The sequence below is a fragment of the Pantoea sp. NSTU24 genome (assembly GCF_050157905.1).
Lineage (GTDB): Bacteria > Pseudomonadota > Gammaproteobacteria > Enterobacterales > Enterobacteriaceae > Pantoea.
In genome coordinates this window covers 2,855,869-2,908,228 of record NZ_JBKIWZ010000001.1, presented here as the reverse complement: position 1 = coordinate 2,908,228, position 52,360 = coordinate 2,855,869, and the positions used below count along the sequence as shown (strand labels likewise).

General features: G+C 54.4%; 72 protein-coding genes and 2 pseudogenes (2 of these 74 running past the window's edge). 60 read left to right on the top strand and 14 right to left on the bottom strand.

The features are described from left to right. Position 1, top strand: partial view of a phosphoglycolate phosphatase gene (locus tag ACLHDD_RS13960; RefSeq protein ID WP_427104556.1) — a 1-nt sliver only. The gene continues 677 nt to the left of window position 1, outside the view; just 1 of its 678 coding nucleotides falls inside the window; its start codon lies off the left edge, out of view; its stop codon straddles the left edge of the window (only 1 of its three bases is visible, at position 1). A gap of 16 nt (positions 2–17) precedes the next feature. Beyond that, a complete protein-coding gene (trpS, locus tag ACLHDD_RS13955) occupies positions 18–1,019 on the top strand; it encodes a tryptophan--tRNA ligase (protein ID WP_427104555.1) in 1,002 nt (333 codons plus the stop codon). 58 nt (positions 1,020–1,077) lie between these two features. On the opposite strand, the pseudogene ACLHDD_RS13950 reads toward trpS, so the two are convergent. Beyond that, positions 1,078–1,512 (bottom strand): annotated as a pseudogene (locus ACLHDD_RS13950) (SAM-dependent methyltransferase); the annotation flags it as partial. Positions 1,513–1,736: 224 nt separating this feature from the next. On the opposite strand from ACLHDD_RS13950, the gene ACLHDD_RS13945 reads away from it, so the two are divergent. Then, positions 1,737–3,014, top strand: a complete 1,278-nt coding sequence (locus ACLHDD_RS13945) for a cytosine deaminase (protein WP_427104554.1) — start codon at positions 1,737–1,739, stop codon at positions 3,012–3,014. A 35-nt stretch (positions 3,015–3,049) separates the two neighbouring features. Here the strand turns inward: ACLHDD_RS13945 and tsgA are convergent, their stop codons facing one another. Continuing rightward, on the bottom strand, positions 3,050–4,228 hold the full coding sequence (tsgA, locus tag ACLHDD_RS13940) for an MFS transporter TsgA (protein WP_427104553.1): 1,179 nt from the start codon (positions 4,226–4,228) through the stop codon (positions 3,050–3,052). A 261-nt stretch (positions 4,229–4,489) separates the two neighbouring features. Here tsgA and ppiA point away from each other — a divergent pair, with 261 nt between their 5' ends. From ppiA to argD, 5 genes are all read left to right on the top strand, one after another. Beyond that, a complete protein-coding gene (gene ppiA / locus ACLHDD_RS13935) occupies positions 4,490–5,062 on the top strand; it encodes a peptidylprolyl isomerase A (RefSeq protein ID WP_313655094.1) in 573 nt (190 codons plus the stop codon). 101 nt (positions 5,063–5,163) lie between these two features. After that, positions 5,164–5,334: a YhfG family protein gene (locus ACLHDD_RS13930; RefSeq protein WP_427104552.1), complete on the top strand. Its 171-nt coding sequence runs from the start codon at positions 5,164–5,166 to the stop codon at positions 5,332–5,334. Further along, the gene (locus ACLHDD_RS13925; RefSeq protein WP_427104551.1) at positions 5,324–5,917 is read left to right on the top strand and encodes a putative adenosine monophosphate-protein transferase Fic; all 594 of its coding nucleotides are present in this window, start codon (positions 5,324–5,326) and stop codon (positions 5,915–5,917) included. Before ACLHDD_RS13930 ends, ACLHDD_RS13925 begins: the two co-directional genes overlap by 11 nt. A 41-nt stretch (positions 5,918–5,958) precedes the next feature. Continuing rightward, positions 5,959–6,534, top strand: coding sequence for an aminodeoxychorismate/anthranilate synthase component II (locus tag ACLHDD_RS13920; RefSeq protein WP_427104550.1), 576 nt, complete (start codon positions 5,959–5,961; stop codon positions 6,532–6,534). An 81-nt stretch (positions 6,535–6,615) separates the two neighbouring features. Next, the gene (argD, locus tag ACLHDD_RS13915; protein ID WP_427104549.1) at positions 6,616–7,836 is read left to right on the top strand and encodes a bifunctional acetylornithine/succinyldiaminopimelate transaminase; all 1,221 of its coding nucleotides are present in this window, start codon (positions 6,616–6,618) and stop codon (positions 7,834–7,836) included. Position 7,837: 1 nt separating this feature from the next. On the opposite strand, the gene ACLHDD_RS13910 is transcribed toward argD, so the two are convergent. Continuing rightward, positions 7,838–9,913, bottom strand: a complete 2,076-nt coding sequence (locus ACLHDD_RS13910; RefSeq protein ID WP_427104548.1) for a YccS/YhfK family putative transporter — start codon at positions 9,911–9,913, stop codon at positions 7,838–7,840. Between the two features lie 57 nt (positions 9,914–9,970). Beyond that, positions 9,971–10,603 carry a cAMP-activated global transcriptional regulator CRP gene (gene crp, locus ACLHDD_RS13905; protein ID WP_003852956.1) on the bottom strand — a complete coding sequence of 211 codons (633 nt, stop codon included), beginning with the start codon at positions 10,601–10,603 and terminating at the stop codon, positions 9,971–9,973. 304 nt (positions 10,604–10,907) lie between these two features. Here crp and ACLHDD_RS13900 point away from each other — a divergent pair, with 304 nt between their 5' ends. Further along, positions 10,908–11,312, top strand: a complete 405-nt coding sequence (locus ACLHDD_RS13900; protein WP_427104547.1) for an OsmC family protein — start codon at positions 10,908–10,910, stop codon at positions 11,310–11,312. Between the two features lie 339 nt (positions 11,313–11,651). On the opposite strand, the gene ACLHDD_RS13895 is transcribed toward ACLHDD_RS13900, so the two are convergent. From ACLHDD_RS13895 to ACLHDD_RS13885, 3 genes are all read right to left on the bottom strand, one after another. Next, positions 11,652–12,521, bottom strand: coding sequence for a phosphoribulokinase (locus tag ACLHDD_RS13895; RefSeq protein ID WP_427104546.1), 870 nt, complete (start codon positions 12,519–12,521; stop codon positions 11,652–11,654). A 61-nt stretch (positions 12,522–12,582) separates the two neighbouring features. After that, entirely contained in the window at positions 12,583–12,801 is a 219-nt protein-coding gene (locus tag ACLHDD_RS13890) for a YheU family protein (RefSeq protein ID WP_111139709.1), read from the bottom strand. Positions 12,802–12,805: 4 nt separating this feature from the next. After that, the gene (locus ACLHDD_RS13885) at positions 12,806–13,822 is read right to left on the bottom strand and encodes a hydrolase (RefSeq protein ID WP_427104545.1); all 1,017 of its coding nucleotides are present in this window, start codon (positions 13,820–13,822) and stop codon (positions 12,806–12,808) included. 58 nt (positions 13,823–13,880) lie between these two features. Here ACLHDD_RS13885 and ACLHDD_RS13880 point away from each other — a divergent pair. Continuing rightward, positions 13,881–14,482, top strand: a pseudogene (locus tag ACLHDD_RS13880) (LysE family translocator). A 1-nt stretch (position 14,483) separates the two neighbouring features. On the opposite strand, the gene ACLHDD_RS13875 reads toward ACLHDD_RS13880, so the two are convergent. Beyond that, positions 14,484–15,464, bottom strand: a complete 981-nt coding sequence (locus ACLHDD_RS13875; protein ID WP_427104544.1) for a LacI family DNA-binding transcriptional regulator — start codon at positions 15,462–15,464, stop codon at positions 14,484–14,486. A 235-nt stretch (positions 15,465–15,699) separates the two neighbouring features. Between ACLHDD_RS13875 and tauA the strand changes: the two genes are divergently transcribed. Genes tauA through tauD form a run of 4 tightly spaced genes read left to right on the top strand, consistent with a single transcriptional unit; the run spans position 15,700 to position 19,114 of the window. Next, positions 15,700–16,677 carry a taurine ABC transporter substrate-binding protein gene (gene tauA, locus ACLHDD_RS13870; protein WP_427104543.1) on the top strand — a complete coding sequence of 326 codons (978 nt, stop codon included), beginning with the start codon at positions 15,700–15,702 and terminating at the stop codon, positions 16,675–16,677. A gap of 9 nt (positions 16,678–16,686) precedes the next feature. Further along, entirely contained in the window at positions 16,687–17,454 is a 768-nt protein-coding gene (tauB, locus tag ACLHDD_RS13865; RefSeq protein WP_427104542.1) for a taurine ABC transporter ATP-binding subunit, read from the top strand. Then, positions 17,451–18,278, top strand: a complete 828-nt coding sequence (gene tauC / locus ACLHDD_RS13860) for a taurine ABC transporter permease TauC (RefSeq protein WP_427104541.1) — start codon at positions 17,451–17,453, stop codon at positions 18,276–18,278. The genes tauB and tauC overlap by 4 nt, the downstream gene beginning before the upstream one ends. Beyond that, positions 18,275–19,114 carry a taurine dioxygenase gene (gene tauD / locus ACLHDD_RS13855; protein ID WP_427104540.1) on the top strand — a complete coding sequence of 280 codons (840 nt, stop codon included), beginning with the start codon at positions 18,275–18,277 and terminating at the stop codon, positions 19,112–19,114. Before tauC ends, tauD begins: the two co-directional genes overlap by 4 nt. Positions 19,115–19,156: 42 nt before the next feature. Here the strand turns inward: tauD and ACLHDD_RS13850 are convergent, their stop codons facing one another. Further along, the gene (locus tag ACLHDD_RS13850; protein WP_427104539.1) at positions 19,157–21,061 is read right to left on the bottom strand and encodes an ABC transporter ATP-binding protein; all 1,905 of its coding nucleotides are present in this window, start codon (positions 21,059–21,061) and stop codon (positions 19,157–19,159) included. A 112-nt stretch (positions 21,062–21,173) separates the two neighbouring features. On the opposite strand from ACLHDD_RS13850, the gene kefG reads away from it, so the two are divergent. The 4 genes from kefG to slyD all read left to right on the top strand — a co-directional run bounded on the left by kefG (position 21,174) and on the right by slyD (position 24,501). Then, on the top strand, positions 21,174–21,725 hold the full coding sequence (kefG, locus tag ACLHDD_RS13845) for a glutathione-regulated potassium-efflux system ancillary protein KefG (RefSeq protein WP_111139700.1): 552 nt from the start codon (positions 21,174–21,176) through the stop codon (positions 21,723–21,725). Beyond that, a complete protein-coding gene (kefB, locus tag ACLHDD_RS13840; RefSeq protein WP_427104538.1) occupies positions 21,726–23,531 on the top strand; it encodes a glutathione-regulated potassium-efflux system protein KefB in 1,806 nt (601 codons plus the stop codon). A gap of 23 nt (positions 23,532–23,554) precedes the next feature. Continuing rightward, a complete protein-coding gene (locus ACLHDD_RS13835; RefSeq protein WP_010253033.1) occupies positions 23,555–23,749 on the top strand; it encodes a YheV family putative zinc ribbon protein in 195 nt (64 codons plus the stop codon). 197 nt (positions 23,750–23,946) lie between these two features. Further along, positions 23,947–24,501: a peptidylprolyl isomerase gene (gene slyD, locus ACLHDD_RS13830; protein WP_033734137.1), complete on the top strand. Its 555-nt coding sequence runs from the start codon at positions 23,947–23,949 to the stop codon at positions 24,499–24,501. A 93-nt stretch (positions 24,502–24,594) separates the two neighbouring features. Here slyD and ACLHDD_RS13825 read toward each other — a convergent pair whose 3' ends face one another. After that, a complete protein-coding gene (locus ACLHDD_RS13825) occupies positions 24,595–24,813 on the bottom strand; it encodes a SlyX family protein (protein WP_427104537.1) in 219 nt (72 codons plus the stop codon). 269 nt (positions 24,814–25,082) lie between these two features. Between ACLHDD_RS13825 and fkpA the strand changes: the two genes are divergently transcribed. From fkpA to bfr, 11 genes are all read left to right on the top strand, one after another. Next, on the top strand, positions 25,083–25,931 hold the full coding sequence (gene fkpA, locus ACLHDD_RS13820; protein ID WP_427104536.1) for an FKBP-type peptidyl-prolyl cis-trans isomerase: 849 nt from the start codon (positions 25,083–25,085) through the stop codon (positions 25,929–25,931). 166 nt (positions 25,932–26,097) lie between these two features. Continuing rightward, the gene (locus ACLHDD_RS13815) at positions 26,098–26,820 is read left to right on the top strand and encodes a helix-turn-helix transcriptional regulator (protein WP_111139695.1); all 723 of its coding nucleotides are present in this window, start codon (positions 26,098–26,100) and stop codon (positions 26,818–26,820) included. Beyond that, a complete protein-coding gene (gene tusD / locus ACLHDD_RS13810) occupies positions 26,820–27,206 on the top strand; it encodes a sulfurtransferase complex subunit TusD (protein WP_427104535.1) in 387 nt (128 codons plus the stop codon). The genes ACLHDD_RS13815 and tusD overlap by 1 nt, the downstream gene beginning before the upstream one ends. After that, positions 27,206–27,565 carry a sulfurtransferase complex subunit TusC gene (tusC, locus tag ACLHDD_RS13805; RefSeq protein ID WP_427104534.1) on the top strand — a complete coding sequence of 120 codons (360 nt, stop codon included), beginning with the start codon at positions 27,206–27,208 and terminating at the stop codon, positions 27,563–27,565. Before tusD ends, tusC begins: the two co-directional genes overlap by 1 nt. Positions 27,566–27,574: 9 nt before the next feature. After that, entirely contained in the window at positions 27,575–27,862 is a 288-nt protein-coding gene (tusB, locus tag ACLHDD_RS13800) for a sulfurtransferase complex subunit TusB (protein WP_427104533.1), read from the top strand. A 124-nt stretch (positions 27,863–27,986) separates the two neighbouring features. After that, the gene (gene rpsL, locus ACLHDD_RS13795) at positions 27,987–28,361 is read left to right on the top strand and encodes a 30S ribosomal protein S12 (RefSeq protein WP_003852912.1); all 375 of its coding nucleotides are present in this window, start codon (positions 27,987–27,989) and stop codon (positions 28,359–28,361) included. A 96-nt stretch (positions 28,362–28,457) separates the two neighbouring features. After that, positions 28,458–28,928, top strand: coding sequence for a 30S ribosomal protein S7 (rpsG, locus tag ACLHDD_RS13790; RefSeq protein WP_009087603.1), 471 nt, complete (start codon positions 28,458–28,460; stop codon positions 28,926–28,928). A gap of 90 nt (positions 28,929–29,018) precedes the next feature. After that, entirely contained in the window at positions 29,019–31,133 is a 2,115-nt protein-coding gene (gene fusA, locus ACLHDD_RS13785) for an elongation factor G (RefSeq protein WP_427104532.1), read from the top strand. 67 nt (positions 31,134–31,200) lie between these two features. Beyond that, positions 31,201–32,385, top strand: coding sequence for an elongation factor Tu (gene tuf, locus ACLHDD_RS13780; RefSeq protein ID WP_242281354.1), 1,185 nt, complete (start codon positions 31,201–31,203; stop codon positions 32,383–32,385). Positions 32,386–32,554: 169 nt separating this feature from the next. Continuing rightward, complete coding sequence (gene bfd, locus ACLHDD_RS13775) at positions 32,555–32,749, top strand: bacterioferritin-associated ferredoxin (protein WP_313656358.1); 195 nt, start codon at positions 32,555–32,557, stop codon at positions 32,747–32,749. 99 nt (positions 32,750–32,848) lie between these two features. After that, positions 32,849–33,322 carry a bacterioferritin gene (gene bfr, locus ACLHDD_RS13770; RefSeq protein WP_111140929.1) on the top strand — a complete coding sequence of 158 codons (474 nt, stop codon included), beginning with the start codon at positions 32,849–32,851 and terminating at the stop codon, positions 33,320–33,322. Here the strand turns inward: bfr and ACLHDD_RS13765 are convergent. Beyond that, complete coding sequence (locus ACLHDD_RS13765) at positions 33,309–34,079, bottom strand: prepilin peptidase (RefSeq protein ID WP_427104531.1); 771 nt, start codon at positions 34,077–34,079, stop codon at positions 33,309–33,311. The genes bfr and ACLHDD_RS13765 overlap by 14 nt on opposite strands. Before the next feature lie 394 nt (positions 34,080–34,473). On the opposite strand from ACLHDD_RS13765, the gene rpsJ reads away from it, so the two are divergent. From rpsJ to ACLHDD_RS13610, 31 genes are all read left to right on the top strand, one after another. Beyond that, the gene (gene rpsJ / locus ACLHDD_RS13760) at positions 34,474–34,785 is read left to right on the top strand and encodes a 30S ribosomal protein S10 (RefSeq protein ID WP_001181005.1); all 312 of its coding nucleotides are present in this window, start codon (positions 34,474–34,476) and stop codon (positions 34,783–34,785) included. Positions 34,786–34,817: 32 nt separating this feature from the next. Further along, positions 34,818–35,447 carry a 50S ribosomal protein L3 gene (gene rplC, locus ACLHDD_RS13755; RefSeq protein ID WP_313656355.1) on the top strand — a complete coding sequence of 210 codons (630 nt, stop codon included), beginning with the start codon at positions 34,818–34,820 and terminating at the stop codon, positions 35,445–35,447. A gap of 10 nt (positions 35,448–35,457) precedes the next feature. Next, the gene (gene rplD, locus ACLHDD_RS13750; protein ID WP_009087590.1) at positions 35,458–36,063 is read left to right on the top strand and encodes a 50S ribosomal protein L4; all 606 of its coding nucleotides are present in this window, start codon (positions 35,458–35,460) and stop codon (positions 36,061–36,063) included. Beyond that, a complete protein-coding gene (gene rplW / locus ACLHDD_RS13745; protein ID WP_003850708.1) occupies positions 36,060–36,362 on the top strand; it encodes a 50S ribosomal protein L23 in 303 nt (100 codons plus the stop codon). The genes rplD and rplW overlap by 4 nt, the downstream gene beginning before the upstream one ends. A gap of 17 nt (positions 36,363–36,379) precedes the next feature. Next, a complete protein-coding gene (gene rplB / locus ACLHDD_RS13740; RefSeq protein WP_009087588.1) occupies positions 36,380–37,201 on the top strand; it encodes a 50S ribosomal protein L2 in 822 nt (273 codons plus the stop codon). Positions 37,202–37,217: 16 nt separating this feature from the next. Then, positions 37,218–37,496: a 30S ribosomal protein S19 gene (gene rpsS / locus ACLHDD_RS13735; RefSeq protein ID WP_001138115.1), complete on the top strand. Its 279-nt coding sequence runs from the start codon at positions 37,218–37,220 to the stop codon at positions 37,494–37,496. A 13-nt stretch (positions 37,497–37,509) separates the two neighbouring features. Further along, positions 37,510–37,842: a 50S ribosomal protein L22 gene (gene rplV, locus ACLHDD_RS13730; RefSeq protein ID WP_046289651.1), complete on the top strand. Its 333-nt coding sequence runs from the start codon at positions 37,510–37,512 to the stop codon at positions 37,840–37,842. 17 nt (positions 37,843–37,859) lie between these two features. Beyond that, the gene (rpsC, locus tag ACLHDD_RS13725) at positions 37,860–38,558 is read left to right on the top strand and encodes a 30S ribosomal protein S3 (protein WP_008927135.1); all 699 of its coding nucleotides are present in this window, start codon (positions 37,860–37,862) and stop codon (positions 38,556–38,558) included. A gap of 12 nt (positions 38,559–38,570) precedes the next feature. Then, positions 38,571–38,981, top strand: a complete 411-nt coding sequence (gene rplP / locus ACLHDD_RS13720; protein WP_015962145.1) for a 50S ribosomal protein L16 — start codon at positions 38,571–38,573, stop codon at positions 38,979–38,981. After that, the gene (rpmC, locus tag ACLHDD_RS13715; protein WP_003850146.1) at positions 38,981–39,172 is read left to right on the top strand and encodes a 50S ribosomal protein L29; all 192 of its coding nucleotides are present in this window, start codon (positions 38,981–38,983) and stop codon (positions 39,170–39,172) included. Before rplP ends, rpmC begins: the two co-directional genes overlap by 1 nt. Then, positions 39,172–39,426 carry a 30S ribosomal protein S17 gene (gene rpsQ, locus ACLHDD_RS13710; protein ID WP_313656354.1) on the top strand — a complete coding sequence of 85 codons (255 nt, stop codon included), beginning with the start codon at positions 39,172–39,174 and terminating at the stop codon, positions 39,424–39,426. The genes rpmC and rpsQ overlap by 1 nt, the downstream gene beginning before the upstream one ends. A 922-nt stretch (positions 39,427–40,348) precedes the next feature. Continuing rightward, on the top strand, positions 40,349–40,720 hold the full coding sequence (rplN, locus tag ACLHDD_RS13705; RefSeq protein ID WP_006120590.1) for a 50S ribosomal protein L14: 372 nt from the start codon (positions 40,349–40,351) through the stop codon (positions 40,718–40,720). Positions 40,721–40,730: 10 nt separating this feature from the next. Next, positions 40,731–41,045, top strand: coding sequence for a 50S ribosomal protein L24 (gene rplX, locus ACLHDD_RS13700; RefSeq protein ID WP_003850150.1), 315 nt, complete (start codon positions 40,731–40,733; stop codon positions 41,043–41,045). Between the two features lie 14 nt (positions 41,046–41,059). After that, the gene (gene rplE / locus ACLHDD_RS13695) at positions 41,060–41,599 is read left to right on the top strand and encodes a 50S ribosomal protein L5 (protein ID WP_003850155.1); all 540 of its coding nucleotides are present in this window, start codon (positions 41,060–41,062) and stop codon (positions 41,597–41,599) included. A 14-nt stretch (positions 41,600–41,613) separates the two neighbouring features. After that, positions 41,614–41,919, top strand: a complete 306-nt coding sequence (gene rpsN, locus ACLHDD_RS13690; protein ID WP_010618564.1) for a 30S ribosomal protein S14 — start codon at positions 41,614–41,616, stop codon at positions 41,917–41,919. Positions 41,920–41,951: 32 nt separating this feature from the next. Beyond that, positions 41,952–42,344: a 30S ribosomal protein S8 gene (gene rpsH, locus ACLHDD_RS13685; protein ID WP_003850158.1), complete on the top strand. Its 393-nt coding sequence runs from the start codon at positions 41,952–41,954 to the stop codon at positions 42,342–42,344. A gap of 13 nt (positions 42,345–42,357) precedes the next feature. Continuing rightward, positions 42,358–42,891, top strand: coding sequence for a 50S ribosomal protein L6 (gene rplF / locus ACLHDD_RS13680; protein WP_313656353.1), 534 nt, complete (start codon positions 42,358–42,360; stop codon positions 42,889–42,891). Between the two features lie 9 nt (positions 42,892–42,900). Further along, on the top strand, positions 42,901–43,254 hold the full coding sequence (rplR, locus tag ACLHDD_RS13675) for a 50S ribosomal protein L18 (protein WP_003850163.1): 354 nt from the start codon (positions 42,901–42,903) through the stop codon (positions 43,252–43,254). Between the two features lie 14 nt (positions 43,255–43,268). Further along, the gene (gene rpsE / locus ACLHDD_RS13670; RefSeq protein ID WP_003850164.1) at positions 43,269–43,769 is read left to right on the top strand and encodes a 30S ribosomal protein S5; all 501 of its coding nucleotides are present in this window, start codon (positions 43,269–43,271) and stop codon (positions 43,767–43,769) included. Positions 43,770–43,774: 5 nt separating this feature from the next. Further along, the gene (gene rpmD / locus ACLHDD_RS13665; protein ID WP_003850166.1) at positions 43,775–43,954 is read left to right on the top strand and encodes a 50S ribosomal protein L30; all 180 of its coding nucleotides are present in this window, start codon (positions 43,775–43,777) and stop codon (positions 43,952–43,954) included. 3 nt (positions 43,955–43,957) lie between these two features. Next, positions 43,958–44,392, top strand: a complete 435-nt coding sequence (gene rplO / locus ACLHDD_RS13660; RefSeq protein WP_003850168.1) for a 50S ribosomal protein L15 — start codon at positions 43,958–43,960, stop codon at positions 44,390–44,392. Between the two features lie 7 nt (positions 44,393–44,399). Then, positions 44,400–45,731, top strand: a complete 1,332-nt coding sequence (gene secY / locus ACLHDD_RS13655; RefSeq protein ID WP_003850175.1) for a preprotein translocase subunit SecY — start codon at positions 44,400–44,402, stop codon at positions 45,729–45,731. A 32-nt stretch (positions 45,732–45,763) separates the two neighbouring features. Next, positions 45,764–45,880, top strand: coding sequence for a 50S ribosomal protein L36 (gene rpmJ / locus ACLHDD_RS13650; RefSeq protein ID WP_010252805.1), 117 nt, complete (start codon positions 45,764–45,766; stop codon positions 45,878–45,880). Positions 45,881–46,026: 146 nt separating this feature from the next. After that, positions 46,027–46,383 (top strand): 30S ribosomal protein S13, encoded by a 357-nt coding sequence (gene rpsM, locus ACLHDD_RS13645; protein ID WP_003850176.1) that lies wholly within the window; start codon positions 46,027–46,029, stop codon positions 46,381–46,383. A 16-nt stretch (positions 46,384–46,399) separates the two neighbouring features. Beyond that, on the top strand, positions 46,400–46,789 hold the full coding sequence (gene rpsK / locus ACLHDD_RS13640; protein WP_004160563.1) for a 30S ribosomal protein S11: 390 nt from the start codon (positions 46,400–46,402) through the stop codon (positions 46,787–46,789). Positions 46,790–46,821: 32 nt separating this feature from the next. Continuing rightward, positions 46,822–47,442, top strand: a complete 621-nt coding sequence (gene rpsD / locus ACLHDD_RS13635; protein ID WP_008927131.1) for a 30S ribosomal protein S4 — start codon at positions 46,822–46,824, stop codon at positions 47,440–47,442. A 25-nt stretch (positions 47,443–47,467) separates the two neighbouring features. Further along, complete coding sequence (locus ACLHDD_RS13630) at positions 47,468–48,457, top strand: DNA-directed RNA polymerase subunit alpha (protein ID WP_003850179.1); 990 nt, start codon at positions 47,468–47,470, stop codon at positions 48,455–48,457. Positions 48,458–48,497: 40 nt separating this feature from the next. Beyond that, positions 48,498–48,884 (top strand): 50S ribosomal protein L17, encoded by a 387-nt coding sequence (gene rplQ / locus ACLHDD_RS13625; RefSeq protein WP_003850180.1) that lies wholly within the window; start codon positions 48,498–48,500, stop codon positions 48,882–48,884. Positions 48,885–48,976: 92 nt separating this feature from the next. Further along, positions 48,977–49,348, top strand: coding sequence for a DnaJ family domain-containing protein (locus ACLHDD_RS13620; protein ID WP_427104530.1), 372 nt, complete (start codon positions 48,977–48,979; stop codon positions 49,346–49,348). Next, positions 49,349–49,765: a Zn(2+)-responsive transcriptional regulator gene (gene zntR / locus ACLHDD_RS13615; RefSeq protein ID WP_427104529.1), complete on the top strand. Its 417-nt coding sequence runs from the start codon at positions 49,349–49,351 to the stop codon at positions 49,763–49,765. Between the two features lie 59 nt (positions 49,766–49,824). Then, a complete protein-coding gene (locus ACLHDD_RS13610) occupies positions 49,825–50,034 on the top strand; it encodes an alternative ribosome-rescue factor A (protein WP_427104528.1) in 210 nt (69 codons plus the stop codon). Positions 50,035–50,043: 9 nt separating this feature from the next. On the opposite strand, the gene mscL is transcribed toward ACLHDD_RS13610, so the two are convergent. The 3 genes from mscL to rsmB form a co-directional block, all read right to left on the bottom strand. Then, on the bottom strand, positions 50,044–50,454 hold the full coding sequence (mscL, locus tag ACLHDD_RS13605; protein WP_427104527.1) for a large-conductance mechanosensitive channel protein MscL: 411 nt from the start codon (positions 50,452–50,454) through the stop codon (positions 50,044–50,046). Positions 50,455–50,578: 124 nt separating this feature from the next. Then, positions 50,579–51,955 carry a Trk system potassium transporter TrkA gene (gene trkA, locus ACLHDD_RS13600; RefSeq protein WP_427104526.1) on the bottom strand — a complete coding sequence of 459 codons (1,377 nt, stop codon included), beginning with the start codon at positions 51,953–51,955 and terminating at the stop codon, positions 50,579–50,581. An 18-nt stretch (positions 51,956–51,973) separates the two neighbouring features. Further along, positions 51,974–52,360 carry the 3' portion of a 16S rRNA (cytosine(967)-C(5))-methyltransferase RsmB gene (rsmB, locus tag ACLHDD_RS13595; protein ID WP_427104525.1) on the bottom strand. 915 nt of this gene lie beyond the right edge of the window, so only the last 387 of its 1,302 coding nucleotides appear in the window; its start codon lies beyond the right edge, outside the window; its stop codon occupies positions 51,974–51,976.

The window sequence follows — 52,360 nt, the reverse complement described above, 5'->3', positions numbered from 1 at the left end:
AATATCAGGACTTAAGTATGAAACCCATCGTTTTCAGCGGCGCACAGCCGTCCGGCGAACTGACCATCGGCAACTACATGGGAGCACTGCGTCAGTGGGTGCAGATGCAGGATGATTTCCACTGCATTTACTGCATCGTCGATCTGCATGCGATCACTGTGCGTCAGGATCCTGCCGCACTGCGTAAAGCGACGCTGGATACGCTGGCGCTCTATCTGGCCTGTGGTATCGATCCGGAAAAAAGCACGATCTTCGTTCAGTCACACGTGCCAGAGCACACCCAGCTGAGCTGGATCCTGAACTGCTACGCCTATTTTGGTGAGCTGAGCCGCATGACCCAGTTCAAGGATAAATCTGCGCGCTACGAAGAGAACATTAACGCCGGTCTGTTCGACTACCCGGTGTTGATGGCGGCTGACATTCTGCTCTATCAGACTCATCAGGTGCCGGTCGGTGAAGATCAGAAACAGCATCTGGAGCTGAGCCGCGATATCGCGCATCGCTTCAATGCGCTGTATGGCGAGATCTTCAAGGTGCCGGAGCCGTTTATTCCGAAGTCCGGCGCGCGCGTGATGTCGCTGCTGGAACCGACGAAGAAAATGTCCAAGTCTGACGATAACCGCAACAACGTTATCGGCCTGCTGGAAGATCCGAAAGCGGTGGTGAAGAAGATTAAACGCGCCGTGACCGACTCTGAAGAGCCGCCTGTCGTGCGTTACGACATCAAAGAGAAAGCGGGCGTCTCTAACCTGCTGGATATTCTGTCGGGCGTGACCGGTAAAACCATCGCTGAGCTGGAGCTGGAGTTCGAAGGCAAGATGTATGGCCATCTGAAAGGCGCAGTGGCGGATGCCGTCTCCGGCATGCTCTCTGAGCTGCAGGCGCGTTATCACCATTTCCGCAACGATGAAGCGTTGCTGGAGCAGGTGATGCGTGACGGCGCGGCCAAAGCCCGCGCACAGGCGCAGGAAACGCTGAAAAAGGTATATGAGGCGGTAGGCTTTGTCGCGATGCCGTAACGGCTACGTTGACAGACAGGACGGCGGGCACGGTGCCCGCCGTTTTTATTTTTCAGGCTCAGAACCAGCGCAACGTGTCATGCAGCGCAACCACGCTGCCGATAATCATCAGACTGGGGCTGGCGACCTGACCCGCCAGTGTTTACAGCTCGCTGAGCGTCCCGCTGACTACGCGCTGACGGGAGGTGGTGCCATTTTCCACCAGCACCACCGCCATATCGCGGCGCCTGCCGTGCGTAATGAGCTGCTGCTGAATCTCTGTGGCCTGGGTCAGGCCCATGTAAAACACCAGCGTCTGCTGTTCCGCCGCCAGAGTCTGCCAGGCGAGTGATCCCGTTTTCTGCAGATGCCCGGTCACCAGCCTGACGCTCTGCGCATGGTCACGCTGGGTCAGGGGAATACCGCTGTAGGCGGCACAGCCCGAGGCGGCGGTGATGCCAGGCACCACGCTGAACGGGATCTGCCGCTGAGCCAGCACCTCCAGCTCTTCGCCGCAACAGACGCGCCAGCACTGGTGCGCATCCGCCGGAAGAGACGGCGACCATCAGTGGTGAGCGGTCAATGACGGAAGGCATAATGGCGCTGGCCTATTGCGGGGCATCCACCAGATTACAAAAGCTCTGCTGCTTTTCTGCCGCGTCAGCGATCTGCACTGCTGTTCCTGGTATGAATCGTGCTAGCTTTAACCACTCAGGTTAATCGGATAAGGAATCAGCCATGCAGTCACCCGGCAGGATCAATAACGTGCGTTTGCCCAAACGGGAAGGGGTGTGGCAAATCGACATCGCTGACGGCAAAATCGCCCGGCTTACCCATCAGTCGCAGCCGCTTCCGGCGACAGAGCAGGCGCTGGATGGCGAGGGCGGCCTGGCCTGCGCGCCCTTCGTTGAACCCCATATCCATCTGGACACGACCCAGACAGCGGGCGAACCGGCCTGGAACCAGTCCGGTACCCTGTTTGAGGGAATTGAGCGCTGGGCCGAGCGCAAGGCCCTGCTCAGCCACGAAGATGTGAAACAGCGGGCACTGCAGACGCTGAAATGGCAGATCGCCAATGGCATCCAGTTTGTTCGCACCCACGTCGACGTCTCTGATCCATCGCTGACGGCGCTGAAAGCGATGCTGGAGCTGAAGGCAGAGATGGCACCCTGGATCACCATCCAGATTGTCGCCTTTCCTCAGGAGGGAATTCTCTCTTATCCCAACGGCGAAGCGCTGCTGGAAGAGGCTTTGCGGCTGGGTGCAGATGTGGTCGGCGCAATTCCGCACTTCGAATTTACCCGCGAGTATGGCGTCGAATCGCTGCATAAAACCTTTGCGCTGGCGAACCGCTACGATCGGCTGATTGACGTGCACTGCGACGAGATCGACGATGAGCAGTCGCGCTTCGTTGAAACCGTGGCGGCGCTGGCGCATCGCGATGGCAACGGCGCACGGGTGACGGCCAGCCATACCACCGCCATGCACTCTTATAACGGAGCCTACACCTCACGGCTGTTCCGGCTGCTGAAACTGTCAGGCATCAATTTCGTCGCTAACCCACTGGTTAATATCCATCTGCAGGGCCGTTTTGACACCTATCCCAGGCGGCGCGGCATCACCCGGGTAAAAGAGATGCTGGAAGCGGAGATTAACGTCTGCTTCGGTCACGACGATGTGTTTGATCCCTGGTATCCGCTGGGTACCGCCAGCATGCTGCAGGTGCTGCACATGGGACTGCATGTCTGTCAGCTGATGGGCTATGAGCAGATTAATGCGGGCCTGGATCTGATTACGCATCACAGCGCCAGAACGCTGCAATTACCCGATTACGGCATTGAGGTGGGCCACGATGCCAGCCTGGTGATTCTGCCTGCGGAGAGTGGTTTCGATGCGGTAAGAAGGCAGGTTCCGGTGCGCTATTCGCTGCGTCAGGGCACAGTCGTGGCAGAGACAAAGCCGGCAGAAAGTGAGATTTACTGGCGGGAGCGGGAGCGCGTGGATTTCCGGCGGTAACGGGCAGGGCGGCGCCAGAACGCCGCCCTGAACGATTAATGCGTGACGTGACCGTGAGAACGGTGACGGGTGACAAAGCCGAGGAGGGCACACATCACAAACACCACGGCATAGAGCGCATTCGCCGTCGCCAGGGCGGCATGCACACCACTCTTCTCTACGATAGGCGCCGTTACCACAAAGGTCAGCATGGTGCCGACGGTGCCACAGGTCAGAATGAAGTTCACCAGTTTCGGCGAGGCCACTTTGGTCTGCAGCGAGCCCAGGGTAATGATGGTGGTGTAGATTGCGCTGGAGCTGAAGCCCAGAATCATGATGATCCATTTCAGCATGCCGGCATCGCTGCTGCTGACGAACCAGTACATCAGCAGGGTAGCCAGGCCTGCCAGCACCATCAGAATACGTTGCAGATCGAAGAAACGCAGCAGGAAGCTGAAGGCCCACATCCCGACCATATAGGCGGTCCAGAAGCTGCCGACCAGCTGTCCGGCGTTATCGATATTCATGCCCATGACTTTGGTGGCATATTCCGGCACCCAGGAGATGAAACCGAGCTGGCCCAGAATGTAGCAGAGTGCTGCTACTGCCAGCAGCAGTACGCCTGTACCCCATTTTTCTTTCTCAACCGTCGGGCTGTTCTCGGGCTTACGCAGCACCGGAAACTCCACGAACAGCGTCATGATGAAGATCGCGACGTAGATAACGCCAATGCAGACATAGACCCAGTACCAGGGCAGCTGGCGCGCCAGCAGAATGCCTGCCAGCACCGGAAACAGCGTACCGGCCATGCTGAAGAAGGAGTCGGTAAACAGCAGGCGTGAACCGCGCTGACGGCCTTCATACAGATGGGTGATCAGGAAGGTGCCGATCGACATGGTAATGCCGCTAACCACGCCCAGCACGAACATGCAGAGTGAAAAGACCGTCAGATCGCGACTGGTCATCAATCCGATTATCGCCAGCACCATCAGCACGAAGCCAAAAATCAGCTGACGCTTTAGTGGCACGATGACCATCAGCCAGGCGTTGAGGAAAACGGCCGCCAGGATGCCGCTATTAAGGAAAGTGAAGGTGTTACTCATGCTGGAGATGGGGATCTGGAAATCTTTAGCGATATCGCCCATTACCATACCGGTAACGATCACCAGCGCGCCGGTCAGGGCGTAGGAGAAAAAGCTTATCCAGGTGAGGCCAATACGATTACGGTTTGTCATGTTCTGAACCTGTTGAGAACCGGGTGCCAAAAAGTGTCAGAAAGTGTAAACGGAACTGTGATCTTAATAAACAAGCAGTGAAATAAGAGATCCATATTTCATGTGTTGTGTGATTTTAATCACGCTGTTGCCCAGGTTTATCGTTTGCTCGCGGTTTTTACCGCCACAGCGTAAATATAGGTAAAACGCTGGCTCATAGAATAGAGTCTCTCTACAATCAATCACGTTTTTGTGCCCGCTCTCCCAGGTAAGGAATCTTTCATGTTTAAACGTACTTTAGCAGCGGCCTTTACCCTGTTAGCCCTCTCTTCCGTTTCTGCCCAGGCGCTGGCCGCAAAAGGCGATACTCACGTTCTGCTTACCACCTCTGCTGGCAATATCGAACTTGAACTGAATAACCAGAAAGCGCCGGTTTCCGTAAAAAACTTCGTTGATTACGTGAACAGTGGTTTTTATAACAACACCATTTTTCATCGCGTGATCCCGGGCTTTATGGTGCAGGGTGGCGGATTCACCACCGACATGCAGCAGAAGCAGACTAACGCGCCGATCAAAAATGAAGCGGATAATGGCCTGCGTAACCTGCGTGGCACCATCTCAATGGCGCGTACCGCTGACAAAGACAGCGCAACCAGTCAGTTCTTCCTTAACGTGGCGGACAATGCGTTCCTTGACCACGGACAGCGCGACTTTGGCTATGCCGTATTTGGTAAAATCGTAAAAGGCCAGGATGTGGCAGAAAAAATTTCGCAGGTGCCGACCAAAGATGTCGGACCTTACCAGAATGTTCCGTCCAAACCGGTCGTTATTCTCTCCGCCAAAGTCCTGCCTTAAGCCCTCTGGTCGCCCTCTTCGGAGGGTGACGTCCCTGCCGCCCCCGGCAAAGCCAGAATTTGCTCTTATACTTAGGGCAAAAAACCTGAGCAGGAGGCGGTATGGCGAACAGACTCACCGAAAAACAGAAAGTCACTCTGTGGCAACAGCGGCGTAGCGCCAGCTATCAGGCCAGTTGTCGTCTGGAGGGCTTTGCCCCGAACGAAACCAGTATCAACAGCGATGATGCAGCAGCACGGCTGGCGTCCCTGAGGAGGCAATATGGACTCTAACAGCGCCGTCAGTCAGGATCCTTACCTGTGGCAGCAGGACAATGTGCTGAAAAACCTGGCCGATATTCACGATGCTGCACAGCTGCGCAAAGCAGAGCTGAGCTTCAGCGCGGCGCGTGCCGCTACGCTGGAACTGGGCCCGCGCAATCCAGGACTGCCCTATCTGCGTCTGATCCACCGCACGCTGTTTCAGGATATCTACAGCTGGGCAGGTGAGCTGCGCACCATCGACATCTGGCGTGATGAGACACCGTTTTGCCATTTCGAATATATCGAAAAAGAGGGCAATGCGCTGATGGCCGCACTGGAAGAGGAGAAGGGGCTGGCGGAGCTGCCGCGCGAGGAATTTATCCGCCGCATCGCGCACTACTACTGTGAAATCAATATGCTGCACCCTTTCCGTCACGGAAATGGTCGCGCACAGCGCATCTTCTTTGAACAGCTGGCGCTGCATGCCGGTTATCTGCTGTCGTGGGAAGAAACGGATGCGGAAAGCTGGAAAGCGGCGAATCAGGCTGGCGTCGCCGGAGACCTGGAGCTGCTGGAGCAGGTGTTTGCGAAAGTGGTGAGTGAGGCGGCGTAACCGCGTAGAATAGCGGCGCGGGTTATCACTCTGGATGGTTCATGCTGCTGCTTATCGACAACTACGACTCCTTTACCTGGAATCTTTATCAATATTTCTGCGAACTGGGTGCAGAGGTCCGGGTGGTGCGCAATGATGCCATCACGCTGGCGCAGATGGCGGCCTTACCGCTGACTCATCTGGTGATTTCGCCAGGCCCCTGCACGCCCTCGGAGTCGGGGATTTCACTGGCGGCGATCCGGCACTTTGCTGGCCAGCTGCCGGTGCTGGGTGTCTGCCTGGGGCACCAGGCGATCGCGCAGGCGTATGGCGCGCAGGTGGTTCGGGCTCGTCAGGTGATGCACGGCAAAACGTCCGCCATTCAGCACACCGGTCAGGGTGTGTTTCGCAATCTGAATAATCCCCTTACCGTAACCCGTTACCATTCACTGATTGTGCAGCGCAATTCCCTGCCGGACGATTTTGAGATAACGGCCTGGACGATGCGTGATGGCGAGCCTGATGAAATTATGGGATTCCGCCACAAAACCCTCGCGCTGGAAGGCGTGCAGTTCCATCCCGAGAGCATTCTCAGCGAGCAGGGCCACCAGCTGCTGCGCAATTTCCTGGCGCAATAAGTTGCCTTTGAGTGATTTTTTATGCATATTTCGTGATTATTATTTCATGGTTGCACAAACATCATTCAAATGGGGTCATCAATGGCAGCGGAAAACATTGCGGTTACGCGGGAGACGTTCGATAACGTTATTTTGCCTGTTTATGCACCTGCGCAGTTTGTGCCGGTAAAAGGCCAGGGCAGCCGTGTCTGGGATCAGCAGGGCAAAGAGTATATCGATTTCTCGGGTGGCATCGCCGTCACCGCACTTGGACACTGCCATCCTGCGCTGGTGGAGACGCTGAAGCGTCAGGGTGAGACGCTCTGGCACACCAGCAACGTCTTCACCAACGAACCGGCGCTGCGGCTTGCCAGTAAGCTTATTCACGCCACCTTTGCCGAGCGCGTTTTCTTCGCGAACTCCGGCGCAGAAGCCAACGAAGCGGCATTTAAGCTGGCGCGCTACTACGCCTGCAAGCGTCACAGCCCGTTCAAAAGCAAGATCATCGCCTTCCACAATGCTTTTCATGGCCGGACGCTCTTTACCGTCACGGTCGGAGGACAGCCAAAATATTCTGACGGATTCGGGCCTAAACCGGCGGATATCGTTCACGTGCCGTTCAACGACCTGGACGCGGTAAAAGCCGTCATCGACGATCATACCTGCGCTATTGTGGTTGAACCCATTCAGGGTGAAGGCGGCGTGATGCCTGCCACACAAGCCTTTATGCAGGGATTGCGTGAGCTTTGCGACCAGCATCAGGCGCTGCTGGTGCTGGATGAGGTGCAGAGCGGCATGGGACGCAGCGGCAGGTTGTTTGCCTATGAACACTATGGCATTCAGCCCGACATCCTGACCTCTGCCAAAGCGCTGGGTGGCGGGTTCCCGGTCAGCGCCATGCTGACCACCAATGAGATCGCCTCAACAATGGCACCGGGCGTGCATGGCACCACCTATGGCGGGAATCCCCTGGCCTGCGCCATCGCTGAAACCGCGCTGGATATCATCAACACCCCGACGGTGCTGGCGGGCGTGGAAGAGCGTCGTCAGCACTTTGTGACGGCGCTGCAGGCGATTGACGCGAAGTATGATCTGTTCAGCGATATTCGCGGCAAGGGCCTGCTGATTGGCGCGGCGCTGAAGCCTCAGCATGCCGGTAAATCGCGCGACATTCTGAATGCCGCCGCGGCAGAAGGGGTGATGGTACTGGTTGCCGGTACCGACGTGATGCGTTTCGCGCCGTCGCTGATCATTGAAACGGCTGATATCGAAGAGGGCATGCGTCGCTTCGCCACGGCGGTCGGCAACGTGCTTAACGGCTAAATCAGCGCTTCCGTAAATGCCGGATCAGCCAGCGGCCATGTTGTGGTCGCTGGCTCCACGCCAGTGATGAGATAGTGTGCATCACGCTCAGATGATCGAGAATGCGGCGCACATGCTGCTCCACGACCGTGACCGGCCCCTCACTGATATTTTCCAGCTCATCCAGCAGGTTGACCTGTGAACTTGCCCCATCATATTCCAGCCGCTGCTGGCACCGCTGCAGCGCGATTTCACAGGATTGCAGATAGCGTTCGGCCAGTGAGGCGGTGAGCATGGTGTGTTCGCGCGCCAGAATCGTCATCGCATTAATATGCTCGACAATAAACTGGCTGTGCGTCACCCACAGCCGCATATCTTTCAGATACTGAGCGTTGAACGCCGGCTCCTGCATTGCCTGATTAAGGGAATTGAACAGCGCATTGTGTGCCTGATTCACCTGCACACGCTGGTAAGCCAGCTTGTCCGGTGATTGCTCATTGCCCAGCAACAGCCGGAGTGCATCCTGATAGGTTTCCAGCGCATCATGCGCGTTCTGTCGCAGCAAGCCGCTCTGCCACTGCGGCCAGAGCCAGAGCATTCCGCCAAAAGCGATCAGGCAGCCCATCAGCGTATCCATCAGTCGCGGCAGCAGAAACTGTGCGCCGTTCAGCGACAGCAGCTGCAGCGAGTACACGGCGGTCACCGTGAAGCCGATCATCGACCAGCCATAAAACTGGCGGGTAAAGCGGTAGCTGATAAAGGTGATCGCCAGCATGATCAGCAGCACCAGCGACTCCGGCACCGCCAGACGCAGCGTGGCGGCCGCAATCACCAGCCCGGCAAAGGTGCCCAGCGCCCGGTGCTGGATGCGGACACGGGTGGCACTGTAGCCGTTCTGGCTGACGAACATAATGGTCATCAGGATCCAGTAGGGCTTGGGAATGTTGAAGAACAGCGCCAGCGCGCTGCCCAGCATCAGCATGACTGCAAAGCGAGCGGCGGTGCGCAGTGACGAGGAGCGCAGCGAGAGGTAGCTGCGCAGGGCGGGCAGCAGCGGCAGGCGGCGCTGGCGATCGGCCATCAGGTCGCGCTGATAAAGCGGTTTCTGCGTTCGCAGGACCCGGGCAATCCGGTTGAAGTGATACAGGCAGAAATGCCCCACCGGATTGTTGGGATGCTGATGCGCGATTTTCTCCAGCGCGCCGAGCTGTTTGTCCATTGCAAAACGTTCGGGCAGGCGGTGGTAAAGAATATTATCCGCCAGCACCCACAGCCGGGCCGAGATGGTTTTGGCATTCCAGCGGATCACCGCTTCGGCATGGCTCTGCTCGACCAGCTTCTGCACCTCTTCCGGCCGATGCAGGCTGACCGAGATATGCTCCTGCAGATCCAGCGCCACCTGAAAGGCGCGCGTCAGCCGCTTGTGGCTGTGGTCGCGGCTGGCCGACAGCATGTGCATCTGCTGATAACAGGTGTTGATCAGATCGACCACCTTCTGCTGGCGAGCCAGCAACGGCGGCAGGGCCTTTTCCGGGTCGGTCAGCTGCGTCAGCAGGGTATATTTGGCGTCGCAGTAGTTAGCCAGCTCGCGGTAGATCAGACTCAGGCTCTCGCGCATCGGCTGCTCTTTCCACAGCCAGAACCAGAACCAGTTAAACAGCCCGTACCAGAGCGTACCGCCAATATAGAGCAGCGGCGGAACATAGATCGGCATGCGACCGACCAGGCTCAGGGTAAAGATAGCGGCGATAAGGGTGCCGGGCAGCAGACGACCATGCAGCGGGCTGATCTCGCCGGTTACGCCGAGCAGCAGGGGCATGATCAACAGGATCAGCGGCAGCGGCACCGTCTGCAGAGTGAGCCACTGGATCAGGAAGCTACCGAGGGCAAACAGGCTGCCACCCACGATCAGGCGTTTGAAGAAGCGTTTATGCGGTGTATCCAGACCAGCGATGTTGCAGCAGGCAGGCACCAGCGAGAAGAGCAGGCCTTTTTGCAGGTCGCCAGTCAGCCAGCCCAGCGCGACCGGCAGGCAGAGCACCAGCGTCTGCCGCAAGGCGTAGTTCACTTCAGGATGGTAAATTATTCGACGCCACATCGGCTCAGCACAAACAATAACGGCGTGATGTTGCCATCACGCCGTGGGTGACAGGAATTAGCGGGTGCCGTAAACGACGATGGTTTTGCCGTGTGCAGAGATCAGATTCTGATCTTCCAGCATCTTCAGAATACGGCCCACGGTTTCACGTGAACAACCAACAATCTGGCCAATTTCCTGACGCGTAATTTTAATTTGCATGCCGTCGGGATGCGTCATGGCATCTGGCTGTTTCGCCAGGTTGAGCAGGGTCTGTGCAATGCGTCCGGTGACGTCGAGGAAAGCGAGATTACCCACTTTTTCGGACGTGACCTGCAGGCGACGCGCCATCTGCGACGAGAGTCGCATCAGGATGTCAGGGTTAACCTGAATCAGCTGACGGAATTTCTTGTAGGAAATCTCTGCCACTTCACACGCACTTTTCGCACGTACCCAGGCGCTGCGCTCCTGGCCTTCTTCGAACAGGCCAAGCTCACCAATAAAATCACCCTGATTCAGGTAGGAAAGAATCATCTCTTTGCCTTCTTCATCTTTAATCAGAACCGCGACGGAACCTTTCACGATGTAGTAAAGCGTTTCTGCTTTTTCACCTTGATGAATCAGCGTACTTTTGGATGGATACTTGTGAATATGGCAATGGGACAGGAACCATTCGAGTGTAGGGTCTGTTTGCGGTTTGCCGAGAACCATTCGCTATTATCCTCTGTTGTAATCGTGCCCAAAATACAGGGGGCAGTTTTCCCTGTCAGGCGGTGAAAGCTTCAAGCGTTTTCCCTTTCAGGAAATTATTCGGGCCGCATCAGGCGCAGTGCGCATCATTCTTCCCGGCTTCGTCATCGGGTGACGAAAACTATTTTCAGCACTGTTTGTAGCACAGCTTTAGCCGACTGTCTTCTGTTGTCTCGCTTCAGCTACAGGCGGATTTCTCCGGATTGCTGTTTACCAGGGGAAAGCGTACTCTGGCGACAAAACAGCGTATTCCGGAGTAAAAATCATGCAGGCAAGAGTGAAATGGGTAGAAGGACTGACATTCCTTGGAGAATCCTCATCCGGCCATCAGATCCTGATGGATGGCAATTCGGGGGATAAAGCGCCCAGTCCAATGGAGATGGTGCTGATGGCGGCGGGTGGGTGCAGCGCGATCGACGTAGTCTCAATTCTGCAAAAAGGCCGCAACGATGTGGCTGATTGCGAAGTAAAATTGACCTCAGAACGTCGTGAAGAGGCACCGCGAATCTTTACGCACATCAACCTGCATTTTATCGTTAGTGGCAAATCGCTCCAGGATAAAGCGGTCTCACGCGCGGTGGATCTTTCGGCGGAAAAATATTGCTCGGTCGCCATCATGCTGGGTAAAGGCGTGACAATGACGCACAGCTACGAAGTCATTGAGTTATAATAGCCGCAGGTTTTTTAACGTGAGTGGCCGTCCGTTATAAGACCTGACCCGGGCAGGGAATCCGCGTTGAGATTGTGCCTGCGCAGGAAATGGGGTCAGATCGGAACGTCGCCTGAGCCCATTGCTGGCCGCGCGATTGCGCATCTCATCCCTGATGTGCGCCCGTAGCCGGGCCAACGCATTGCGGTGTTCAAAAACGCGCCCGGCGTTTTGGTCCTGGGCGCGGGACGCTTTCCTCTTCTGCCCCGGTTCCCTGTGTGTTGAGCTAATGCACTGTCCGATCCTGTGTGCCCAGGTTTTGTCTGTAGCGACATTCCTGAAACCTGCGCATTCATTCCCTCACTCTATCCGTTTACCTTCCATCAGCCGCTTCACCAGCGGGCCCATAATCAGCTCCATCGCCAGGCCCATTTTGCCGCCGGGCACGACCAGCGTATTGATGTGCGAGATAAAAGAGCCCTGCAGCATCGCCAGCAGATAGGGGAAGTCGATATCTTCCAGCGCCTGAAAATGAATCACCACAAAACTCTCATCCAGTGACGGGATGGCGCGAGCGGCAAACGGGTTTGAGGTGTCCACGGTCGGGACGCGCTGAAAGTTGATATGGGTTCGTGAGAACTGTGGCGTGATGAAGTTGATGTAATCTTCCATCGACCGGACGACGGAATCCATCACCGCTTCACGGGAGTGACCACGCTCGCTGGTATCGCGTACCAGCTTCTGGATCCACTCAAGGTTAACAATCGGGACCACGCCCACCAGCAGATCGACCTGCTTTGCCACGTTGTGCTGCGCCGTCACCACGCCGCCGTGCAGACCCTCATAGAAAAGGATGTCGGTGTTCTGCGGCAGCGGCTGCCATGGTGTGAAGGTGCCGGGCACCTGATTCCACGGCACCGCCTCATCGTAGGTGTGCAGATATTTGCGCGACTGTCCCTGTCCGCTATAGCCATACTCTTTAAAGCTTCGCTCCAGCAGGCCAAAGTCGTTGGCTTCAGGGCCAAAGTAGCTGATGTGACGTCCTAAATCGCGCGCCTTACGGATCGCCATATCCATTTCAGGGCGGGTGAAGCGGTGAAAACTGTCGCCTTCCAGCTCCGCCGCATGAAGATTAAGCTGCTGAAAGATTTTGCGAAATGCGAGGCTGGTGGTGGTGGTTCCTGCACCGCTGGAACCAGTCACTGCGATAACAGGATGACGTGCAGACATAGAGAAGCTCCCTGTGAGATCGGGTAACAGGCATTGTTAGCATGAAATGGCTGTGGGCGCATCAGCCCCGGAAGGCGTTGCGCGGCATAATATTGACCGATTCATGCAGTTCCGACCACACCAGCACCACCTCACCGCTTTCCAGCTGGCGTCGCACATCCGCCACTTTGTCCAGCAGGCTGCGCTCCTGCTCGCCGTAGTCTGTGCCTTCGCGCAGGACAAAGGTTTCAATCAGGTTTTCAAGGGTCTCAGGCGAGACCTGTTGCCAGGGAATAATCACGGGATCAGTTTTCCAGAAAAGGGGCGATCCACTGAGGGATACGCTGTTCCAGCCACATTTCAGGCTGGCGTAATGTGCCGCCGACAAAACCCACGTGGCCACCGTGTGATGTCAGTTGATACGTAATAGTGGCAGATAATTGACTGCTCTGCGGGATCACCTCATCACTCATAAACGGATCGTCGCGGGCGTGCAGGATCAGCAGCGGTTTTTCTACCTGCTTTAACCAGGGCATGGCGCTGGCCCGATGATAGTAATCTGCCGCATCCCTGAACCCGTGGGCCCGCGCCGTAATGGCATCATCGAAATCGCGCAGACGCCGCAGCGCTTTCAGCTCCGTCAGATTGACCGGCAGTGTATCCGGCCAGGCATGCAGTTTACGGCGCGCGTTCTTCTTGAGCTGTGCCAGCAGATAGTATTGATAGAAGCGCGAAAAACCATGCTCCAGTTTTACGCTGCAGGGTTCCAGCATCAGTGGCGCAGAAACAATCACGCCTGCGTCGACCTCTGCAGTGGCGCCCTCCTGACCCAGCAGGCAGCCCAGCATGTTACCGCCCAGCGAAAACCCCACGGCGGCGGTGGGAACGCGGCCCCAGCGGGTGTGCAGCCAGCGCAGGAAAAAGCGGGCGTCATCGGTTTCACCGGAGTGATAGATGCGGTTCAGCCGGTTTGGTTCGCCGCTGCAGCCGCGAAAATGCATCACCACCGCCAGCCAGCCACGCGCGCGGCAGATGGTCATCAGGCCGTGAATATAGGGGCTGTGAAAACTCCCCTCCAGCCCGTGAAACAGCACCACGCGTGGCTTATGCTGCGCAGACTGCGGATCTTCACTCCAGGCGAGATCAACAAAATCGCCATCAGGCAGATCGAGACGCTGCCAGTGGGGTTCCAGCGTGCTGCGTCGGCGTAACAGACGCGGCAGCATCGTCTGCAGGTGCGCGTTACGCAGCACCGCAGGCGGCATGAACTGCTCGTTTTCCGGTCCGGAAAATTTCATGTGGTAAAAGCTTGTCTGTTCCATATCACACTGTTAGCTTCGAGAGGTTTTTTCTTACCGGGGCAGGGAGTACCCGATTGTCATGGAACTGAGTCTTTTCTTATCAATGCTGGGTTTTCTCTGGGTCGCGGCGATCACGCCCGGACCCAATAATATGTTACTCACCGCCTCGGGTGCTAATTTTGGCTTTATGCGCACCTTTCCACTGATGATCGGCATCATGATCGGGATGCAGGTGATGCTGCTGATGGTGGCCTTTGGCATAGGGGGGCTGATCCTGCTCTATCCTTCGCTGCATCTGATGCTGAAAATTGCCGGCAGCCTTTATCTGCTCTGGCTGTCATGGAAGATAGCGACGTCCAGCTATGAGAAGCTGGAGACTGATGCGGCGCCGGATGCGCCCATGCCGTTCTGGCAGGGGGGCTGCTGCAGCTGATCAACCCCAAGGCCTGGCTGATGGCGCTGGGGGCGGTCGCCAGCTTCAGCCTGGCGGGTGACGCCTATCGTCACTCTGTCATGGCGATCAGCCTCGGCATGTTTATGGTCAACCTGATATCAGGCGTTATCTGGATGGGATTTGGTGCGATGATTGGCCGCATCCTGCGCAGCCGTCGCGCCTGGAAAATCTTTAACCTGTCGATGGGGCTGCTGACCGCCGCCTGCGTACTGTTAATCTGGCACTGAGTCAGCTGGATGCGCGTTCAACGCGCGTCCAGGGCAATACCTCATGGATCACCGGCGCGTTAGGCTGACGGATCTTCTGCAGCAGCAACTGCACGCTGCGCGCTCCCAGTTCGTTCATCGGCTGCTCAATGGTGGTCAGCGGCGGGTTAAGGCTGCGGGTAAAGGGTACGCCATCAAATCCCACCACCGCCAGATCCTCCGGTACGCGCAGACCCGCCTCCAGCGCGGCGTGCACCACGCCGACCGCCAGCACATCGGAGACGGCAAACACCGCATCGGGTGGTTGCGGCAGCGCCATCAGTTCACGCAGCGCCTGACTGCCCGCTTCGGGCGTAATCTCATAGGTATAGGCGACAGCAGACCACGCATGACCCAGCTCGTCTATCGCCTGCCGGTAGCCTTTTTCGCGATGATGCGAGTAAAGGTAACGCATATCACCATTCACCAGACCGATGCGCTGACGCCCTTTGCCCGCAAGGTAGTGGACGGTGTCGCGTGCCGCTTCAAGGTGGTCGATGCTGACGGAGGAGGCGGGGATCGCAGGATCGAATTCACAGCACTGCACCCAGGGTGCACCCGCAATCAGCGCCTGCAGATCCTGTAAGCCGGACGCCGCATCCATCGTGATCACACCATCCACCACTTTGCCGGTCAGCAGGCTCAGATAGGCGGCTTCGCGCTGGAGTTGCGAAGCAGAGTTGCAGAGCAGGATATGGTAGCCATGCAGTTCGGCTTCAGCCTCGATGCCCTGAACCACGCGTGAACAGAAGGGGTTGGTGATATCCGAGATCAGCACCAGCAGCATGTGGCTCTGCGCTGTGCGCAACTGACGCGCCAGCAGGTTGGGCTGATAGTCGCAGGCAGAGATTGCCGCCAGAACTTTCTCACGCGTGTGAGGCTTTACGCCGGGATGCGCGTTGAGAACCCGCGATACCGTGGCTTTAGAAACGCCAGCCAGTTGAGCGACTTTCTCGATCGACATCAGATACAGAGACCTTAACAGGCAGTGATTGGGAATGCATATCAATAACACAGGGGCAATGTGAGCGCCTGACATTTTTGCTTACTTTAGCCTTTTTCAGCAATTGCGATTTCCGACTTAGTTTTGCAGATAGTGATCTAAGAACTTATTTCTATAGGGGATAATTTTTAATTCCTTTATGAAATTATAGCGCCCGTAGACACTGCCCCCACGATAAAAGAGTGGGGACGCGATCATGGCAGCAACACGTTTAACATTTTTAGCGGCGGCACTGGCGCTGCTGGCTTTCAGGGCAGACGCCGTTAATGTCACCGTCGCCTGGCAGACCTCTGCTGAACCGGCAAAGGTGGCGCAGGCCGACAACAGTTTTGCCAAAGCGAGCGGGGCCAGCGTTGACTGGCGCAAGTTCGACAGCGGCGCAGGCGTACTTCGCGCGCTGGCCTCCGGCGACGTGCAGATTGGTAATATCGGCTCCAGCCCGCTGGCGGTCGCGGCGGCGCAGAAGCTGCCGATCGAAGCCTTTTTACTCGCCTCTCAGCTGGGTAACTCTGAAGCGCTGGTGGTGAAGAAGAGCATCACAAACCCCCAGGATCTCATCGGCAAGCGCATCGCCGTGCCGTTTATTTCCACCACCCATTACAGCCTGCTGGCGGCCCTGAAGCACTGGGGCATTAAGCCGTCGCAGGTCCAGCTGGTGAATCTGCAGCCGCCCGCCATTATCGCGGCCTGGCAGCGGGGCGATATCGATGGCGCCTATGTCTGGGCGCCGGCGGTGAACGAGCTGGAAAAGGAGGGCCGGGTGTTAACCGACTCGGCGGAAGTGGGACGCTGGGGATCGCCGACGCTGGATGTCTGGGTGGTGCGTAAAGATTTTGCGGAGCAGCATCCGGAGATCGTCACTGCCTTCGCCCGCAGCGCGATCGAGGCGCAGCAGGCCTACCTTAACAGCCCTGATAACTGGCTGAAGCAGCCTGAGAACCTCAGTAAGCTCTCGCGCCTGAGCGGCGTGCCGGAAGCGCAGGTGCCGGGACTGGTCAAAGGCAATACCTACCTCACGGCACAGCAACAGGTTGAGCAGCTGGGCAGACCGGTCAATAAAGCGATCGTCGATACCGCGCAGTTCCTGAAAGCACAGGGCAGAGTGCCGCAGGCGGACAACGACTACAGCAGCTACGTGACTTCGCGCTTCGTCGCGCCACTCGTGAAACCTTAAGGAGGCACCATGCTGCGCATCGCTCACCTCAATGCACGCTATGCCGGACAGCCGGTGTTGCAGGATATCAACCTGCAGCTGGAGAGCCATGAACTGCTGGTGGTGCTCGGCCCGTCGGGCTGTGGCAAAACGACCCTGCTCAATCTGGTTGCCGGATTCCTGCCGGTGGAGTCGGGCAGCATCACGCTGGACAACCAGCCGGTGACCGGACCAGGCGCGGAGCGCGGCGTGGTGTTTCAGCATGAAGGTCTGCTGCCGTGGCGCAACGTGCTGGAGAATGTGGCCTTTGGTCTGCAGCTGGCGGGGATGGCGCGTCAGGCACGCGAGACTATTGCGCGAAAGCTTATCAGGCAGGTCGGGCTGGAAGGCGCTGAGAAGCGCGCCATCTGGCAGCTCTCCGGCGGTCAACGCCAGCGGGTCGGCATCGCGCGTGCGCTGGCTACCGATCCGCAACTGCTGCTGCTGGATGAACCGTTCGGCGCGCTGGATGCCTTTACCCGTGAGCAGATGCAGACCCTGCTGCTGACGCTGTGGCGCGACAGCGGCAAACAGATCCTGCTGATTACCCACGATATAGAAGAGGCAATCTTTCTCGCCAGTGAACTGATCCTGCTGTCGCCAGGGCCAGGCCGCATCGTTGAGCGGCTGCGCCCTGACTTTGGTCGGCGCTTTAGTGCGGGCGAGTCGTGTCGCAGCATCAAATCCGATCCGGACTTTATCGCCCAGCGAGAATATGTGCTGAGCCGGGTATTCGACCAGCGGGAGGCGTTTGCATGAGCGCATTCATTCATGACAAGTCTTTGCCGGTTCGTCGTCGCCTGCGCTGGCCTTTTTCGATCCCTTTTACCCTTAGCCTGCTGAGCCTTTCACTGCTGTTACTGATTTGGTGGGGCGTGACCGCGCTGGATCTGATCGCACCGCTCTTTCTGCCGTCGCCGCAGCAGGTGTTCAGCAGGTTGCTGGTGATCGCCAGCGCGCAGGGCTTTATGGACGCCACACTGTGGCAGCATCTGGCCGCCAGCCTGACGCGGATGCTGATTGCGCTGACGGCAGCGGCGGCGATTGGCATTCCGGTGGGTATTCTGATGGGGCTTAGCCCGGTTGCACGCGGGCTGCTCGATCCGCTGATTGAACTCTATCGGCCGGTTCCGCCGCTCGCCTATCTGCCACTGATGGTGATCTGGTTCGGCATTGGGGAAACCTCGAAGATCCTGCTGATCTATCTGGCCATCTTCGCGCCGGTCACGCTCTCGACGCTGGCGGGCGTGCGTAACACGCAGCAGGTGCGACTGCGGGCGGCGCGTTCACTGGGGGCGAATCGCTGGCAGCTGCTGCGCTGGGTGATTCTGCCCGGAGCCCTGCCGGCGATCCTCACCGGACTGCGTATTGGCCTGGGGGTGGGCTGGTCCACCCTGGTGGCGGCGGAGCTGATTGCCGCCACCCGGGGCCTGGGATTTATGGTGCAGTCTGCGGGAGAATTTCTCGCCACGGATGTGGTGCTGGCGGGGATCGCGGTGATCGCCCTTATCGCTTTTAGTTTAGAACTCGGGCTGCGCGCGTTGCAGCGTCGCCTGACCCCCTGGAGTGGAGAACAGTCATGAATGAACGTCTCAGTTTTACCCCGCTTGGTCCCTGGATTGGCGCGCAGGTTTCAAACCTGGATGTTTCCCGCCCGCTGAGCGATGCGCAGTTTGAGCAGCTCTATCACGGCCTGCTGCGTTATCAGGTGCTGTTTCTGCGCGACCAGAAAATCACGCCGGAACAGCACCGGGCGCTGGCGGTCCGCTTTGGCGATCTGCATATTCATCCGGTCTACCCCCATGCAGAGGGCGTGGAGGAGATTATCGTGCTGGATACCCACCAGGATAATCCGCCGGACAACGACAACTGGCACACCGATGTCACCTTTATCGACACGCCACCAGCTATCGCCCTGCTGGCCTCAAAGGTGCTGCCGGAAGCGGGCGGCGATACGCTCTGGACCAGCGGGATCGCGGCTTACGAGGCGCTCTCTGAACCTTTTAAACAGCTGCTGGCCAATCTTCACGCCGAGCATGATTTTAAAAAGTCTTTCCAGGAGTTTAAATACCGTAAAACGGAAGAGGAGCACCAGCGCTGGCAGCAGGCGGTGGCGAAGCATCCACCGGTGCAGCATCCGGTAATCCGTACCCACCCGGTCAGCGGCAGGAAAGCGCTGTTTGTGAATGAGGGTTTTACTACGCGAATCGTGGATCTTAGCGAGAAAGAGAGCGATGCGGTGCTGCGCTTTCTGTTTGCCCACGTCACCAAACCGGAGTTCCAGGTGCGCTGGCGCTGGCAGCCAGACGATCTGGCTATCTGGGATAACCGGGTGACGCAGCATTATGCCAATGCTGACTACTATCCTGCCCGGCGGGTCATGCAGCGGGCGACGGTGCTGGGCGACAAACCCCGCTAAGCGCGCTGCGTTCTCCCTGCGTGCAGGGAGAACGCCCGCATGTCAGGAACGCATCATCTGTTCGAGCTGTTCCTGCGCGTCGAGCCACGCCATCTCAGCTTCTTCCAGCGCCGATTTACTCTCCGCCTGACGCTGCAGCGCCGTGGTCAGATCGGCTTTACGTCCCGGCTCATAAATCGCACTGTCAGAGAGCTGCGCTTCCGCCCCGGCGAGCTGGCTCTGCCACTTGCTCATCTGCTTTTCCAGTTTCTCGATCTCTTTACGCAGCGGCTGCGTCTGGGTACGCAGTTCGGCATCACGGCGCTTCTGATCTTTGCGCGCCTGGGCGCTGTTGCCGTTATCCTGCTTCGGCGCGGCCTCCTGCTGTGCCTGCTGCTTTTGCAGGTCGCTCAGCCACTGCTGATAATCGTCAAGATCCCCGGCAAATACATCGACTTTGCCATCGTGCACCAGATAGAGGTCGTCGGTGGTGGCACGCAGCAGATGACGGTCGTGCGAGACCACCACCAGCGCACCTTCGAAGTCGATCAGCGCCTCGGTCAGCGCCTGACGCATATCAAGATCGAGGTGGTTGGTCGGTTCATCCAGCAGCAGCAGGTTAGGGCGCTGCCAGACAATCAGCGCCAGCACCAGTCGTGCTTTTTCGCCGCCGGAGAAGCGCGCCGTGTGTTCCGTCACCTTATCGCCACGGAAATCGAAACCGCCCAGATAGTCGCGCAGCTGTTGCTCCAGCACGTTGGGCGCAATACGCGCCAGATGCTGAAGCGGCGATTCGTCGGCCCGCAGATATTCCAGCTGATGCTGAGCGAAGTAACCGAGCTTGATCCCTTTCGACAGCCCGACCTTGCCCTCCATCGCCTCCAGCTCACCCGCCAGCAGCTTAATCAGCGTCGATTTACCGGCACCGTTGCGTCCCAGCAGGCCGATGCGCGAACCCGGCACCAGGTTAAGTTTGATGGCGTCCAGAATAATGCGATCGCCATAACCCGCGGTAACCTTCTCCATCTTCAGCAGCGGATTAGGCAGATTTTCCGGCTTGCGGAAGGTGAAGCTGAACGGGTTATCGACATGGGCGGGCGCGATCATCTCCATGCGTTCCAGCATCTTAATGCGGCTCTGTGCCTGCTTCGCCTTGGTAGCCTGAGCGCGGAAACGGTCGATATAGCTTTGCAGGTGCGTCACTTTCTGCTGCTGGCTCTCATACAGCGACTGCTGCTGCGCCAGTTTGGCGACGCGCTGCCGCTCAAAGGAGCTGTAGTTGCCGGTATATTCGAACATCGATGCCTGTTCGATATGAATGATTTTGTCGACGACCGGATCGAGAAAATCACGATCGTGTGAGATCAGGATCAGCGTGCCTTCATAACTCTTCAGCCAGCGCTCCAGCCAGATCACGGCATCGAGATCCAGGTGGTTGGTCGGTTCATCCAGCAGCAGCAGGTCAGAGCGGCAAATCAGCGCCTGCGCCAGGTTGAGTCGCATGCGCCAGCCACCCGAGAAGTCGCTGACCGGGCGTTGCAGCTGCTCCTGACTGAAGCCCAGACCGTGCAGCAGGCTTGAGGCGCGTGCATGGATGCTCCACGCCTGCACTGCATCCAGTTTGCCATGCAGCAGTGCGATGGCATTGCCATCGTCACGCTGATTCGCGTCCGCCAGTTCTGCCTCCAGCTGGCGATAGACGCGATCACCGTCAATGACGTACTCCAGCGCGGCTTTGTCGAGCGCCGGAGTTTCCTGATTCACCCAGGCCAGCGCCCAGTGCGCCGGAAGGGTGACGGTGCCGGCATCGCTGGTGATTTCACCTTTTAACAGCGACAGCAGCGTGGATTTACCACAGCCGTTTTTCCCCACCAGCCCGACCTTCTGACCCGGATTGATGGTAGCGGTGGCGTTGTCGAGCAGGACGCGGATGCCGCGGCGAATTTGTAAGGCAGAGAAGACAATCATGTAAGCGCCGTATCGTCAGAATATGTTAATTTACTGGCAACATAATGAGATTTTGCTGCGTCGTGCATGGTAGCGGAAAACCGCCTCAATGACGACGCTTTGGAGGGAAAGGATGTCGCAGCCACCCAGGGTATTACTGCTTTTTGCTCATCCGGAATTACAGGATTCGGTGGCTAACCGGATTCTGCTGCAGCCGGCTCAGGCGCTGGAACATGTCACCGTGCACGATCTGTACGCGACCTATCCGGATTTTTTTATTGATATTCACCACGAACAGCAGCTGCTGCGTGAGCATGATGTCATTATTTTTCAACATCCGCTCTATACCTATAGCTGTCCGGCCTTGCTGAAAGAGTGGCTGGATCGCGTGTTGTCACGTGGCTTTGCTAACGGCGTGGATGGCAACGCGCTGGAAGGGAAGTACTGGCGCAGCGTCGTCACCACCGGAGAGCCGGAAAGTGCCTTTAAACAGCAGGGCCTGAACCGCTATTCGCTTAATGACATTATGCGTCCTTTTGAGCTGACCGCGCAGATGTGCCGGATGCACTGGATGCCGCCGATGATCGTCTACTGGGCGCGTCGTCAGGGGCCGGAATTAATGAAAAACTACGCCCGCGCCTATGGCGACTGGCTGGCAGCACCGCTGCCGAACGGAGGAGTATAGATGGAAGGACAAACGCTGCTGACCGCCGGGGTGATCTATCTGGTCGCGGCGGTCTTACTGGTACCGGTCGCCGCTCGCCTGGGGATTGGTGCCGTGCTGGGCTATCTGGTCGCGGGTATCGCTATCGGCCCGTGGGGATTAGGCTTTATCAGTGACGTCGAAGAGATTCTTCATTTTTCTGAGCTGGGTGTGGTCTTCCTGATGTTTATCATCGGGCTGGAGCTGAATCCGGCAAAGCTGTGGGCGCTGCGCCGCTCCATTTTTGGAGTCGGCGCAGCGCAGGTGATCTTCTCTGCCGCGATACTCGGCGGTTTGTTATGGCTCACTGACTTTAGCTGGCAGGCGGCGATCATTGGCGGCATCGGACTGGCGATGTCCTCGACCGCCATGGCGCTGCAGCTGATGATGGACAAGGGCATGAACCGCAGCGAAGCGGGGCAACTGGGCTTCTCGGTGCTGCTGTTTCAGGATATCGCGGTTATTCCTGCGCTGGCGCTGATCCCGCTACTGGCGGGCACCGACAGCGGCCACATCGACTGGATGAAAGTCGGCATGAAGGTCGTGGCCTTCGCCGGGATGCTGGTGGGCGGACGCTATCTGCTGCGGCCCATCTTCCGCTACATCGCTGCATCGGGTGTGCGCGAGGTCTTTACGGCGGCGTCGCTGCTGCTGGTCCTGGGCTCGGCGCTCTTTATGGATGCACTGGGGCTGTCGATGGCGCTGGGCACCTTTATCGCCGGTATCCTGCTGGCGGAGAGCGAGTATCGTCACGAGCTGGAAGTCGCGATCGAGCCGTTTAAAGGGTTACTGCTGGGGCTGTTCTTTATCTCGGTGGGCATGGCACTCAACCTCGGGGTGCTCTATACCCATATTGTGACCATTCTGCTGGGCGTGATCACGCTGGTGGCTGTAAAAACGGTGGTGCTCTATCTGCTGGCCCGTATTTATGGCCTGCGCAGCTCCGAGCGGCAGCAGTTTGCGGGCGTGCTGAGCCAGGGAGGCGAGTTCGCTTTCGTGCTTTTTTCTGCGGCGTCGTCGGCAAAACTGTTTGCCGGCGATCAGTTGCCGATGCTGCTGGTCACCGTCACGCTGTCGATGATGACCACGCCGCTGCTGATGCAGGGGATCGATCGTCTGCTGGCGCGACGCTTTAACGAGCCGGACGACGAGGCTGAAAAGCATTTTGTTGAAGACGATCAGCCGCAGGTAATCGTGGTGGGCTTTGGTCGCTTCGGTCAGGTGGTGGGGCGTCTGCTGATGGCGAATAACAAACGCATCACCGTGCTGGAGCGCGACATCAGTGCGGTCAACCTGATGCGCAAATATGGCTATAAGGTCTATTACGGCGACGCTACCGAGCTTGAACTGCTGCGGGCCGCTGGTGCGGCCAGCGCCCAGTCAATAGTGATTACCTGTAGCGAACCGGAAGATGTGATGACAATCGTGCAGCTCTGCCAGCAGCACTTTCCGCAGTTGCAGATTCAGGCGCGTGCCCGTGGACGTGTGGAAGCACATGAGCTGTTACAGGCCGGCGTAACGCAGTTCTCGCGAGAAACCTTCTCCAGTGCGCTGGAGCTGGGGCGCAAAACATTGATGTCGCTGGGGATGCATCCGCATCAGGCGCACCGCGCCCAGCAGCATTTCCGCCGGCTTGATATGCGGATGCTGCGCGAGCTGATGCCGAACCCGGCTGAAAGCGCACAGGCTTCACGCGTTCGTGAAGCACGGCGTGAACTGGAAGATATCTTCCAGCGTGAAATGCAGCGTGAGAAGCGGCAGATCGACGGCTGGGACGATGACCAATAACCTCTTTAGACAGGCAGAAGCTGATGCGTAAACGTTTTATTGCAGGTGCGACATGTCCGCACTGCCAGGAGAAGGACACGCTGGCGATGTGGCGTGAGAATAATGTTGATGTGGTGGAGTGCGTGAAATGTGGTCATCAGATGCGTGAGGCCGACAAGCAGGCCCGCGATCAGGTCCGCACGAATGAGCAGGTTATCGGTATTTTCCATCCGGAATAGCGCAAACGACCAGCTTTTTTCACGCGTAAACTTACAGCGGCATTGAATTCCGTTACAATTGACGCCATTAAGGCTGGAGTCGCAAGAGAAAGTGAAATCCCTCTTGCACTCAGCCCCGAACCTTTCTGGTTGGTGTTATTGCACGCAAGAATAGACCAATGAGACGGGATCTCAGTTCTCAACGGTTAGGAGATATCATGAAAGTAGCAAAAGACCTGGTGGTAAGCCTGGCCTATCAGGTACGTACAGAAGACGGCGTGTTAGTTGACGAGTCACCGGTGAGCGCACCGTTAGACTACCTGCACGGTCATGGTTCCCTGATTTCTGGTCTGGAAAATGCGCTGGAAAACCACGTTGCCGGCGACAAGTTTGACGTGCATATCCCGGCAAACGACGCTTACGGTCAGTATGACGATAACCTGGTGCAGCGCGTTCCTAAAGACGTCTTCATGGGCGTGGATGAACTGCAGGTTGGCATGCGCTTCCTGGCAGAAACCGATCAGGGGCCGGTACCGGTAGAAATCACCGAAGTGGAAGACGATCACGTCGTGGTTGATGGTAACCACATGCTGGCGGGTCAGAACCTGAACTTCAACGTTGAAGTGGTCGCTATCCGTGAAGCCACACCAGAAGAACTGGCTCATGGCCATGTTCATGGTGCTGATGGCCATCATCACGATCACGGTCATGATCACGACCACGATCACGGTAAAGGCGGTTGTGGCACAGGCGGCTGTGGCTGCAGCCACTAAGTCCTGACAGACCGTTCAAGGCCACCTCCGGGTGGCCTTTCTTTTGGCGCTCATCGGGTCTGGCGGGTCTGATAAACGCCAGCCAGGCCGCGCTTAATAGTGCGGCGGTGGGGTTTCTTCAGATTGAGAGGCGACCATCGAGGGCGCATTCGCCTTGAGCTTGTCGGTTAAAATGCGCATCTGCTCCCGCAGCTTACTCATCTGCAGTTCGTGCTCCACCACCGCATTGTTCAGCTGATCAATCGTCATCTCCTGAAAGGCCAGTTTGCTTTCTAACGTCTCCAGACGCCGTTCCCACTCGGATTGTTGCATGACCTGTTCCTCTGTTAAGGTGCGATTCGGGGCATGATTCTACGACCTGACTGCCAGGAATCACCTGTTTTTTTCACGTTCGCAGGCGTTGCGCTTGAAAAAAGGCGGTGCGGCATCATCTCTGATGAAACTTCCCGATGTTATAAAGGTCGGAGGTAGACCGGGTAATTACATTGTGGGAGTGTTCGACACTGCCACGTAAAGTTATAGTGTGGACCCTCAAGTCCGCAATGTTTCCCGAGGTTAGACGCTTCGGTTTTGGAGAAAGGATGAAATCACTGTTTAAAGTCACATTGTTAGCTACCACGATGGCCGTTGCGCTGAATGCTCCGCTGGCCATGGCGGCAGACTCAGCAGCAGCGCCACAGGCTGCACCGGCTGCGGCGGCACAGACTGCGCCACAGGTACCGAAAAATGCGGCCTTCAAAGATGAAGACCAGCAGTCTGCTTACGCACTGGGTGCTTCGCTGGGTCGCTACATGGACAACTCCCTGAAGGAGCAGGAAAAACTGGGCATCAAACTGGATAAGCAGCAGCTGATCGCAGGTGTTCAGGATGCATTTGGTGGCAAGAGTAAACTCTCTGATGAAGAGATTGAGCAGACGCTGCAATCCTTCGAAGGCCGCGTGAAAGGCGCTGCCTCAGCAAAAATGGAAAAAGATGCGAAAGAGAACGCGGATAAGGGCGCAGCTTACGCAACCAAATTTGCTAAAGAGAGCGGCGTGAAGAAATCTGAAACCGGCCTGCTCTATAAAGTCGAGAAAGAGGGTACCGGTGATGCGCCTAAAGACAGCGACACCGTTGTGGTGAACTATAAAGGTACGCTGATCGACGGCACCGAGTTCGATAACTCTTATACCCGCGGCGAGCCACTCTCATTCCGTCTGGATGGCGTGATTCCGGGCTGGACTGAAGGTCTGAAGCACGTGAAGAAAGGCGGTAAGATCAAGCTGGTGATCCCACCACAGCTGGCTTACGGTAAGAACGGCGTGCCAGGTATCCCGGCGAATTCCACCCTGGTGTTTGACGTTGAGCTGCTGGATATCAAACCGGCGCCAAAGGCCGATGAAAAAGCACAGGCACCAGCGCCTGCTGCCGCTGCACCGAAAGCGCAGTAATCTGCCAGCCGCCGCCTCCGGGCGGCGGTTTCATTTCTGCTTCACGACAAACCTCTGGCATAAGCCGACGACATTTGCCAGACTAATGCCTGCCAAATTATCCCAATATTGAGTCTGCCCATAAGCCGCTGTGACAGGCTCCAGCCATTCAGGGTGAAACTCTTCAATGTCTAATCCATTCAATCCGGGTGAACTGAGCGACTTCGATCTGCTTGAACAGCGCCCGTTCGAACAAACTGATTACGATATTCTGAAATCGTACGAGGCTGTCGTCGATGGCCTGGCCATGCTGATCGGCTCCCATTGCGAAATTGTCCTGCATTCGCTTGAAGACCTGAAATGTTCGGCGGTGCGTATCGCCAATGGTGAGCACACGGGACGTAAAGTCGGTTCGCCAATTACCGATTTAGCACTGCGTATGCTGCACGATATGCATGGGGCAGACAGTAATGTGTCGCGTGCCTATTTCACCCGGGCCAAAAGCGGCGTGCTGATGAAGTCGGTCACCATCGCTATCCGTAACCGCCAGCAGCGGGTGATTGGCCTGCTCTGTATCAACATGAATCTGGATGTGCCGTTCTCGCAGATTATGTCGACCTTTATGCCACCTGAAATGCAGCAGGTGGATTCCAGCGTTAACTTCGCCAGCTCAGTAGACGACCTGGTGATGCAGACGCTGGAGTTCACCATCGAAGAGGTGAGTGCGGACCGCAATGTCTCAAACAACGCCAAGAATCGTCAGATTGTGCTGAATCTGTATGAGAAGGGGATCTTCGATATCAAGGATGCGATTAACCAGGTTGCGGATCGCCTGAACATCTCGAAGCACACGGTCTATCTCTATATTCGCCAGTTTAAAAATGGCGACTTCCAGGGGCAGGAAAGGTAATGCGTTATACCCTGCTGGTCACCGGTCCGGCTTATGGTACGCAACAGGCGACCAGCGCCTGGCTGTTTGCCCGTGCGCTGCTGACGGCGGGTCATGAGCTTGACAGCGTTTTCTTCTATCGGGAAGGGGTGCTGAACGCGAACCAGCTCACTGCGCCAGCCAGCGATGAGTTCGATCTGGTTCGGGCGTGGCAGACATTACATCAGGAGCAGGGTGTGGCACTGAATATCTGTGTGGCGGCCGCACTGCGGCGTGGCGTGAGCGATTCGCAGGAGTCGGCCCGGCTTCAGCTGGCAGGCAGTAACCTGCAGCCGGGCTTTACCCTGAGCGGACTGGGTGCGCTGGCCGAGGCGGCACTGCGCTGCGAACGTCTGGTGCAGTTCTGATGAATCGGGTCGCATTTGTGTTTACTCGGGCACCGCACGGTAGCAGTGCCGGACGTGAAGGGCTGGACGCGGCGCTGGCAACGGGCGCGCTCAGCGAAGATATCGGCCTGTTTTTTATTGGCGATGGCGTACTGCAGCTTAATCTGCATCAGCAACCCGGGCTGATAAAGAGTCGCCATTATGCGGCCACGTTTGGGGTGCTGGCTTTATATGACATTGAGCAGTGCTATCTCTGCCGGACATCGCTGCTGGCACGCGGACTGGATACGGAGGCAGAGCGGTTGCTGGACGTTACGCTGCTGGATGCGCCCGCATTGCGCCAGACCCTGGCCAGCTACGACCGCATCCTGACTTTTTAAGAGGCGCGCATGCTGCATACGTTACTGCACTCCCCGTCACACAGCGATCTTGAAACGCTGATATCAATGACAGAAGCCGGAGATGACCTGCTGCTGTTGCAGGATGGTGTACTGGCAGCCGTGGCGGGCAGTCGCGCACTGCAGCGGCTGGCCGCCAGCCCGGCGACGCTGTGGGTACTGGAGGAAGATGTCCAGGCGCGCGGGCTCGCTGGACAAATTTCAACCAGTGTACAATCCGTAGACTATAATGGGTTTGTCACGTTAACGATCAGGCACCCGCAACAAATGGCCTGGTGATCGGCTAAAACCTGGTTATTTCTTGACACCCCTTTGACGCAGCCCTAAAATTCTGCCTCCTCGTAATTCTACGAGGCGTTTTATTACGTGTTTACGAAGCAAAAGCAAATCCAGGAGCTATTTAATGGCAACAGTTAACCAGCTGGTTCGCAAACCACGCGTCCGCAAAGTTGCAAAGAGCAACGTGCCGGCGCTGGAAGCTTGCCCGCAAAAACGTGGCGTTTGTACTCGTGTGTACACCACCACTCCTAAGAAACCAAACTCCGCACTGCGTAAAGTTTGCCGTGTGCGTCTGACTAACGGTTTTGAAGTCACCTCCTACATCGGCGGTGAAGGTCACAACCTGCAGGAGCACTCCGTGATCCTGATCCGTGGCGGTCGTGTAAAAGACCTGCCAGGTGTGCGTTACCACACCGTTCGTGGCGCGCTGGACTGCTCAGGTGTTAAAGACCGTAAGCAGGCTCGCTCCAAGTACGGCGTGAAGAAGCCAAAGGCTTAATGGTTCTCCGTTAAGTAAGGCCAAACGTTTTAAATTAAATGTCAAAATAAACTCATAGAGTTTTGGACAATCCTGAATTAACAACGGAGTATTTCCATGCCACGTCGTCGCGTCATTGGTCAGCGTAAAATTCTGCCAGATCCTAAGTTCGGATCAGAGCTGCTGGCCAAATTTGTAAATATCCTGATGGTAGATGGTAAAAAATCTACTGCAGAATCTATCGTTTATACCGCGCTTGAGACCCTGGCTCAGCGTTCAGGTAAAAACTCCCTGGAAGCCTTTGAAGTAGCTCTGGAAAACGTACGTCCGACTGTCGAAGTTAAGTCACGTCGCGTTGGTGGTTCTACTTATCAGGTACCAGTTGAAGTCCGTCCGGTTCGTCGTAATGCCCTGGCAATGCGCTGGATCGTAGATGCTGCTCGTAAACGCGGTGATAAATCAATGGCTCTCCGCCTGGCGAACGAACTTTCTGATGCTGCAGAGAACAAAGGTACTGCAGTTAAGAAACGTGAAGACGTTCACCGCATGGCAGAAGCCAACAAGGCGTTCGCTCACTACCGTTGGTAATAACCACGTAGTTGTTAAACCAGCGGGCGCTCAGATAGCCAACCCGCTGGGGTCGACTTACCTTGAACGTCCGAGAATCAGAGGAATCAAATGGCTCGTAAAACACCCATTGCTCGCTACCGTAATATCGGTATCAGTGCGCACATCGACGCCGGTAAGACTACCACTACCGAACGCGTTCTGTTCTACACCGGTGTAAACCACAAAATTGGTGAAGTACACGACGGCGCAGCAACCATGGACTGGATGGAGCAGGAACAGGAACGTGGTATTACCATCACGTCCGCTGCGACCACCTGTTACTGGTCTGGTATGGCCAAGCAGTTTGAACCACACCACATCAACATCATCGACACCCCAGGACACGTTGACTTCACCATCGAAGTTGAACGTTCTATGCGTGTGCTTGATGGCGCGGTAATGGTTTACTGTGCAGTTGGTGGCGTTCAGCCACAGTCTGAGACCGTATGGCGTCAGGCTAACAAATATAAAGTTCCACGCATCGCGTTCGTTAACAAAATGGACCGCATGGGTGCTAACTTCCTGAAAGTTGTTAATCAGATGGAAGTTCGTCTGGGCGCAACTCCAGTTCCTCTGCAGCTGGCTATCGGCGCAGAAGAGAAATTCACCGGTGTTGTTGACCTGGTGAAAATGAAAGCAATCAACTGGAACGACGCCGATCAGGGCGTAACCTTCGACTACGAAGATATTCCAGCTGATATGCAGGAACTGGCTGAAGAATGGCGCGGCAAGCTGATCGAAGCAGCTGCAGAAGCTTCTGAAGAGCTGATGGAGAAATTCTTCAGCGGCGAAGAGCTGAGCGAAGAAGAGATCAAAACTGCTCTGCGTAAGCGCGTTCTGAACAACGAAATCATCCTGGTAACCTGTGGTTCTGCCTTTAAGAACAAAGGTGTTCAGGCGATGCTGGATGCAGTTGTTGAATATCTGCCAGCACCGACTGACGTTACCGCGATCAACGGTATGCTGGACGACGGTAAAGACACGCCGGCTGTTCGTCATTCAGATGACAACGAGCCGTTTGCAGCACTGGCGTTCAAAATCGCTACCGACCCGTTTGTAGGTAACCTGACCTTCTTCCGCGTTTACTCTGGTGTTGTTAACACTGGTGACACCGTGTTCAACCCGGTTAAGTCAAACCGTGAGCGTCTGGGCCGTATCGTTCAGATGCACGCTAACAAGCGTGAAGAAATTAAAGAAGTCCGTGCGGGCGATATCGCAGCTGCGATCGGCCTGAAAGATGTGACTACTGGTGACACCCTGTGTGACCCGGATAACGTCATCATCCTTGAGCGCATGGAGTTCCCGGAGCCGGTAATCTCTATCGCCGTTGAACCAAAAACCAAAGCTGACCAGGAAAAAATGGGTCTGGCTCTGGGCCGTCTGGCTAAAGAAGACCCATCATTCCGCGTATGGACTGATGAAGAATCTAACCAGACCATCATCGCCGGTATGGGTGAGCTGCACCTCGACATCATCGTTGACCGTATGAAGCGTGAATTCAACGTCGAAGCAAACGTGGGTAAACCACAGGTTGCTTACCGTGAAGCGATCCGCTCTAAAGTTACCGACGTTGAAGGTAAACACGCCAAGCAGTCTGGTGGTCGTGGTCAGTACGGTCATGTTGTTATCGACATGTACCCACTTGAGCCAGGTTCGAACCCGAAAGGCTACGAATTTGTCAACGATATCAAAGGTGGTGTGGTTCCTGGCGAATACATCCCTGCGGTTGACAAAGGTATCCAGGAACAGCTGAAATCAGGCCCACTGGCTGGTTACCCGGTTGTGGATCTGGGCGTTCGTCTGCACTTCGGTTCTTACCATGATGTCGACTCCTCAGAACTGGCGTTCAAACTGGCTGCGTCTATCGCCTTCAAACAGGGCTTCAAACAAGCGCAACCCGTTCTGCTTGAGCCTATCATGAAGGTTGAAGTTGAAACGCCGGAAGAGAACACAGGTGATGTCATCGGTGACCTTAGCCGTCGTCGTGGTATGCTTAAAGGGCAGGAATCTAACGCTACTGGCGTTCAGATTCACGCTGAAGTTCCGCTGTCTGAAATGTTCGGATACGCAACTCAGCTGCGTTCTCTGACCAAAGGTCGTGCTTCTTACTCCATGGAGTTCCTGAAGTATGACGATGCGCCGAACAACGTAGCGCAGGCCGTTATTGAAGCTCGTAGCAAATAAGCTACGGTTTAAATTTGAACTGATGCCTTCACCCGAGGGTGAAGGCACAACGTAAGGAATTATCGCCATGGCGAAAGAGCAATTTCAGCGTAACAAACTGCACGTAAACGTGGGCACCATCGGTCACGTTGACCACGGTAAAACCACCCTGACTGCAGCTATCACCACCGTACTGTCTAAAACTTACGGTGGCCAGGCACGTGCATTCGATCAGATCGATAACGCACCAGAAGAGAAAGCTCGTGGTATCACCATCAACACTTCACACGTTGAGTATGAAACCCCGACTCGTCACTATGCACACGTTGACTGCCCAGGCCACGCCGACTATGTGAAAAACATGATCACCGGTGCTGCGCAGATGGACGGCGCGATCCTGGTTGTTGCTGCGACTGATGGCCCGATGCCACAGACCCGCGAGCACATCCTGCTGGGTCGTCAGGTTGGCGTTCCTTACATCATCGTGTTCCTGAACAAGTGTGACATGGTTGATGATGAAGAGCTGCTGGAACTGGTTGAGATGGAAGTTCGTGACCTGCTGTCAGCTTATGACTTCCCAGGCGACGACACACCAATCGTTCGTGGTTCTGCGCTGAAAGCGCTGGAAGGCGAAGCAGAGTGGGAAGCGAAAATCATCGAGCTGGCTGAACACCTGGACAACTACATCCCAGAACCTCAGCGTGCGATCGACATGCCGTTCCTGCTGCCAATCGAAGACGTATTCTCAATCTCTGGCCGTGGTACCGTTGTTACCGGTCGTGTTGAGCGCGGCATCGTTAAAGTCGGCGACGAAGTTGAAATCGTGGGTATCAAAGATACTGCGAAATCAACCTGTACCGGTGTTGAGATGTTCCGTAAGCTGCTGGACCAGGGTCAGGCAGGCGAAAACTGTGGTGTTCTGCTGCGCGGTATCAAGCGTGAAGACATCCAGCGTGGTCAGGTTCTGGCTAAGCCAGGCACCATCAAGCCACACACCCAGTTCGAGTCAGAAGTTTACGTTCTGTCCAAAGACGAAGGTGGCCGCCATACTCCGTTCTTCAAGGGCTACCGTCCACAGTTCTACTTCCGTACCACTGACGTGACCGGTTCAGTAGAGCTGCCAGAAGGCGTTGAAATGGTCATGCCAGGCGACAACATCAAAATGGTTGTTACCCTGATCCACCCAATCGCAATGGACGAAGGTCTGCGCTTCGCAATCCGCGAAGGCGGCCGTACCGTTGGCGCGGGTGTTGTTGCTAAAGTTATCGCTTAATTGTGATATCTGCTGTGGTCGTGAAAACGGCCACTGCAACACAGAAAAAAGAGCACTTCGGTGCTCTTTTTTTTTGCGCGGGATCCGGGATAACCCTGTAAAGGGTGGGTTTGTAATAAAAACGATTCGCATTTACACTGTGTGCAAAATGTACCCGAGTGATGAATCAATGTACGTCTGCCTGTGTAATGCCATCAGTGATAAAACCCTTCGTGAAGTTGTGCGTCGCTACCAGCCCAAATCTATTCAGCAGCTCCGCCAGTTCGTGCCTGTTGGCAAACAGTGTGGTAAATGCATTCGTGCTGCGCGAGAAATTATGGAAACTGAGCTGCAGCACGCGCCGCTCTACAAAGAGATTGCCTGACGCCCATCTGTGTGTGAATACCCACAATTTCCGTCACGGCTTTTTGACTTCTTTTTAACCGCATCTACGCTCTAATAAACCGGACGTGGAGGGTTGATAATGAAGGGCGATATCAAAGTCATCAGTCATCTGAATAAACTGTTGGGAAATGAACTGGTTGCCATTAACCAGTATTTTCTGCATGCGCGCATGTTTAAAAACTGGGGCCTGACCCGTCTCAATGATGTGGAATACCACGAATCAATTGATGAGATGAAGCATGCTGATAAGTACATTGAGCGCATTCTTTTTCTTGAGGGGATACCCAACCTTCAGGACCTGGGACGACTTCGTATCGGTGAAGACGTTGAGGAGATGCTCAGTTCAGATCTGAGTCTGGAACTGGAGGGCGCGAAGGATCTTCGCGAAGCGATCGCCTACGCTGACAAAGTGCATGACTATGTCAGCCGCGATATGATGATTGAGATTCTGGCCGATGAAGAGCATCACATCGACTGGATTGAGACTGAACTGGAATTAATCCGGATGATGGGCATCCAGAACTACCTGCAGGCTCAGATCAAAGAAGAGTGAACCGCGTCTGAAGCGCAAGGGTGACCCAGCCTGCAATGGCCAGAAATGGGCCGAAGGGCAGCAGACTGTCCGGCCTCAAATCCCGCCGTTGAACGGCGAAAATGGCTATCAGCGCCAGCAGCGTTGCCCCCAGCGCAATGCTGGCCAGGGCCTGCCAGCCACAGCAGGCGCCCAGCGCAGCAAAAAGCTTGATATCACCATAGCCCAGTCCTTCCACATCCCGCACGCTGCGAAAGCCCCAGGCAAGCAGCCACAGCGAACAATAGCCCATTATTGCGCCATAGATGGCCGCTGCTTCGCTGCCTGTCTGAGTCGCGTGGAGCAATCCCAGCCAGAGCAGCAAATAGTTAAGCGGGTCTGGCAGACAGAAGCAGCGGCGATCAATGGCTGAAAGCAGGAATAAAAGGCTGGCGGCCGCGATGAGGTAAATTCTGTCTGAAACGCTATCAACGCTTTGCATTACCAGCAGACAGAGCAGGGCGAACAGCCCTTCAGTAAGAAAACTGCCTGCGTCAAATGGTTGCTGACAGATGCGGCAGCGTCCTCTCAAAGCTGGCCAGCTTATCAGCGGCAGGGTGTCGCGCCATAACAGGCGTTTCTGGCAACAGTCGCCTCGTGAGGCAGGAAAGCACAGTGTGGCAAACCACTGCGCTGGTGAGAGGGCAGGGGTAAAGCGCGCGCAGGCCAGCGACAGGAAGCTGCCCAGTGCGCCCCCGCCTGCAAGCGCCGCAAGATAAGTGATAACAACAGGGACCATGATAGGGCTCCGGATAATAGAGACAGGCAGAGTTTCACAGGCAATAAGGTCTGCGTCATCAGCGAATCCAGCGTGATGGAGGGCGGCCCACAGCCGAAGGGAGGCGTTCTCCGTCAGTCGACAGCACTATGCGAGGCCCATCTCATCGACGTGCCACTATTTACCCGCGAAAACCACAACATGGGTTGCTTCCTGAACAGATTTACGTATAATGCGCGGGCCTGCAGATATTGCAGGCGCGATTCGAGCAGAATCGCAGACGGCTGAATTTTAGGCCGCCTGACAATACTCCCAATTGGGGAGTTATATGCTGAACGATTACACTCTCCCATCAATCGTAATGGGTTCGAGTAGTAATTTTTTTCGTCTATAAAAAGTTTGGAGCTCTGGTCTCATGCAGAACCAAAGAATCCGTATCCGTCTTAAAGCGTTTGATCATCGTCTGATCGATCAATCAACCGCGGAAATCGTTGAGACCGCCAAGCGCACTGGTGCGCAGGTTCGTGGTCCAATCCCGCTGCCAACCCGCAAAGAGCGTTTTACCGTTCTGATCTCTCCGCACGTCAACAAAGATGCGCGTGATCAGTACGAGATTCGCACTCACAAGCGTCTGGTAGACATCGTTGAGCCAACTGAAAAAACCGTTGATGCTCTGATGCGTCTGGATCTGGCTGCCGGTGTTGACGTGCAGATCAGCCTGGGTTAATCAGGTCATCGAGCGATTGAGAGGTTGAAACAATGATTGGTTTAGTCGGTAAAAAAGTGGGCATGACCCGCATCTTCAATGAAGATGGCGTTTCTATCCCCGTCACCGTAATCGAAGTTGAAGCGAACCGCGTTACTCAGGTCAAAGGCCTGGAAAACGATGGTTACCAGGCAATTCAGGTTACCACCGGTGCTAAAAAAGCAAACCGTGTGACCAAACCTGAAGCTGGTCATTTTGCTAAAGCTGGCGTTGAAGCTGGCCGTGGTCTGTGGGAATTCCGCACCGCTGAAGGTGAAGAATATTCTGTAGGTCAGAGCATCAGCGTTGAGATTTTCGCTGAAGTTAAGAAAGTTGACGTAACCGGTACCTCTAAAGGTAAAGGTTTCGCAGGTACCGTTAAGCGCTGGAACTTCCGTACCCAGGACGCGACTCACGGTAACTCCTTGTCTCACCGCGTTCCGGGTTCTATCGGTCAGAACCAGACTCCGGGCAAAGTGTTCAAAGGCAAGAAAATGGCAGGTCAGCTGGGTAATGAGCGCGTAACCGTTCAGAGTCTGGACGTAGTACGTGTTGACGCTGAGCGCAACCTGCTGCTGGTTAAAGGTGCAGTTCCCGGTGCTACCGGTAGCGACCTGATTGTTAAACCAGCTGTGAAGGCGTAAGGGGATAGCAATGGAATTAGTATTGAAAGACGCGCAGAGCGCGCTGACTGTTTCCGAAACTACCTTCGGTCGTGATTTCAACGAAGCGCTGGTTCACCAGGTTGTTGTTGCTTACGCATCAGGCGCCCGTCAGGGTACTCGTGCGCAGAAAACTCGCGCCGAAGTAACTGGTTCAGGCAAAAAGCCTTGGCGTCAGAAAGGCACCGGCCGTGCGCGTTCAGGTTCTGTAAAGAGCCCAATCTGGCGTTCAGGTGGCGTGACCTTTGCTGCGAAGCCGCAGGACCACAGTCAAAAAGTTAACAAAAAGATGTACCGCGGCGCGCTGAAAAGCATCCTGTCCGAGCTGGTACGTCAAGATCGTCTGATCGTTGTCGAATCATTTGCTGTAGAAGCGCCGAAAACTAAGCTGCTGGTACAGAAACTGAAAGACATGGCGCTGGAAGACGTGCTGATCATCACCGGTGAACTGGATGAGAATCTGTTCCTGGCTGCCCGTAACCTGTACAAGGTTGACGTGCGTGATGCATCAGGTATCGACCCAGTTAGCCTGATCGCCTTCGACAAAGTCGTTATGACTGCTGACGCAGTTAAGCAAGTTGAGGAGATGCTGGCATGATCCGTGAAGAACGTCTGCTGAAAGTACTGCGCGCGCCGCACGTATCTGAAAAAGCATCTAGCGCGATGGAAAAAACCAATACCATCGTTCTCAAAGTTGCTAATGACGCGACCAAAGCAGAGATCGTTGCTGCTGTTGAGAAACTGTTCGAAGTAGAAGTTAAAGACGTAAACACCCTGGTAGTTAAGGGCAAAGTTAAGCGTCAAGGACAGCGTATCGGTCGTCGTAGCGACTGGAAAAAAGCTTACGTCACCCTGAAAGAAGGCCAGAATCTGGACTTCGCTGGCGGCGCTGAGTAAGTCGGAGGAGAAAGACAATGGCAGTTGTTAAATGTAAACCGACATCTCCGGGTCGTCGCCATGTAGTTAAAGTGGTAAACGCGGAGCTGCACAAGGGCAAACCATTTGCCCCGCTGGTAGAAAAAAACAGCAAATCCGGTGGCCGTAACAACAATGGTCGTATCACTACCCGTCACATCGGTGGTGGTCACAAGCAGGCTTATCGTATTGTTGACTTCAAACGCAACAAAGACGGTATCCCGGCAGTTGTTGAACGTCTTGAGTACGATCCGAACCGCTCTGCGAACATCGCACTGGTTCTGTACAAAGACGGCGAGCGCCGTTACATCCTGGCCCCTAAAGGCCTGAAAGCCGGCGACCAGATCCAATCTGGCGTTGATGCTGCGATCAAAGCAGGTAACACTCTGCCGATGCGTAACATCCCGGTGGGTTCAACCGTGCATAACGTAGAAATGAAACCAGGCAAAGGCGGTCAGATTGCTCGCTCAGCCGGTGCTTACGTGCAGATCGTTGCGCGTGAAGGTTCTTACGTTACCCTGCGTCTGCGTTCAGGTGAAATGCGTAAAGTCGAGTCTGACTGCCGCGCAACGCTGGGCGAAGTCGGTAATGCTGAGCACATGCTCCGCGTTCTGGGTAAAGCTGGTGCAGCCCGTTGGCGTGGTGTTCGTCCGACCGTTCGTGGTACCGCGATGAACCCAGTTGATCACCCGCACGGTGGTGGTGAAGGTCGTAACTTTGGTAAGCACCCGGTTTCACCGTGGGGCGTTCAGACCAAAGGTAAGAAGACCCGTAGCAACAAGCGTACCGATAAATTTATCGTACGTCGCCGTAGCAAATAATATTAGAGGATAAGCCATGCCACGTTCTCTCAAGAAAGGTCCTTTTATTGACCTGCACTTGCTGAAGAAGGTAGAGAAAGCGGTGGAAAGCGGTGACAAGAAGCCTTTGCGCACTTGGTCCCGTCGTTCAACGATCTTTCCTAACATGATCGGTTTGACCATCGCTGTCCATAATGGTCGTCAGCACGTTCCTGTCTTTGTTTCCGACGAAATGGTTGGTCACAAACTGGGTGAATTCGCGCCGACACGTACTTATCGCGGTCACGCGGCTGATAAAAAAGCCAAGAAGAAATAAGTAGGAGGAAGAGATGGAAACTATTGCTCAACATCGCCACGCTCGTTCTTCTGCTCAGAAGGTTCGCCTTGTTGCTGACCTGATTCGCGGTAAGAAAGTGTCGCAGGCTCTGGACATTTTGACCTACACCAACAAGAAAGCGGCTGTACTGGTCAAGAAAGTTCTGGAATCTGCCATTGCTAACGCCGAACACAACGATGGCGCTGATATCGACGATCTGAAAATCACGAAAATTTTCGTTGATGAAGGTCCGACCATGAAACGCATTATGCCGCGTGCCAAAGGTCGTGCAGATCGCATCCTGAAGCGCACCAGCCACATTACTGTGGTTGTGTCCGATCGCTGAGACTCTGGAGACTAGCAATGGGTCAGAAAGTACATCCTAATGGTATTCGCCTGGGTATTGTAAAACCATGGAACTCTACCTGGTTTGCGAACACCAACGAATTCGCTGACAACCTGGACAGCGATTTTAAAGTACGTCAGTTCCTGACTAAAGAACTGGCTAAAGCGTCTGTCTCTCGTATCGTTATCGAGCGTCCAGCGAAGAGCATCCGTGTGACCATTCACACTGCTCGTCCGGGCATCGTTATCGGTAAGAAAGGTGAAGATGTCGAGAAACTGCGCACCGTCGTCGCGAAAATCGCTGGCGTTCCTGCGCAGATCAATATCGCCGAAGTCCGCAAGCCGGAACTGGACGCGAAACTGGTAGCTGACAGCATCACTTCACAGCTGGAGCGTCGTGTGATGTTCCGTCGTGCTATGAAGCGTGCAGTTCAGAACGCCATGCGTCTTGGCGCGAAGGGTATTAAAGTTGAAGTTAGCGGCCGTCTGGGTGGCGCTGAGATCGCACGTACCGAATGGTACCGTGAAGGTCGCGTGCCATTGCACACTCTGCGTGCTGACATTGACTACAACACCTCTGAAGCGCACACCACTTATGGTGTAATCGGCGTTAAGGTATGGATCTTCAAAGGTGAGATCCTGGGTGGTATGGCTGCTGTTGAACAACCGGAACCGGCTGCTCAACCTAAAAAGCAGCAGCGTAAAGGCCGTAAGTAAGGAGAGTCGCTGATGTTACAACCAAAGCGTACGAAATTCCGTAAAGTGCACAAAGGCCGTAACCGTGGTCTGGCGCAGGGTACGGATGTCAGCTTCGGTACTTTCGGTCTGAAAGCTGTTGGCCGTGGTCGTCTGACTGCTCGTCAGATCGAAGCAGCACGTCGTGCTATGACCCGTGCAGTTAAGCGTCAAGGTAAGATCTGGATCCGTGTATTCCCGGACAAACCGATCACCGAGAAGCCGCTGGAAGTGCGTATGGGTAAAGGTAAGGGTAACGTAGAGTATTGGGTTGCCCTGATCCAGCCTGGTAAAGTCCTGTATGAAATGGACGGCGTATCAGAAGAGCTGGCCCGTGAAGCATTCAAGCTGGCAGCAGCAAAACTGCCTATCAAAACCACCTTTGTAACTAAGACGGTGATGTAATGAAAGCAACTGAGCTGCGTGAAAAAAGCGTCGAAGAGCTGAACACTGAGCTGCTTAATCTGCTGCGTGAGCAATTTAACCTGCGCATGCAGGCAGCATCTGGCCAACTGCAGCAGACTCATCTGCTGAAGCAGGTTCGCCGTGATGTTGCACGCGTTAAGACTTTACTGACTGAGAAGGCGGGTTCGTAATGACCGATAAAATCCGTACTCTGCAGGGTCGTGTAGTAAGTGACAAAATGCAGAAATCTGCAGTTGTTGCTATCGAACGTTTCGTGAAACACCCGATCTACGGCAAATTCATTAAGCGTACGACTAAGCTGCACATCCATGACGAGAACAATGAATGTGGAATTGGTGACGTGGTAGAAATCCGCGAATGCCGTCCACTGTCCAAGACCAAATCCTGGACCCTGGTTCGCGTAATCGAAAAAGCAATCCTGTAACAGGAACTGTTTTTTCTGAGAAACCCCCTGCTTCGGCAGGGGGTTTTTTTTGGTCAGCATTCAGGCAGGGCTGCATTCTGTTTTATGCGGCCTCGCCACGCTTATCCGAATCTGAATATTTCAGCTGGTCCGTCTGTGAAAGCGATGCGGTGACATGGCTATGGAAACCTCTTCCATTAAAGCGGGCGACCGGTTACTGGGTGTGTTGATCGCAGGTTGGTGAATTCACGGTACTTAGCAGACCCTCCGCTGTTAACAATACGGCAGTATGGCCACATTCACCTGTTCTGCACGGTGTAACAATGCAGTTTCCTCGCTGCGCTACTCATGCAAAGAGCGAATACATCTGCTATGACGGCGAAGGCAGGGAAATGGCGACAGAAGGTTGCGCGGAACAGGGCAGAAAGGCGTCAACGCTTCAGGAAACCGCAACAAGCCTCACTGGCCGATGATGCGAAATGCCCGATTAGAGGACGCTGTTATACATACGCATCCGTGTTGGCCTGCTGCGAGAGGGACATCGGGAACGGGGCAGGGCAGACGGGTGCATTCTTAACAGCTCATTACAGCATGATTGACGGATAAGTCAGACATCAGGCAGGTAAAGGCCAGTAATTGCCCGATCAGTGACGATGCAGCAGCACAACGAACTGCCTGAAAAAGAGGCGGGTGCCGCCAGTAATGTACTTTATTCAGAGATCGACGAAAAATAAGGCAGATTACATTTGCTACTGTTCGCACTATTCCCTAGAATACGCCCTCCCTGTCATCAGGGAAAATCAGCGGCTCGATTGAGAGCCGTTTATTTTTTCTACCCATCTGTGAGAACCGGTGTTACAATGCCGCGCCCTCAATTATGGGGCTTTCTAACGACCTGAGGTTTAGGTCCCGAAGTAGTAGTTGACATTAGCGGAGCACTAAAATGATCCAAGAACAGACTATGCTGAACGTCGCCGACAACTCCGGTGCACGTCGCGTAATGTGTATCAAGGTTCTGGGTGGCTCGCACCGTCGCTACGCAGGCGTCGGTGACATCATCAAAGTTACCATCAAGGAAGCAATTCCGCGTGGTAAAGTGAAAAAAGGTGATGTCCTGAAGGCGGTAGTGGTGCGCACCAGGAAGGGTGTTCGTCGCCCGGACGGTTCTGTCATTCGCTTCGATGGTAATGCATGCGTTATTCTGAACAATAACAGTGAGCAGCCTATCGGTACGCGTATTTTTGGGCCGGTAACTCGTGAACTTCGTACTGAAAAGTTCATGAAAATTATCTCTCTGGCACCAGAAGTACTCTAAGGAGCGAACAATGGCAGCTAAAATCCGTCGTAACGACGAAGTTATCGTGTTGACCGGTAAAGATAAAGGTAAGCGCGGTAAAGTTAAGAATGTCCTGTCTTCTGGTAAGGTCATCGTTGAAGGTATCAACCTGGTGAAAAAACATCAGAAGCCGGTCCCGGCTCTGAACCAGCCAGGTGGCATCGTTGAAAAAGAAGCTGCTATTCAGGTTTCTAACGTTGCACTGTTCAACGCGGCAACTGGTAAGGCTGACCGTGTAGGCTTTAGATTTGAAGACGGTAAAAAAGTCCGTTTCTTTAAGTCTAATAGCGAAACTATCAAGTAATTTGGAGTAGTACGATGGCGAAACTGCATGATTACTACAAAGACGAAGTAGTCCAGAAACTCATGACAGAGTTTGGCTACAATTCTGTCATGCAAGTCCCTCGGGTCGAGAAGATCACCCTGAACATGGGTGTTGGTGAAGCGATCGCTGACAAGAAACTGCTGGATAACGCAGCAGCTGACCTGGCAGCAATCTCCGGTCAAAAACCGCTGGTCACCAAAGCACGCAAATCAGTTGCAGGCTTCAAAATCCGTCAGGGCTATCCGATCGGCTGTAAAGTAACTCTGCGTGGCGAGCGCATGTGGGAGTTCTTTGAGCGTCTGGTCACCATTGCTGTTCCACGTATCCGTGACTTCCGTGGCTTGTCCGCTAAGTCATTCGACGGCCGTGGCAACTACAGCATGGGTGTGCGTGAACAGATCATCTTCCCAGAAATCGACTACGACAAAGTCGATCGCGTTCGTGGTTTGGATATTACCATTACCACTACTGCGAAATCTGATGATGAAGGCCGTGCACTGCTGGCTGCCTTTGACTTCCCGTTCCGTAAGTAAGGTAGGGTTACTTAATGGCTAAGCAATCTATGAAAGCACGCGAAGTTAAGCGTGTGAAATTAGCAGACAAGTTCTTCGCCAAGCGCGCTGAACTGAAAGCGATCATTTCTGATGTGAACGCTTCTGACGAAGATCGTTGGAATGCCGTTCTGAAGCTGCAGAGTCTGCCACGTGATTCCAGCCCTTCACGTCAGCGTAACCGCTGCCGTCAAACAGGTCGTCCGCACGGTTTCCTGCGGAAGTTTGGGTTGAGCCGTATCAAGGTCCGTGAAGCCGCCATGCGCGGTGAAATCCCGGGTCTGAAAAAGGCTAGCTGGTAATTGTCACCAATTGAATCACGGGAGTAACACAGATGAGCATGCAAGATCCGATCGCGGATATGCTGACCCGTATCCGTAACGGTCAGGCCGCGAACAAAGTTGCGGTCACCATGCCTTCCTCCAAGCTGAAATTGGCAATTGCCAACGTTCTGAAGGAAGAAGGATATATTGAAGATTTCAAAATCGAAGGCGACATCAAGCTGGAACTGGAACTGACTCTTAAGTATTTCCAGGGTAAAGCTGTTGTAGAAAGCATTCAGCGAGTAAGCCGTCCTGGCCTGCGCATCTATAAGAAAAAAGATGAGCTGCCAAAGGTAATGGCTGGTATGGGCATCGCTGTAGTTTCTACATCCAAAGGTGTCATGACTGATCGTGCAGCGCGCCAGGCTGGTCTTGGTGGCGAAATTATCTGCTACGTAGCGTAATCGGAGGATACATATGTCTCGTGTTGCTAAAGCACCTGTCGTTGTTCCTGCCGGCGTAGAGGTAAAACTCGACGGTCAGGTAATTTCGATTAAAGGTAAAAACGGCGAGCTGACTCGTACTATCAATGATGCTGTTGAAGTTAAGCATGCTGACAACGCTCTGACTTTCGCTCCGCGCGAAGGCTTCGTTGACGGCTGGGCGCAGGCGGGTACTTCTCGCGCGCTGCTGAACGCAATGGTTATCGGTGTTACCGAAGGCTTCACTAAGAAGCTGCAGCTGGTTGGTGTAGGTTATCGTGCGGCCATCAAAGGCAACATGATCAACCTGTCTCTGGGCTTTTCTCATCCAGTCGATCACCAGCTGCCCGCGGGTATCACTGCAGAGTGTCCAACTCAGACTGAAATCGTGCTGAAAGGCGCTGATAAGCAGCTGATTGGTCAGGTTGCAGCGGACCTGCGCGCCTACCGTCGTCCTGAGCCTTACAAAGGCAAGGGTGTCCGTTACGCCGACGAAGTCGTGCGTACCAAAGAGGCTAAGAAGAAGTAAGGTAACACTATGGATAAGAAATCTGCTCGTATCCGTCGTGCGACCCGTGCACGTCGCAAGCTCAAAGAGCTGGGTGCTACTCGCCTGGTGGTACATCGTACCCCGCGTCATATTTACGCACAGGTAATCGCCCCGAACGGTTCCGAAGTTCTGGTCGCTGCTTCTACTGTAGAAAAAGCTATCACTGAACAACTGAAGTATACCGGTAATAAAGAAGCCGCAGCTGCAGTAGGTAAAGCTATCGCAGAACGCGCAATCGAAAAAGGCATCACTGGTGTTTCTTTCGACCGTTCCGGTTTCCAATATCATGGTCGCGTCCAGGCACTGGCAGATGCTGCCCGTGAAGCTGGCCTTCAGTTCTAAGGTAGAGGTCTAAGATGGCACACATCGAGAAACAAGCTGGCGAACTGCAGGAAAAACTGATCGCGGTAAACCGTGTTTCTAAAACTGTTAAAGGTGGTCGTATCTTCTCCTTCACAGCACTGACTGTGGTAGGCGATGGTAATGGTCGCGTAGGTTTTGGTTACGGTAAAGCGCGTGAAGTTCCAGCAGCGATCCAGAAAGCGATGGAGAAAGCCCGTCGCAACATGGTTAACGTCGCGCTGACCAACGGCACCCTGCAGCACCCTGTTAAAGGTGCGCACACGGGTTCCCGCGTGTTCATGCAGCCGGCTTCAGAAGGTACCGGTATCATCGCCGGTGGTGCAATGCGCGCCGTTCTGGAAGTCGCTGGAGTTCATAACGTTCTGGCAAAAGCCTATGGTTCCACCAACCCGATTAACGTGGTTCGTGCAACTATCGACGGCCTGGGCAATATGAAATCTCCGGAAATGGTCGCTGCTAAGCGTGGTAAATCCGTTGAAGAAATTCTGGGGTAATCACGATGGCTAAGACTATTAAAATCACTCAAACCCGTAGCTCAATCGGCCGCTTGCCTAAGCATAAAGCCACTCTGGTTGGCCTGGGTCTGCGTCGTATTGGCCACACCGTTGAGCGTGAAGACACGCCTGCAGTACGCGGTATGGTTAACGCGGTTTCCTATATGGTTAAAGTGGAGGAGTAAGAGATGCGTTTAAATACTCTGTCTCCGGCCGAAGGGTCTAAGCACGCTACCAAGCGTCTGGGTCGTGGTATCGGTTCTGGCCTCGGAAAAACCGGTGGTCGTGGTCACAAAGGTCAGAACTCTCGTTCTGGCGGTGGCGTACGTCGCGGTTTCGAAGGTGGTCAGATGCCTCTGTACCGTCGTCTGCCGAAGTTCGGTTTCACCTCTCGCAAAGCAATGATCACCACAGAGATTCGTCTGTCTGATCTGGCGAAAGTTGAAGGCGGTATCGTCGACCTGAACGCGCTGAAAGCAGCCAACATTGTCGGTGTTCAGATTGAATTCGTTAAAGTAATTCTGTCTGGCGAAGTTTCTACACCGGTAACGGTTCGCGGTCTGCGTGTCACCAAAGGTGCTCGTGCTGCAATCGAAGCTGCTGGCGGTAAAATCGAGGAATAAGTAGCAGATGGCTAAACAACCGGGATTAGATTTTCAAAGCGCCAAAGGCGGCTTTGGTGAGCTGAAACGCAGACTACTGTTTGTTATCGGCGCACTCATTGTCTTCCGTATTGGCTCTTTTATTCCAATCCCTGGTATTGATGCCACTGTACTTGCCAAACTGCTTGAGCAACAGCGTGGCACCATCATTGAAATGTTTAACATGTTCTCTGGTGGTGCTCTTAGCCGTGCTTCTATTTTCGCGCTGGGTATCATGCCGTATATTTCGGCATCGATTATTATCCAGCTATTAACGGTGGTTCATCCAGCGTTAGCGGAAATCAAGAAGGAAGGGGAGGCTGGCCGTCGTAAGATTAGTCAGTACACCCGATACGGTACGTTGGTATTGGCCATATTCCAGTCGATCGGTATTGCTACCGGTTTGCCGAATATGCCAGGAATGCAAGGTCTGGTCATGAATCCAGGCTTTGCCTTCTACTTTACCGCTGTTGTGAGTCTGGTCTCAGGAACCATGTTCCTGATGTGGCTGGGCGAACAGATTACTGAACGGGGTATCGGTAACGGTATTTCGATCATTATCTTCGCGGGTATTGTTGCGGGTCTTCCGCCGGCCATTGGCCATACCATCGAGCAAGCGCGGCAAGGCGACCTGCACTTCCTCTTGTTGCTGTTGGTTGCAGTACTCGTATTCGCAGTGACTTTCTTTGTTATCTTCGTTGAACGTGGTCAACGCCGCATTGTGGTGAACTATGCAAAACGTCAGCAAGGTCGTCGCGTTTACGCTGCACAGAGCACACATTTACCGTTGAAAGTGAACATGGCGGGTGTTATTCCAGCCATCTTTGCTTCCAGCATTATTCTGTTCCCGGCAACGATTGCATCGTGGTTTGGGGGCGGTACCGGTTGGAACTGGCTGACAACAATTTCGCTGTATTTGCAGCCAGGACAGCCGCTTTATGTGCTACTCTATGCGACTGCAATCATCTTCTTCTGTTTCTTCTATACGGCGTTGGTTTTCAACCCACGTGAAACAGCAGATAACCTGAAGAAGTCTGGTGCATTCGTACCGGGAATTCGTCCGGGAGAGCAAACGGCGAAGTATATTGATAAAGTGATGACGCGTTTGACCTTAATCGGCGCGCTGTACATTACTTTTATCTGCCTTATCCCGGAGTTCATGCGTGATGCGATGAAGGTTCCCTTCTACTTTGGCGGTACTTCACTGCTTATCGTAGTTGTCGTCATCATGGACTTTATGGCTCAAGTGCAGACTCTGATGATGTCAAGTCAGTATGAGTCGGCACTGAAGAAAGCTAACCTGAAAGGCTACGGCCGTTAATTCAGTTGGTTGAGAAGTTACGGAGAGTAAAAATGAAAGTTCGTGCTTCCGTCAAGAGATTATGTCGTAACTGCAAAATCATTCGTCGCGACGGTGTCGTACGTGTGATCTGCAGTGCCGAGCCAAAGCATAAACAGCGCCAAGGCTGATTTAGTCACATATTTTTCTTGCAAAGTCGGGTTGAGCTGGCTAGATTAGCCAGCCAATCTTTTGTATGTCAGTGCGTTTCCATTTGAGTATCCTGAAAACGGGCTTTTCAGCATGGGACGTGCTTGTTTAATTATAGGAGTGCATAGTGGCCCGTATAGCAGGCATTAACATTCCTGATCAAAAACATACCGTTATCGCATTAACTTCGATCTTCGGTATCGGTAAAACCCGTTCTAAAGCCATCTGCGCTTCAACGGGTATTGCTGAAAATGTTAAGATCAGTGAGCTGTCTGAAGAACAAATTGATCAGCTGCGTGACGCAGTTGCGAAATTCGTTGTTGAAGGTGATCTGCGCCGTGAAATCACCCTGAGCATCAAGCGTCTTATGGACCTTGGTTGCTACCGTGGTTTGCGCCATCGTCGTGGTCTTCCGGTTCGCGGTCAGCGTACCAAGACCAACGCACGTACCCGTAAGGGTCCGCGTAAACCGATCAAGAAATAATCGGGGTGAGTAAATAATGGCAAAGGCACCAGTTCGTGCACGCAAGCGTGTAAGAAAACAAGTCTCAGATGGCGTGGCTCATGTCCATGCTTCTTTTAACAACACCATCGTTACTATTACTGATCGTCAGGGTAACGCACTGGGTTGGGCAACCGCCGGTGGTTCCGGTTTCCGCGGTTCACGTAAATCCACTCCGTTTGCTGCTCAGGTCGCTGCAGAGCGCTGTGCAGAAGCGGTAAAAGATTACGGAATTAAGAATCTGGAAGTTATGGTAAAGGGTCCGGGTCCAGGCCGCGAATCTACTATTCGTGCTCTGAACGCCGCTGGTTTCCGCATCACTAATATTACTGATGTGACTCCTATCCCTCATAACGGTTGTCGTCCGCCGAAAAAACGTCGCGTATAACGCCCGTTTTTTAGGATAGTTGGAGAAAGAAAATGGCAAGATATTTGGGTCCTAAGCTCAAGCTGAGCCGTCGTGAGGGCACTGACTTATTCCTTAAGTCTGGCGTTCGCGCGATCGATTCCAAGTGTAAGATTGAACAAGCCCCTGGTCAGCATGGTGCGCGTAAACCGCGTCTGTCTGATTACGGCGGTCAGTTACGTGAAAAGCAGAAAGTTCGTCGTATCTACGGCGTGCTGGAGCGTCAGTTCCGTAACTATTACAAAGAAGCAGCTCGTCTGAAAGGCAACACCGGTGAAAACCTGTTGGCTCTGCTGGAAGGTCGTCTGGACAACGTTGTTTATCGTATGGGCTTTGGTGCCACGCGTGCAGAAGCACGTCAGCTGGTCAGCCATAAGTCTGTTCTGGTAAATGGTCGCGTTGTTAACATCGCTTCTTATCAGGTATCTCCGAATGATGTCGTTAGCATCCGTGAGAAAGCCAAAAAGCAATCTCGCGTGAAGGCCGCTCTGGAGCTGGCTGAGCAGCGTGAAAAGCCAACCTGGCTGGAAGTTGATGCGACTAAGATGGAAGGTGTGTTCAAGCGTATTCCTGAACGTACTGATCTGTCTGCGGACATTAACGAACACCTGATCGTCGAGCTTTACTCCAAGTAAAGCTTAGTACCAAAGAGAGGACACAATGCAGGGTTCTGTGACAGAGTTTCTAAAACCGCGCCTGGTAGATATCGAGCAAGTGAGTTCGACGCACGCCAAGGTGACCCTTGAGCCTTTAGAGCGTGGCTTTGGCCATACTCTTGGTAACGCACTGCGCCGTATTCTGCTTTCATCCATGCCGGGTTGCGCGGTGACCGAGGTTGAAATTGATGGTGTACTCCATGAGTACAGCACCAAAGAGGGCGTACAGGAAGATATCCTGGAAATCCTGCTCAACCTGAAAGGGCTGGCGGTAAGAGTTCAGGGTAAAGATGAAGTTATTCTGACCCTGAATAAATCTGGCATTGGCCCTGTGACTGCAGCCGACATTACCCATGACGGTGATGTCGAAATCGTCAAGCCTCAGCATGTCATTTGCCATCTGACCGATGAGAACGCAGCTATCAGCATGCGCATCAAAGTTCAGCGTGGTCGTGGCTATGTACCGGCTTCTGCCCGAATTCATTCGGAAGAAGATGAGCGCCCAATCGGCCGTCTGCTCGTTGACGCTTGCTACAGCCCTGTAGACCGTATCGCCTACAATGTTGAAGCAGCGCGTGTTGAGCAGCGTACCGACCTGGACAAGCTGGTCATCGAAATGGAAACCAACGGCACAATCGATCCTGAAGAGGCGATTCGTCGTGCGGCGACCATTCTGGCAGAACAACTTGAAGCTTTCGTTGACTTACGTGATGTACGTCAGCCTGAAGTGAAAGAAGAGAAACCAGAATTCGATCCGATCCTGCTGCGCCCTGTTGACGATCTGGAATTGACTGTCCGCTCTGCTAACTGCCTCAAGGCAGAAGCTATCCACTACATCGGTGATCTGGTACAGCGTACCGAGGTTGAGCTGCTCAAAACGCCTAACCTTGGTAAAAAATCTCTTACTGAGATTAAAGATGTGCTGGCTTCGCGTGGTCTTTCTCTGGGCATGCGCCTTGAGAACTGGCCGCCAGCAAGCATTGCTGATGAATAATCAGATCACAGGTTAAGGTTTCACTGAGAAGGATAAGGTCATGCGCCATCGTAAGAGTGGTCGTCAACTGAACCGCAACAGCAGCCATCGTCAGGCTATGTTCCGCAACATGGCCGGTTCTCTGGTTCGTCATGAGATCATCAAAACGACTCTGCCGAAAGCCAAAGAACTGCGTCGCGTAGTTGAGCCGCTGATTACTCTTGCCAAGACCGACAGCGTAGCTAATCGTCGTCTGGCATTCGCCCGTACTCGTGATAACGAGATCGTGGCAAAACTGTTTAACGAGCTGGGCCCGCGTTTCGCGAGCCGTGCCGGTGGTTACACTCGCATTCTGAAGTGTGGCTTCCGTGCTGGTGACAACGCTCCGATGGCTTACATCGAGCTGGTTGATCGTCCAGAAGCTCAAGCAGAAGCAGCCGCAGAGTAATCTGCAGCAACGTAAAAAACCCGCTCCGGCGGGTTTTTTATTGTCTGAAATTTACTATTTTAGAAGCAGGATTAACTTCAGAGGAGTCGGCTATGTGGCTGGTTGACGAACTTGCTGAACAGCATATCAAAGCAGCACTGGAAAAAGGCGATCTGAGTAATCTCCCCGGCGCCGGCAAACCGCTGCAGCTGGAAGATGACAGTCATGTTCCGCCGGAATTACGAGCCGGCTACCGGTTACTGAAAAATGCAGGATTTCTGCCGCCTGAGCTTGAGCTGAGACGCGAGGCGGTTGAAGTGAACGATCTGATTCGACAGCTCGATCCCGAAGATCGTCACTATCAGGATCACTGTCATCGGCTGCGGATACTGGAGCTGAGATTGCGTCAGGCGGGCATGAGTACCGACTTTCTGCATGGATCCTACTCCACAGCGATTGAACAACGTTTTCGCGAGGAGGAGTAAATGTTTCGTATCGGACAGTTAGCAAAGCTGGCAGAGGTGACGCCAGATACTATCCGCTTTTATGAAAAGCAGCAGATGATGGATCATGGTGTGCGAACAGAAGGTGGATTTCGACTCTATAACGAGGGCGACCTTCAGCGCCTGAAGTTTATCCGCTATGGGCGAAAACTGGGATTCAGCCTTGAAGCTATCAGAGAGCTTCTCTCGATTCGTGTCGATCCGGCGCATCATACCTGTCAGGAATCAAAAGCGATCGTTGAAAAGCGGCTGAATGAAGTGGCTGAAATGATTACCGAGTTAGAAATGATGCAGCGTTCGCTACGGCATCTTTCCGATGCCTGCTGTGGTGACAGCCACAGTAGCATTTCATGCTCAATTCTTGAGGCGCTGGAGCGTGGCGGAGCGCAGGATAAATAAGCGTATTGTTATTTTGCAGTAAAAGCATAAAGTATTACTCCATCTCAACAAGAGGCATCATGAGTAAATACCAGCATCATAAAGGGCAGATTCGCGATAACGCCATCCAGGCTCTGTTGCACGACCCGCTATTCAGGCAGCGCGTCGAGCAGAAGCAAAAGGGTAAAGGAAGTTTTAAGCGGAAGGAAAAACACAACAAGGGGAATGGATGGGAGGGCAGTGATAAGAAAGCGTCTTATCACTGCCCTTCTGCCAAAAGCGTCCGATAAGCCCTGACGTCAGACGCGGGTATTCTGCTGTTTCAGCAGATCACGGATCTCAGTCAGCAGCACTTCTTCGTTCGACGGCTTAGCAGCCGGTTTCTCGACTTCTTTTTTCTTATACAGACGGTTCATCAGTTTGATAGCCATAAAGATGGCAAACGCGATGATCACGAAATCGAAGATCGTCTGCAGGAAAATACCATACTGCATGACTACGGCTGGCGCATCACCAGCTGCAGGCTTAAGCACCCACTGGAAAGATTTAAAATCGACACCACCAATCAGCAAGCCCAGCGGCGGCATAATAATGTTGGCCACCAGCGATGAAACGATCTTACCGAAAGCGGCACCAATGATGACACCGACGGCCAGATCTATCACATTGCCGCGCATTGCAAAATCACGAAACTCTTTGATTAAACTCATACTTCTCTCCTTGCCCTGATCAATGTCATAAAGTCTAACAAACCTGGCTGGTTTTGCCATCCACACAGCAAATTAAGCGGCAGTTTTACCTGCCGCTGATTCTGTAAGTCTGTGCTGGCAAACGTCAGAGGAAGAACGGACTTGGCTGGAAGAGACGTTCCACATCGGAGACAAACTTTTTGTCGGTCAGGAACATGATGACATGATCGCCCTGTTCAATACGCAGATTGTCGTTGGCGATCATGACGTCATTGCCGCGAACCACTGCGCCGATAATGGTGCCAGGCGGCAGTCTGATATCATCAATTGAGCGGCCCACCACACGTGACGTCGACTCATCGCCATGCGCTATTGCTTCGATCGCTTCTGCAATGCCCCGTCGTAATGAAGAGACACCTACGATATCAGCTTTGCGCACATGCCCCAGCAGGGCAGAGATTGTCGCCTGCTGAGGTGAAATCGCAATATCAATCACGCTGCCCTGAACCAGATCGACATAGGCGCGGCGCTGAATCAGCACCATCACCTTCTTGGCACCCATTTTTTTCGCCAGCATTGCTGACATAATATTGGCTTCATCGTCATTGGTGACGGCGATAAAGAGATCGACCTGTTCAACATGCTCTTCAGCCAGCAGCTCCTGATCAGACGCGTCGCCATAGAAGACGACGGTGTCCTGCAGATGTTCTGCCAGTTCTGCGGCGCGCTGAGGATTACGCTCGATGAGCTTCACGCTGTAGTGTTTTTCCAGCCGCTGAGCCAGGCCAAACCCAATGTTGCCGCCGCCAACCAGCATAATGCGCTTGTAAGGTTTCTCCAGCCGTTGCATTTCACTCATTACCGCACGGATGTTCTGGCTGGCTGCGATAAAGAAAATCTCATCCCCGGCTTCGACGATGGTAGAGCCCTGCGGACGAATAGGGCGATCCTGACGGAAAATAGCGGCGACGCGCGTGTCGATGTGAGGCATGTGTTCACGCATGATCGACAGGGGATTACCGACCAGCGGCCCGCCATAGTAAGCTTTGACCACGGCCAGGCTAACTTTTCCTTCTGCAAAGTTCACGACCTGCAGTGCGCCGGGGTACTGGATCAGGCGATAGATATTTTCGATTACCAGCTGTTCCGGTGAGATGAGGTGATCGATAGGCACCGCTTCAGGGAGAAACAGCTTATCTGCATCACGCAGATAGTCGGCAGCGCGAATACGGGCGATGCGATTTGGCGTATTGAAAAGCGAATAGGCAATCTGGCAGGCAATCATGTTGGTTTCGTCGGAGTTCGTGACGGCAACCAGCATGTCGGCATCTTCGGCTCCCGCCTCACGCAGGATACGCGGATGGGAACCATGACCCTGTACCACGCGAAGATCGAACTTATCCTGCAGATGACGCAGGCGCGACGCGTCGGTATCAACCACCGTAATGTCGTTGTTCTCGCCGACCAGATTCTCTGCCAGCGTGCCGCCAACCTGTCCTGCGCCCAGAATGATTATTTTCATCGCTTATCAATACTCATCTCAGTTTGTGCCCGATTTCTTTATCAGCTTCGCGTAGAAGAAACCATCTCCGCCTTCGGCCTGTGGAAAAACCTGCAACCCGTTTGCGGGCGCATCCTGTAGCGGCACGGCCCGGGCATCAGGCTGGCGCTGGAGAAAAGCGTCTATCTGCTGGTGATTCTCTTCAGGCAGGATAGAACAGGTGGCATAGATTAGCGTACCGCCAGGTTTCAGATGAGGCCAGATAGCGTCCAGAATTTCACGCTGAAGCGAGGCCAGCTCAGCGATATCACGATCCCGGCGCAGCCATTTGATGTCGGGATGACGGCGGATAACACCGGTAGCGGAGCAGGGGGCATCCAGCAGGATACGGTCAAACTCACGCTCACCGCACCACTGTTTAGGGGT

Coding starts and splice junctions, on each gene's coding strand:
- trpS (WP_427104555.1), top strand. CDS start 18: ATGAAACCCATCGTTTTCAGCGGCGCACAGCCGTCCGGCGAACTGACC.
- ACLHDD_RS13945 (WP_427104554.1), top strand. CDS start 1,737: ATGCAGTCACCCGGCAGGATCAATAACGTGCGTTTGCCCAAACGGGAA.
- tsgA (WP_427104553.1), bottom strand. CDS start 4,228: ATGACAAACCGTAATCGTATTGGCCTCACCTGGATAAGCTTTTTCTCC.
- ppiA (WP_313655094.1), top strand. CDS start 4,490: ATGTTTAAACGTACTTTAGCAGCGGCCTTTACCCTGTTAGCCCTCTCT.
- ACLHDD_RS13930 (WP_427104552.1), top strand. CDS start 5,164: ATGGCGAACAGACTCACCGAAAAACAGAAAGTCACTCTGTGGCAACAG.
- ACLHDD_RS13925 (WP_427104551.1), top strand. CDS start 5,324: ATGGACTCTAACAGCGCCGTCAGTCAGGATCCTTACCTGTGGCAGCAG.
- ACLHDD_RS13920 (WP_427104550.1), top strand. CDS start 5,959: ATGCTGCTGCTTATCGACAACTACGACTCCTTTACCTGGAATCTTTAT.
- argD (WP_427104549.1), top strand. CDS start 6,616: ATGGCAGCGGAAAACATTGCGGTTACGCGGGAGACGTTCGATAACGTT.
- ACLHDD_RS13910 (WP_427104548.1), bottom strand. CDS start 9,913: ATGTGGCGTCGAATAATTTACCATCCTGAAGTGAACTACGCCTTGCGG.
- crp (WP_003852956.1), bottom strand. CDS start 10,603: ATGGTTCTCGGCAAACCGCAAACAGACCCTACACTCGAATGGTTCCTG.
- ACLHDD_RS13900 (WP_427104547.1), top strand. CDS start 10,908: ATGCAGGCAAGAGTGAAATGGGTAGAAGGACTGACATTCCTTGGAGAA.
- ACLHDD_RS13895 (WP_427104546.1), bottom strand. CDS start 12,521: ATGTCTGCACGTCATCCTGTTATCGCAGTGACTGGTTCCAGCGGTGCA.
- ACLHDD_RS13885 (WP_427104545.1), bottom strand. CDS start 13,822: ATGGAACAGACAAGCTTTTACCACATGAAATTTTCCGGACCGGAAAAC.
- ACLHDD_RS13875 (WP_427104544.1), bottom strand. CDS start 15,464: ATGTCGATCGAGAAAGTCGCTCAACTGGCTGGCGTTTCTAAAGCCACG.
- tauA (WP_427104543.1), top strand. CDS start 15,700: ATGGCAGCAACACGTTTAACATTTTTAGCGGCGGCACTGGCGCTGCTG.
- tauB (WP_427104542.1), top strand. CDS start 16,687: ATGCTGCGCATCGCTCACCTCAATGCACGCTATGCCGGACAGCCGGTG.
- tauC (WP_427104541.1), top strand. CDS start 17,451: ATGAGCGCATTCATTCATGACAAGTCTTTGCCGGTTCGTCGTCGCCTG.
- tauD (WP_427104540.1), top strand. CDS start 18,275: ATGAATGAACGTCTCAGTTTTACCCCGCTTGGTCCCTGGATTGGCGCG.
- ACLHDD_RS13850 (WP_427104539.1), bottom strand. CDS start 21,061: ATGATTGTCTTCTCTGCCTTACAAATTCGCCGCGGCATCCGCGTCCTG.
- kefG (WP_111139700.1), top strand. CDS start 21,174: ATGTCGCAGCCACCCAGGGTATTACTGCTTTTTGCTCATCCGGAATTA.
- kefB (WP_427104538.1), top strand. CDS start 21,726: ATGGAAGGACAAACGCTGCTGACCGCCGGGGTGATCTATCTGGTCGCG.
- ACLHDD_RS13835 (WP_010253033.1), top strand. CDS start 23,555: ATGCGTAAACGTTTTATTGCAGGTGCGACATGTCCGCACTGCCAGGAG.
- slyD (WP_033734137.1), top strand. CDS start 23,947: ATGAAAGTAGCAAAAGACCTGGTGGTAAGCCTGGCCTATCAGGTACGT.
- ACLHDD_RS13825 (WP_427104537.1), bottom strand. CDS start 24,813: ATGCAACAATCCGAGTGGGAACGGCGTCTGGAGACGTTAGAAAGCAAA.
- fkpA (WP_427104536.1), top strand. CDS start 25,083: ATGAAATCACTGTTTAAAGTCACATTGTTAGCTACCACGATGGCCGTT.
- ACLHDD_RS13815 (WP_111139695.1), top strand. CDS start 26,098: ATGTCTAATCCATTCAATCCGGGTGAACTGAGCGACTTCGATCTGCTT.
- tusD (WP_427104535.1), top strand. CDS start 26,820: ATGCGTTATACCCTGCTGGTCACCGGTCCGGCTTATGGTACGCAACAG.
- tusC (WP_427104534.1), top strand. CDS start 27,206: ATGAATCGGGTCGCATTTGTGTTTACTCGGGCACCGCACGGTAGCAGT.
- tusB (WP_427104533.1), top strand. CDS start 27,575: ATGCTGCATACGTTACTGCACTCCCCGTCACACAGCGATCTTGAAACG.
- rpsL (WP_003852912.1), top strand. CDS start 27,987: ATGGCAACAGTTAACCAGCTGGTTCGCAAACCACGCGTCCGCAAAGTT.
- rpsG (WP_009087603.1), top strand. CDS start 28,458: ATGCCACGTCGTCGCGTCATTGGTCAGCGTAAAATTCTGCCAGATCCT.
- fusA (WP_427104532.1), top strand. CDS start 29,019: ATGGCTCGTAAAACACCCATTGCTCGCTACCGTAATATCGGTATCAGT.
- tuf (WP_242281354.1), top strand. CDS start 31,201: ATGGCGAAAGAGCAATTTCAGCGTAACAAACTGCACGTAAACGTGGGC.
- bfd (WP_313656358.1), top strand. CDS start 32,555: ATGTACGTCTGCCTGTGTAATGCCATCAGTGATAAAACCCTTCGTGAA.
- bfr (WP_111140929.1), top strand. CDS start 32,849: ATGAAGGGCGATATCAAAGTCATCAGTCATCTGAATAAACTGTTGGGA.
- ACLHDD_RS13765 (WP_427104531.1), bottom strand. CDS start 34,079: ATGGTCCCTGTTGTTATCACTTATCTTGCGGCGCTTGCAGGCGGGGGC.
- rpsJ (WP_001181005.1), top strand. CDS start 34,474: ATGCAGAACCAAAGAATCCGTATCCGTCTTAAAGCGTTTGATCATCGT.
- rplC (WP_313656355.1), top strand. CDS start 34,818: ATGATTGGTTTAGTCGGTAAAAAAGTGGGCATGACCCGCATCTTCAAT.
- rplD (WP_009087590.1), top strand. CDS start 35,458: ATGGAATTAGTATTGAAAGACGCGCAGAGCGCGCTGACTGTTTCCGAA.
- rplW (WP_003850708.1), top strand. CDS start 36,060: ATGATCCGTGAAGAACGTCTGCTGAAAGTACTGCGCGCGCCGCACGTA.
- rplB (WP_009087588.1), top strand. CDS start 36,380: ATGGCAGTTGTTAAATGTAAACCGACATCTCCGGGTCGTCGCCATGTA.
- rpsS (WP_001138115.1), top strand. CDS start 37,218: ATGCCACGTTCTCTCAAGAAAGGTCCTTTTATTGACCTGCACTTGCTG.
- rplV (WP_046289651.1), top strand. CDS start 37,510: ATGGAAACTATTGCTCAACATCGCCACGCTCGTTCTTCTGCTCAGAAG.
- rpsC (WP_008927135.1), top strand. CDS start 37,860: ATGGGTCAGAAAGTACATCCTAATGGTATTCGCCTGGGTATTGTAAAA.
- rplP (WP_015962145.1), top strand. CDS start 38,571: ATGTTACAACCAAAGCGTACGAAATTCCGTAAAGTGCACAAAGGCCGT.
- rpmC (WP_003850146.1), top strand. CDS start 38,981: ATGAAAGCAACTGAGCTGCGTGAAAAAAGCGTCGAAGAGCTGAACACT.
- rpsQ (WP_313656354.1), top strand. CDS start 39,172: ATGACCGATAAAATCCGTACTCTGCAGGGTCGTGTAGTAAGTGACAAA.
- rplN (WP_006120590.1), top strand. CDS start 40,349: ATGATCCAAGAACAGACTATGCTGAACGTCGCCGACAACTCCGGTGCA.
- rplX (WP_003850150.1), top strand. CDS start 40,731: ATGGCAGCTAAAATCCGTCGTAACGACGAAGTTATCGTGTTGACCGGT.
- rplE (WP_003850155.1), top strand. CDS start 41,060: ATGGCGAAACTGCATGATTACTACAAAGACGAAGTAGTCCAGAAACTC.
- rpsN (WP_010618564.1), top strand. CDS start 41,614: ATGGCTAAGCAATCTATGAAAGCACGCGAAGTTAAGCGTGTGAAATTA.
- rpsH (WP_003850158.1), top strand. CDS start 41,952: ATGAGCATGCAAGATCCGATCGCGGATATGCTGACCCGTATCCGTAAC.
- rplF (WP_313656353.1), top strand. CDS start 42,358: ATGTCTCGTGTTGCTAAAGCACCTGTCGTTGTTCCTGCCGGCGTAGAG.
- rplR (WP_003850163.1), top strand. CDS start 42,901: ATGGATAAGAAATCTGCTCGTATCCGTCGTGCGACCCGTGCACGTCGC.
- rpsE (WP_003850164.1), top strand. CDS start 43,269: ATGGCACACATCGAGAAACAAGCTGGCGAACTGCAGGAAAAACTGATC.
- rpmD (WP_003850166.1), top strand. CDS start 43,775: ATGGCTAAGACTATTAAAATCACTCAAACCCGTAGCTCAATCGGCCGC.
- rplO (WP_003850168.1), top strand. CDS start 43,958: ATGCGTTTAAATACTCTGTCTCCGGCCGAAGGGTCTAAGCACGCTACC.
- secY (WP_003850175.1), top strand. CDS start 44,400: ATGGCTAAACAACCGGGATTAGATTTTCAAAGCGCCAAAGGCGGCTTT.
- rpmJ (WP_010252805.1), top strand. CDS start 45,764: ATGAAAGTTCGTGCTTCCGTCAAGAGATTATGTCGTAACTGCAAAATC.
- rpsK (WP_004160563.1), top strand. CDS start 46,400: ATGGCAAAGGCACCAGTTCGTGCACGCAAGCGTGTAAGAAAACAAGTC.
- rpsD (WP_008927131.1), top strand. CDS start 46,822: ATGGCAAGATATTTGGGTCCTAAGCTCAAGCTGAGCCGTCGTGAGGGC.
- ACLHDD_RS13630 (WP_003850179.1), top strand. CDS start 47,468: ATGCAGGGTTCTGTGACAGAGTTTCTAAAACCGCGCCTGGTAGATATC.
- rplQ (WP_003850180.1), top strand. CDS start 48,498: ATGCGCCATCGTAAGAGTGGTCGTCAACTGAACCGCAACAGCAGCCAT.
- ACLHDD_RS13620 (WP_427104530.1), top strand. CDS start 48,977: ATGTGGCTGGTTGACGAACTTGCTGAACAGCATATCAAAGCAGCACTG.
- zntR (WP_427104529.1), top strand. CDS start 49,349: ATGTTTCGTATCGGACAGTTAGCAAAGCTGGCAGAGGTGACGCCAGAT.
- ACLHDD_RS13610 (WP_427104528.1), top strand. CDS start 49,825: ATGAGTAAATACCAGCATCATAAAGGGCAGATTCGCGATAACGCCATC.
- mscL (WP_427104527.1), bottom strand. CDS start 50,454: ATGAGTTTAATCAAAGAGTTTCGTGATTTTGCAATGCGCGGCAATGTG.
- trkA (WP_427104526.1), bottom strand. CDS start 51,955: ATGAAAATAATCATTCTGGGCGCAGGACAGGTTGGCGGCACGCTGGCA.